This is a genomic window from Amycolatopsis sp. NPDC059027 (genome assembly GCF_042739735.1).
In the GTDB taxonomy this organism is placed as follows: domain Bacteria; phylum Actinomycetota; class Actinomycetes; order Mycobacteriales; family Pseudonocardiaceae; genus Amycolatopsis.
On record NZ_JBHYIK010000004.1, the window covers coordinates 73,470 to 126,307 of the forward strand.

Genomic DNA, 52,838 nt, shown 5'->3' on the forward strand with positions numbered 1-52,838 from the left:
CCGCGGGCTTGGGGGTGAGACGTGGCCATCCACGGCACTCAGACCTCAATAATTTCCAGTGCCGCCCGGCTCCCGGTGGGGGCCAAGACAGGGGGGCGACGGGGGCGACGGCGGCAAAGCGGAAGACGCCAGTTCAAGGAGGTGGCGGACTCCGCAAAAGGTGGAAAGATGACAAGGGAAACATCTATGAGTGGGACTATCGACACGGCGAGTGGGAGATGTACAACAAGCTACAACAAGCTACAACAAGCGTGGTAAGCATCAAGGCGTTCTTGATCCCAACACCGGACAGCCGATCCCAGGGAAAGGCCCCGACCCCACCCGGAGCGTCGAACCATGAGTGATCAAGCGGTCGGTTGGGAGATCGAGGCATACCGCGAGTCGGACGAGCTCTTGGAATGGTCCGTAAAACTTCCTCCGGGGGTCAGCCATCACACGGCGGAGCAGGTTCGTGCCGTTCTGGCCCACTTCGATGTGCCAGCAGAAACCGTTGGCCCGCTCGACGACGCCAGATTCACATACTTCGTTGGCGGTTTCGCCGACGCGCGTACTACGAAGCCAGCTCCAGGCCCGTCGAGCGGCGGGCAGTCACCACCATAGGAGCAGAGCGAGTGGTCTGGCCGGTTTGAGCATGACCGTCGCCCGCTCCTGAGCGTTTAGAGCGTGTCCTGTAAGTGATTGAGCTGGGTTTCTGGTTGTTGTGTGCGGTGGTTGGTCGTGGTGAGTTGACGGATCGGGCGTGGGCGGTGATCAAGCCGTTGCTGCCGCCGCAGCAGGGTGGCGGCAGGCGGTGGTGTGAGCATCGGCAGGTGATCAACGCGATCGTGTGGAAGCTGCGGACCGGCGCCCGGTGGCGTGATCTGCCTGAACGCCATGGGCCGTGGAAGACCGCGCATGAACGGCTGCGGTTGTGGACCAAGGACGGTACCTGGGGCAAGATCCTTGACCACGTCATCGTCAAAGACGACGCCGTCGGTGACGTCGAATGGGTCACGAGTATCGACTCCAGCGTGGTCCGGGCGCATCAGCATTCCGCCGGGGCCCGGAAAAGGGGGATGCAGCAGCGACATCGAAGCCCTCGCCGTCGACGGGGAAGAACTCGGGCGGTCCCGTGGCGGACTGAGCACCAAGATCCACCTCGTGGTCGACGGGCGAGGGCTGCCGATGCGGTTTCTGCTCACTCCCGGGCAAGCCGGAGACAATCCGCTGCTGGTTCCGTTGCGGCCTGGCCGCGGTTGCGACGATGCCGGACCTGGTCAGAGTGCTGGGGAATCGTGCAGGCGATCCCGCGCCGCCGCAGGTAGGCCCGGTTGGCGCGAGAACTGCAGGCCTTGTCCGCCAGGACACGACCCGGACCCTGGCCAGTACCGTCTCGAACTGCGGCGAGTCCCCACGTTGATTGGCGGTCACCAGCAACGACAATGGTTTCTGGCCTTGCTCGGTGGCCAGATGCAGCTTGGTCGTCCAGCCTCCCCACGACCGGCCCAGCACGGCTGGGACACGCTCAGGGACGCCGAATACTCGGAAACGGGGCGATCGTCGTGACCGCTTCCTTTCCGTGGCGGGCTCCCTTGGTGGGCCGGTCAGAATGGGAAGAGCCGATTCGGGTGCTGCTGGCCACGGCGGCCGACAACTATCTGGTGTCTCCTGGCGCAGCTCACCGGGAGTGAGACCGTGGTCGAGACCGCGTTGCTATGCGCCGTACCCGCCCCGGACATTCCCACGCGGGAGGCACGCCGCGCGAGTGCGCAGTGGTGGTCGGCAGTCACCGAACCATGGGGCGGACAGTAATCCCCGTGGGCGTTGGGCCCCGGCCGACGGCGCAAGCCATTGCTGCTGACGGAATAGAAATCCGCGGAACTTGCCTTCCCGGCCGGGGCACTGGCAGGGAATCGTGGTGTATGCGGGTAGCCCTGCGCTGATCACACCTGCGATGGCGGGCACATCTCACTTTTCATGGGCCAACGCGGCGAATGGACATGGGACTCGGCAACTCCGCGTTGTCTACAGCGACAACCAGCGTCCGGTCGAAGCCGGGGCGGCTCGCGCGGAGCTGGTCTACGAGGTTGTCCGAGTCCGAGGACCTGATCGAGCGGTCGCCGCAGCCCTGGTAAAGGGCCGGGACAGGAGAGCCTGGGCTGCGCGCAAGGTTTCTTCAAGGTTCCGCCGGAAGGTTCAGCGCGGGCGTCAGGCTTTCGTAAGGAGATGTCCGGAGCGCCCTCGAGGCTGTCGTCGTCCCAACGCGGACACGAATTCCCGGGTGGAGGGACAGGTTCATGACCGAGCACTGGCGCCGGTACGCCGGAAGCGTCGAGGCCGGGCGAATGGTGGTGGCCAGTGTGGCCGTGGTGGCGCTCGCGGTTCCGCAACGGTGGACGTGGCCGTCGATCACGGCGTTGGCGCTGGCCGGAGCCGGGATGCTGGCGATGGTGGTAGCGCTGCTGCGGCTTCTGCCGAACCGGGTGGCGAGTGTGGTCGCCGCCGTGGCGTGGGGGCTCGCCGCCGTCGCGCAGGGCATCGTCCTGTGGGTTCCGGACGAGGTCCGCGCGTCGGGCTCACAGCTGGTGCAGGTGCGGTCGTTCGGCACTGGGCTGGCGTACGCGGGGTTCGGCGCGCTCGTGCTGGCGGCCGCACTGGTCGTGGCGTCGTCGCGCGCGCAAACGGGGCTGCGGGATACGGTCGTCGCGATGCTGGCGCTGGTGTCCCCGGCGCTGCTGCTCCCGCTCGGTGCGGTGCTCGCCGACGACGGGATCGGCTACCACATCGACAAGGCGGAAAGCACGGTCGCGAACGGTCCGCCACCACGGGCGAGCACCCCGGGTGCGGACGCGCCGCTGGGTGTGCTGAAGCCGTCCGCCGAGCTGTCGGTGCCCGTTACGTCCTCGGCCGTGTTGGTTCCCGGCACGGATCTGATGGTGCTGATCGGGCGTCCGGACCGCTATGACGCGGTGCTCGCCTACTCGACCGGGCCCGGTGGGACGGCGCAGCCGCGGTGGCGGTATTCGCTCGGGCAGGAGCAGTCCGGCGGGGCACGGGCCGTCGTCGACCGGGCGGCAGGGCGGGTGACCGTGGTCCTGCGGGACGCGGTCGTGGTACTGGACCTGGCCTCCGGGCGGGAACTGAACGTGGTTCCGATGCCACGGCAGGCGGAGAGCTGGTCCGTGGTGGGCCCGGGGCAGGCCCGTTCGGGATGGTCGCCGGCCTCGGACGTCGTTCTCCGCCAGGGCCCGGTGTTGTTGCTGGGCGCGCTGGGCGAGGAACGGGAACCGGAAGCGTACGTGACCGAATTCGACCCGGGCACAGCGACGTTCACCGAATTCGACCGCGGCCGGCGCGGGCCGTGTGCCTATCAGGCGATCGACGACGTCGTACTGGCGTCCGGGCCGACCGGCTGCGGTACGCCCCGGCTGACGGTCCGGACGGGCGGCGGGTGGCGGATGGTCGCTCTGCCCACCGCCCTCACCGAGCCGGTGCTCCTCGGCACCGCGAAGGGCGTCATCCTGCTGCGCGGTGCCGGTGAGCTGGTCGCGATCGACGCGAAAGGGCGCCAGGTGTGGCACCGGAGTGTCGGCGACGCCGCGGCTCGGGCCGTGCTCACCGTTCCGGAGCCGTTCGTAGTCGTCCAGCTGCCCGGCCGTGTAGTCGACGTGATCCAGTTGCGCAACGGCGCGGTGAACCGTGAAGGGGCCGCCCTGCCCGGTGATCCCCTCGGCACGAAGGATTCCGGCCCGCTCGGCGAGCCGAACGGGCCAGTGGTCGACGGCGCGGTGTGGTACCGGATCGCCACCATCGGCGGGCCGCCGGAGAAACCGGACCGCAGAGTCGTCGCCGTCGATCTCCGCACGTTCACCGAGCGCCCGTTGGACGCGGGTGCCGCCTGCTGTGGCTGGGGGCCGGCCGGACCGTGGCTCGCCGTACTCGCCGCCGCCGACGGTCAGCTGGTCACGAAGGACGTCGCCGGCACGCACGTGCACCGCAAGGCGGACCAGCCATGAGCGCGCGGCACAGGGGAATCCTGCTCGCGGCCATCGTCGTGTCGATCGCCGTGGCGGCTGTGGTGCTGATCGTGGTCCGCTCGGGTGGCGGCCCCGCCCCGCCCCGGCCACCGTTCCAGCGGCCGACGCGACCGTCGCGAGCACCTCGCCACCCGCGCAGCGGTCGCTCGCACTGGACGGCACCGTCGTGTGGCAGTCGGCCCCGCGGGCCGACCGTGGCGCACTTGGCACCGCGGGTGGTCTGCTCGTGGCGGACGAGCAAGGTGTCCGCATGCTCGACCCGGCCACCGGTGCCGAACGCTGGCACTACCGCCGCGGCGAGCCGCGTTCTCCGCAGCCGCCCGACGGTGGCGGTGCGCCCGGGGACGTGGACCTCGGCGTCGTGTCGGAGGGCGGCCGGACGGTGGCGGTCAACGTCGGTCCGCGGACCAACGTCAACGAGCCCGCCCGGCAGGGCGCCGCGACCTGGGTGTTCGACGCGGTGTCCGGGCGGCTGCTCGCAGACCTCCCCGGCAGATCGGCTTACGCGATCGTCGGCGACCTGGTGGTGACGGTGACACATCGGCCGGGCCGGATCACGGCGTTCAGCGTCACGGGTGAGTCTCGCTGGGAGCGTGCCTTCGACGGCTGCCAGGAGCAGGCCGTCCCGCGTGTGCTCGCCGGCCCGCGAGGGACGGTGCTGGTGGAGGAGAACTGCGTCGGCCCGGTCAACCACGACGAGATCGCCGGACGTTCGTGGCTGTGGGCTCTCGACCGGGGCACGGGAGCCACGAGGTGGCTCTGGCGGGCTCCGGTGTCCGGCCTGAGCCGGACGTGGCCGGTGGGCGACACACGTCCGGACCGGGTTCTCGTCGACGTGCGACCGCAGGGGGTGCTGGGTGCGGCGCACACGGTCGTGGCGATCGACCTCCAGACCGGAAGTCCACTGTGGACCCGGGAGAACCTCGTGCTCGACCCGGCACCGCCGGTCGCCGGTTCGCCGAACCGGCCGCGCTACCAGTGGGATGTCGGCTGGGCGCGGGGCACCCCGGTGCTCGTGGAGAACACCGACACGGCGCGTTTCCAGGACAAGGTGACGGTACTCGCCGGCCTGAACCCGGACACCGGTGCCACGTCCTGGACTCACGTCCAACGGGACACCTGGCGCGCGAACGCGGACGTCGTCGGCGGTGTCGTGCGGCCGGTGCTGCTCAGCCTGCGGGAAGGCCGTCTCGCGCTCGCCGCCGTGCCACTCGCCGCGGACCGGAGCGGGATCCCGCTCTACAGCCAGCTAGTGCTCGTGCCGGTCGAGGGCGACGGGCGGATCGCCCCGGTGCGGCCGGTGGTGCGCGCGGCGACCGGGCAATGGCTGACCACGCAGCTGGCCGCCACTCCCGCCGGGCTCGTCGTCACCGGTCGGCACGCTGCGACGCGGGAGCAGGTCGCCGTCACCCTCGCCTGAGGAGGTGACCCGCATGGCCGATCGGGCAGTGCGGCCGGGATTTCGGCGTCGGCTCAGCCGGAAAGGTGGTGCTCGGCGGGTGTGGTGGCGAGGCGCAGCAGGCGGGTCCCCTCCGGCGTACAGCGGGCGAGGTGGCCGGGCGGCAGCCGGTCGGCCACCTCGGCGCCGGGGAACCGGCCGAGCAGGCCCAGCGCCTTCCCGTGTCCCGGCGCCCCGACGAGGACGGCGGTGGCCGCGCTCCAGAACGGTGAACGGACCGGAATGCGGGCAACGTCGTGGAGCACGCACGTCCACGCGGCACCGGTGTAGGCGTCGGGGCTCTGGTCGGTTTCGGCCAGAAGTGCTTGCGGCGCCAGCGGAGTGGGCGGCACGGACGGCCACGGCTGCTGACCGCCGACGATGCTCAGCCGTCCGGCCGAGCGCGCGAGCACCGGCTTCCAGCGAGCCGGGGCCGGTGTGCGGACCGATACCGAACAGCCGGCGCCGAGCAGGCGAAAAGCCAGCACCCGCACCAGATCCGGTGCGTCGACAACGCCGATTATCGACGGCTGCGGGCCGGCACAGGTCAGTCTTTCCACGCTCCCACCGGGACCCTGGCCGAGGACGATCCCGGCCGGAGCCAGTGTGAGGGCGAGGTCGACACCGCCGGCACCGCGCCACAACGTTTCCCGCATCGACTCGGCTTCTCTCATCGGCTCACTCCCAACGCGTCGATGAGCTCACGCCGTCCACCACCGAGGGGGAGTGTCGCGCGGAGCCCGTCTGCCTGGTGGCCCGGCAAGGTCGTCACGAGACCGGTGGCGACCAGCGCGCCGCGTGCCGCGGCGGCGCGGCGGTGGTCGGCCGACACGACCCGGACGGCCGCGCGGGTGGTGGCCATCCGCCCGGACAGCTCCACGGCCACGGAGACCACCGACCGGTCGGCGGGAGTGGCCGCCGCCGCGGCGACAAGGCGCGCGAGGTCCGAAGTGGACCGCAGCTCGGCGAACAGCGAGCAGTGGGCGGCGTTCTCGGTGATCCAGGCGTGGTCCCTCGCGCTCCCACTGCGTCCCGAGTCGGCAAGCTGGGCGAGCACGGAGTACAGCGCGCGGGGCGCCAACATCGTGGCGTGGACACCGGTCCGGTCGAGATGCCGCCGCAGGCGTGCCGTCGCCGCCGCGACGGCCTTCCCCGCGCCGGACGCTCCGCCGCCGCGGGCGGTCACCGCGGCCGGTGCCCAGAGCGGCTCGTGCCGGACGGCGAGCAGCACCCGCCGTGCGAGCGGATCGTCCGGAGTGGACAGTCCGAGGTAGGAGCCTGCCGGCTCGAAGCGCTCGCCCGGGGACGGTGCGCGGAACTGCTCGACGATCAGTTGCACACCGCTGGGCTCGGCGGGATCGGCGGCGAGCTGCGCGGCGATGAGACCGAGATCGAGATGGATCGCGCCGCCGGTGTTGATTTCCAGTACCGCGCAGAATCCCTGACCGTCTTCGAGCAGGCCAACTGTCTGTCCACTGTGGATCTCAGCTTCCGCGATCCGCAGCTCCGGAAGTGAGTGGGAGAGCGCGACGAGGCCGGGGAGTCCGGAAGTGGACGAGCGAGTGGGCGCCGGGGGTGTTCGCCGGAGAACGTAGTCCGCGAGCGGTCTTCCCTGTAATCGCGTGAAGGCGGCGGCGATGACGAGAACGGCGATGAGGCCGAGAAGAACCGCGGCCGGATAAGCCTTGGCGAAGGCCGACGCCGTGCTCGCCACGAGCAGGGCTGCTCCGGTTTCCAGGGCGATCACTTTTCCGCGGTGCAACCAGAGTGCGGGACGCGATCGGGTACGGAACGACGCTGTCATCGCGTATTCCTTTCAGTGCGGGAAAATATTCGGTTCGGCCGCCGATTTCGCTGATTCCCGGCGGGAAAAAGGTTAGGCTCGTCGGCATTAACCCCTTTCCGACGAAGGTGAGCGATGGCGAGCACCAAGGATCACGTCGAGGCCTACGCCTACGAGGGACGCAGGCAGGCGACGAGCCTGCTCACCGGAAGCGATCGCGCGGGCGCCGATCCTCGTCGCCGTCTCAACCGGACGACCGCGGGCAGCCTCGTGGTGGCCGTGCTCGCCGCCACCGGCTTCGGCGTGGCCGGATTGCTCGGCGCGGGCAGCGGCCCCGCCGTACCGGATTCCGGAGCCGTGCTGGTGAAAGGGGACGGTGGACGTTACGTCGCGGTCAACGGCGTGCTCCACCCCGCGCTCAACCTCACCTCGGCGCTGCTGGTCGGCGGCGGCCAGGTCACCGAGGTACGGCCGGACGCGCTCGGCAGCAGACCGCGCGGGCTGCCGGTCGGTATCCCGAACGCCCCAGATGCCTTGCCACAGCAGGGAAAGCTCAGTGCCGAGCCGTGGACGGCCTGCACCACTTCCTCGGCCGCGCCCGGCTCGCGTACCGATCTGGTGATCGGCCCCGCGCCCGCCGAGGGACGGCTTGGGCCGGACGACGCGCTCGTGGTGCGTTACCCGGACGGGAGACAGTGGCTGCTCATGCAGGGCCGCCGGTTCGCGCTCGACACGACCACCCAGGCCAGGCTGGGACTTCAGCTCGCGAGCCCGGTGTCGTTGCCGCCCGAGGTGCTCGCGACGGTGCCGGAGGGCCCGAGGATCGACATGCCGCAGGTGGCCGCCAAAGGCACGTCGCCGAGCAGGCCGATTCCCGGTGTCCCCGGCGTGGTCGGGGACCTCGTGCACAGCTCGTCCGCCGGGCTCGGTGACCAGTACTACGTCGTCGAACCGGACGGGCTGCGCGCCATCACGCCGTTCGTCTTCCTGCTGCTCGCGAGTTCCGGGGCGCGCTCGGTGGACGTCGGCCCGGCCGTTACCAGCGCGGCACCGGTGGCGAACGTCACGGCGCCCGGCGCTTCCGGCTGGCCCGAGCGAAAGCCGAAGCCGGTCGAGGTGACGCCCGGAAGACCGGTCTGCTTCAGCACGGGCCCGGGCGCCGCGCCGGGAAAGGCTCCGTGGCAGCTCGACGTTTCCGTCCCGGCCGCGGTCCCCGGCGTCGACGTCGCACCGGTCGCGGTGACCGGCGGAGACACACCGGGAGTTCTCCGCTCGGTCCGGATCCCGCCGGGCCGCGGGGCGCTGGTGAAGGCCGCGTCCAGTGCCGGGCAGGATGGCGCCTACACGCTGGTCACCGACGCCGGGCAACGGTACGCACTGCCCGGCGCGGACGCCGTCCACCGGCTCCGGTACGACCCGGCGGCGGTGAAGAACGTGCCCGCGCCGTTCGTGAACCTGCTGCCCTCCGGGCCGGTCCTCGACCCGGAAGCCGCGCAGCGGGAATTCCCCGGTTCCTGACATGTCACACCAGCTCGGTGTCCGGCGGCCCGGGGGTACCCCGCTCCTCGCGTGCGGTCCGGGGGAGCGGTCCGGCTGCCCAGCCGCGCTTCGCCGCGCGCCGGACGGCGAGGGCGCCGATCGCGGCGAGCATCGCCAGTGAGGCCAGGATTCCGGACCACGCGAGGGCGATCCGCGTCGCGCGGCTGTCGTCCGTGCCCGCCGGCATCGGGGCCATCCTGACAAGCCCGCCGGGGCGGAGTGACGATGACGGGAGCGCCGCGTCCGGCACGGTCAGCGCGGCGTAGGGGTCGAGGACCCCGGCGCCGCTGCGCTCGTCGGGACGGCCGGACACCCGCACCGCCGCGGACTTCAGCCGGTCGATCACCTGCGGGGCGGGCAGCTCCGGGTACCGCTGGCGAATCAGCGCCGCGGCCCCGGTGACCAGCGGCGTCGCGAAGCTGGTGCCGGTGACGGCCAGATAACCGCCACCCGGTGCGGTGGTCGTCAGATTCTCGCCGGGCGCGGCGATCCCGACCCACGGCCCGGAGTTGGACTGCGCGAGCGGAAGACCTTGCGCGTTCACCGCCGCGACCGCCAGCACCCCGGGATAGGCCGCCGGATACCAGGTCTGGCCGGGCTGGCTCTGCGCCTCGTTGCCCGCGGCGGCGACCACCACGACGTCCCGCGCCTGTGCGTAGGCGATCGCGTCACGGACGGCCGGATCGTCGACGGCCAGCGCGAACGACAGGTTCAGCACCCGGACCCGGTGATCGGCCGCGTCACGGATCCCGGCGGCGAGCTGCCCGCGCGGCAGATTCTCGATCGGCGTGGCGAACCGCACCGGATAGATCGACGCGCCGGGCGCGATCCCCGCCACCCGCGGATCGTCACCGGGCCGAGCGGCGAGCAGCCCGGCCACCGCGGTGCCGTGGCCGGCGCAGTCGAGCGCACGACCCGGCCCCGGCGGGCCCTGATCGCCGATTTGCGTGCCCGGCGCGGGCACGGCGCCGCCGAGCTTCGGATGACTCCAGTCCACTCCGGAATCGACCACCCCGGCCAGCACCCCGGCACCGGTCGCGAGTTCGTGGGCACGGTCGAAGCCGAGCCGCGCGATCACCGGGGCCGGACCGGCCGCGGTGGGCAGCGGCTGGCCCCTCGGCGCGGGCGGACGGCACTCCCCGCCCTGCTGGGCCATCGCGGGAGAAACCGGCGTCAGTGCCAGCACCAGCGCGACGACACCGGCCCGCGTGATCATCCGATGTCCATGAGGGCCGCGTAGATGTCCCACACGGCGAGGACGAGCGGGACGACAGCGAGCAGCAGGACCGATTCGGCGATGTCGAGCCAGCGCGCACCCCGCGGGCCGGTCACGGACCGCCCCTGCACGATCGCGGCCAGCCCGACGAAGACCCCCAGTAGCACCACCGTCGGCAGCACGATGCCGAGCATCACGTCCTGATCGCCGGCGAACCGGGCGATCACTGCCGCGAGGAGCGCGACCAGCGCGGCGGCGGTCGCGGCCATCGATGCCAGCCGCTGCGCGCGCTCGGCGAACAGCCGCGCTCGCAACGCGACAAGCGCGAGCAGCACCCCGGCGAGCACCATCGGCCAGGTCCCGCCCAGCGCCAGCAGCACGATGCCCGCCGCGACCACCGCGTTGATCCCGGCGACGAGGCCGGTGAGCAGCCGGCGGGCCTGGTCGATCCGCCTGCTGGTCTCGTCCCAAGAGGACTGTCCGGTCACCTGCGCGACGTCCTGGGCGTTCCTGGGCAGGCTCGGCCGGGGGAGCCGTGCCAGCCGCAGCGCCAGCGTCGGCATCGCCGTGGTGAGGGCGAGCGCCAGGGGAGCCACGACCGCGGCGGCGCGTTCCGGCGTACCGCTGGCGGGCAGCGCGACGAGCGCACCGAGCAGGCCCGAAAGGCCGACGACGGCGAGCGCCGCGAACGTCCCGTCTCCGCCACCGACGACCACCGCACCCAGCGCCGCCACCACCAGGACGACGGCGCTCGCGAGCAGCACGTGCGCGCCCGTGTGCGAGGCGGTGAGCAGCACGCTGGAACCGGCGGCCCCCACCAGCGCGGCGAGCGCGGCGGTCACGGTCCCGGCGGCGAGGTCGCCCGCGGCCCGTGCCAGCGCGCCTCCGCCGAGGAGCAGCAGCGCGGCCAGCGTCACTCCGAGGAACCCGGCGGTCCTCCCACCGGTCGCGAGGAGCAGGGCCGCCGCTCCCAGCCCGGTGAGGACGCCGATGACCCCGCAGGCCACCCTGGCAGCGCGAGTGTCCCATGTGGACGTCACCGCTCCGGCGCCGATCACCTCGACGACGTCGTCATACAGCGGCGCGGCGCCTCGTTCGTCGGCTGGGCGCAGGAAGAGCAGTTCGCCTTCGCGGACACCGTTGGCGGCCAGCCCGCGCGCGGGGTCCAGCCGGGTTCCGTCACCGCGCGCCAGCACCCACCCGCCGTGTGCCGCGCCGCCGTCCGGCGGGCGGTCGGGCAGCACATGCTGGAGCAGCATCGGCAGCAGCTGTGCGAGCGGGACGGTGGCGGGCACGGAAATGTCGGCGCGGGTGGCCGGACCGGCCACCGTCAGCCGGCAGAAGCCGTCGCTCGTCCCGCCGGGCCGGACAGCGCCCTGCTGGCCGTGGGGCATCTTTCCCTTCCTCCCCGCATCTGGTAAACCAGGTCACACACAACGTTTTTCCCGGGCGCGGGTCGCCGCCGACCTTGACGGCGCGACCTTGAAGAAACCTTGAAGCCGACGGAACACCCTCCGCTGGAGCGCCCGTGACCACCGAAACCCTGTTCCATCGACCGCCGCGGCAGGCCGCGCCCGCCGTCCCGGACGGGGAACTCGCCCTGCAACCACCGCCGGAGCTGCCGAAGGCCGAGAGCGGCGGGATCTGGCTGACCGCGCTGCCCGCGTTGTCCGGGCTCGGTTCGGTGGCGTACCTGTTCGCGGGCCCGCCGAACCCTGTGACGTACGTGGCCGGTTCGCTGTTCCTGTTCTCCTCGCTCGCGGTCGTCGTGGGGTCCCTGCTGCGCAGCCGGACCACCCAGAAGGGCGACGCCGCGACGCGGCGCCGTGACTACCTCCGGTACCTGGCGACGATCAGGACGCAGGTGCGCAAGACGGCCGAGGCGCAGCGGGCGGGCATCGGCTGGGGCGCGCCCGATCCCACGGTGCTCTGGTCCCTTGTGGACAGTCCGCGGCTGTGGGAACGCCGCGCGGGCGACGCCGATTTCGGCGTTCTGCGGATCGGCCTCGGCCCCCGCTACCTGGCCACGCCCTTGGTACCCGCCGAGACCGGGCCGGTGGAGGAACTCGACCCCCTTGCCGCGCTGGCGCTGAAGCGGTTCGTCGCGACCCACACCGTGCTCCCCGATCTGCCGGTGCAGCTGTCGCTGCGGCGATTCGCCGGGATCGCGCTCACCGGCGACACCGCGGCCGCCCGTGCCACGGCCCGCGCGCTCGTGGCGCAGGTCGCCACCTTCCACGCCCCGACCGACCTGCGTGTGGTGATCTGCACCGACGATCCGGACGCGGGGCCGTGGAGCTGGGCGAAATGGCTGCCGCACGCGCGTCACCCCGAGTTGTCCGACCACGCCGGGCCGGTGCGCCAGATCCACCGGTCGCTCCGGGCGCTGGAGGACCTGCTGGGTGCCGACCTCGCGCGCCGCTCGCGGTTCAGCAGGCAGTCGGAGCCGGATCCCGACGTCGCCCACCTGCTGGTGATCCTGGACGGCGGTGTGGTCACCGGCGAGGAACTCGTGCTGGCGCCCGACGGTTTGCAGGCCGTGACCGTGCTCGACCTGACGGGCGCCGCGGAACGCCTGGTGCGGGCGAACGGTGTCGAGTTCTCGGTCGCCGCCGACGCCGCGCTCGCCGTGCGGTCCGGTGCCGGTGCCGAGTCGCTCGGGCGCGCCGACGCGCTCGCCGTCGAGGTCGCCGACGCGCTGGCCCGGCAGCTGGCGCCGTACCGGCTCGACGCGGCCGACGTGGCCGCCGACGACCTGGCCTCGGCGAGCCGGACCCTGCCCGAGCTGCTGGGCCTGCCCGACGCGGGCATGGTGGATCTGGACGCCTGCTGGCGGCCCAAAGCCCTGCGCGACCGGCTGCGCGTCCCGATCGGGATCTCCGCGGACGGCACCGTGCTGGACCTCGACATCAAGGAGTCCGCGCAGGACGGTACGGGCCCGCACGGGCTGCTGGTCGGGGCCACCGGCTCCGGCAAGTCCGAACTGCTGCGGACGCTGGTGCTCGCGATGGCCGCCACCCATCCGCCGGACCAGCTGAACCTGGTCCTCGTCGACTTCAAGGGCGGCGCGACCTTCGCGAGGCTGGGCCACCTGCCGCATGTCGCGGCCACCATCACCAACCTCGAGAACGATCTGTCCCTTGTGGACAGAATGCGGGAGGCGCTGTCCGGGGAGATGAACCGGCGGCAGGAGATCCTGCGCGATTCCGGGAACCTGGTGTCCATTCGGGACTACGAGCGGCTGCGTCTTCGCGGGACACCGTTGCCGTCGTTGCCGAGCCTGTTCATCGTGGTCGACGAGTTCTCCGAGCTGCTGAGCCAGAAACCCGACTTCGCCGAGCTGTTCGTCCAAATAGGACGGCTGGGACGATCGCTCGGGCTGCACCTGCTGCTGGCGTCGCAACGGCTCGACGAGGGCAGGTTACGTGGCCTGGAGGCGCATCTGTCCTATCGCATCGGCCTGCGGACCTTCTCCGCGCAGGAAAGCCGCACCGCGATCGGCGTCCCCGACGCCGTCGAGCTGCCGAGCGCGCCGGGCCACGGCTACCTGGCCACCGAGGCCAGCACGCTCACCCGGTTCCGTGCGAGCTACGTGTCCGGTGCCTACAACGGCGGCGCTGTCGCGGAAGGAACCGCGTTGCCCGGAGCCACCGAGGTGCGGCCGTTCCCGGCAGCGGAACTGCCGGTGCCGCCGCGGCTGGCGGCGGTGTTGCGGGACGCCGAACGGGACGCGGGCGCCGAGGACGAGGTCACGCAGGTCACCGTGCTGTCCGTTCTGGTCGACCAGATGGTCGGCAAAGGCGTTCCGGCACACCAGGTCTGGCTGCCCCCGCTCGGCACCTCGGACACCCTCGCCGAGCTGATGCCCGCGATGGATGTCCGGGCAGGGCGGGGGTTCGGGGCGTCGCCGGACAGCCCCGCGCTCGTCGTCCCCATCGGTGTCGTGGACCGGCCGTATCATCAGCGCCGCGATCCGTACACGCTCGATCTGTCCGGCGCGGGCGGGCACGTCGCCATCGTCGGCGGGCCGCAGTCCGGCAAGTCGACCATACTGCGCACACTGCTGGCCGGGCTCGCGTTGCGGCATACTCCCGCCGAGGTACAGCTCTACGCGCTCGACTTCTCCGGCACGCTGTTCGCCTTGTCCGGGCTGCCGCATGTCGGCGGGGTGGCCGGGCGTCAGGACGGCGAGATCGTGCACCGCATCGTCGCCGAGGTCGCCGCGGTCGTCGAAGAACGCGAAGCCCGGTTCCGTGAACTCGGCGTCGACGGGATGGCGAGCTACCGGCGGCTGCGCGCGTCCGGAGGAGCGCCGGACGACCGGTTCGGCGACGTGTTCCTCGTCGTCGACGGCTGGGCCGTGCTGCGCCAGGACTTCGAGGCCATGGAGGAGCAGATCCTCGGCCTGCTGGGGCAGGCGCTGACCTACGGCGTGCACCTGGTCGTCACCGGGAACCGCTGGCTCGACCTCCGGCTCGGGCTGCGGGACCTGATCGGTACCAAGGTCGAACTCAAGCTGGGCGACGCCTTGGATTCCGAAATGGACCGCAGGGTCCAGGAGACCGTGCCCAGGGACCGGCCGGGCCGCGGCGTCACCCGCGACCGGCTGCACTTCCTCGGCGCCGTTCCCCGTGTGGACGGCGTCCGCGGCGCCGACGACCTCGCGACCGGCGTCGCGGATCTCGTCGCGAAGGTGTCCGGACACTGGACCGGCGACCCCGCCCCTCCCGTGCGCTTGCTGCCACCGATGCTCGAGTACGTGTCACTGTCCCGTGTGGACGGACTGGCGATCGGGATCGAGGGACGCCGGCTCGAGCCCGTGATCCTGGATCGCCGGGCAGACCCTGGCCTGCTGCTGATCGGCGACTCCGAGTCGGGTAAGACATCCACCCTGCGCGCGATCGCCCGCCAGGTCATCGACCGCGCCGAACCCCGCCAGGACAAGGTGGTCCTGCTGGACTACCGGTTGACGCTGCTGGGCGAGTTCGAGGGCGAGACCGTCCTGGCGTATGCCGGCAACCACCAGCAGGCCACCGATGTCGTGGCTGGTCTCGTGGAAGGCTTCAAGAAACGCCTGCCAGGCCCGGAAGTGACGCCCGAGCAGCTCCGGGCGCGTACCTGGTGGACGGGCCCGGACGTGCACGTCGTCGTCGACGACTACGACCTCGTGGCCACCTCGGTGGGTAACCCGTTGCTGCCGCTCCTGGAGTTCCTGCCTCAGGCCCGCAGTGTCGGCCTGCACCTGTACGTCGCCCGCGCGGCCGGCGGCGCCGGCCGGGCCGTGCTCGACCCTCTGCTCGGCAGGTTGCGGGAACTCGGCTTCCCCACGATCCTGCTGAGCGCCCCGGCGGACGAAGGGATCCTGTTCGGTATCCGGCCCCGCCCGCAGCGCGCGGGCCGAGGCACCCTCGTCCACCGGCGCCTCGGCACCGTACCCGTCCAACTCGCCCGCCTGGACTCGGTCCACGATCAGCCCAAGGTCTGACGGCCTCACGAACTCGGTACGAACGTACCCGGATCCGTGGAAGGCGGGGTCTCGAACTCGTTCGGGTCGCGCTCCGGCACGGCTATTCCCTTACCGGTCGCGATGGAGCCGATGTTCTTGACGGACGCCGAATCGGGATCCCAGTAGGAACCGTGCGCGTCCTCGCCGTACTTGGCCGTGTTCGCCTCGAACACCTTCGCGCCGAAGGCATGGGTGGTCGGGTTGCCGCCGTGCGTCCCCACGCCCGCACCACCCAGGTACCGGACGCTGTCATCGGCCTCCGCACCCGCGTAGACGTGGCCGTGGAACTTCGGCGGGTAGTCGTTGACGGAGTTGATGCCCTTCCCGGCGCCGATGCTGCCGAGCAACACGATGTCGTCGGCCTGGAGGTTGTGGTCGTGAGCCGCGCGACTGACCACAACACTGCCGTAGCTGTGCCCGACCGCGGTGATGTGCGGCTGTTGCCCGGTGAGCGCCACATGCGTGGCCCGGAGGCCGGCTATGTCGTTGGCGAGGTTGGCCGCCCCCGTGCGGGCCTTGTCCTCGCTGTACAGGTCGTCGAGTCCGGTAGCGAGGTCGCGTTGTTTGTTCGGCGGGTCGTACCCGAACCAGGCGAGGGAAGCGGTCGGATGGTTCGGATCCGCGCTGTTCGCAGCGTCGTAGGTTTGACCAGCCTTCCAGGTCAGAGCACCGGCGGAGGCCGTGTCGGTGTCGATGCCCGGCACGGTGACGGCGATATTGCCCGCCTTGTCCACGTCGCCGATGGCGATGGCGTACTTGGCGTTGGACTTGCCGCCGTCGTGCGGGAAGGCATTGGGTTCGTAAGCGTACAACTGCACGGGCACCTTGCCGTGGTACCGGTCGGCCCCGGCTTGCAAGGCGGTCAGGATGTCCGCGGCGTTCTGCCGGGTCCGCGCGTCCGTGCTGTGCAGGTCCAGATTCAGTGCCACTCGGTTGGCCGCGTCCCGGTCAGCCGCCGGGACGCCGTTGAGGTTGCCGAGTTCCCGGTAGTTGTAGTTGATCGCGTACTGGCGTTGCTCCGGGGTCAGGCCCTTCCACCAAGCCGCCACCGTCTTGGGGTCACTGCCCTTGGGGGGCAGCGCCACCGGTGCCCTACCGCCCTCGTCCAGGCCGGCGGGCGCGACGAATCCCAGTTCGGACAACGCCTTGGTGTGGCCGGCGAGCAGGGTGTTGTAGCCCTGGAACACCTTGTCCACGGCTTGACCGCTCGCCTTGACCAGCGCGACGGCCTGGGCTTCCAGGCTCTTCGCGGCGGTGTCCGGGTCCGAGGTGCCGGGGTTCTTGTACGCGTTGGCCGCGATCGCGTCGATCTGCTGCTGGATCGGCCGGAGTTTGCCATCCAGGTCGCTGACAGTGGTCTTGGCGAAGTTCGTCGCGTTGGTGAGATCGTCGGCTATTCCGTCGAGCATGGTCGCGATCTTCGTCATCTTGGCCGCGCCCAGTTTCGCCTTCGTGTCGGCCACGTATCCGGCTTCGTCGTGCACGGGCGTACCGTCCACTTTGTAGCCACTGGCGGTGAGCCGGGATGCCTGACTGCTCAGTTCGCCTGCCAGCTTGGCGTCCCCGCCCGCCTTGGCGAAGTCGGCGGCGAGCGTGCTGATCTCGACGGGATTGCCGGCGGCGAGCTGGTCCCGCAGCTTCCACGGGTCCACGCCGGCTCGGGCCGCTAAGTCCTCATTGGACAGTGGCATGGTCGCCTCTCAAGGAGATTCGTCGTGTGCGCAGGGGGACACCTGCGGGTGCTTCATCGTCGGGGCACGGCGTCCCGGTGCGGGCCGGGCAGGCCGGGGGATTCCTGGGCGGGATCGTCGGCGTCCCGGCCGGTCCGGTCGTGGTAATGCGACGGCCGGCCGGGCGGACGCAACGTCTCGGGGTCCACGTTCCCGGTGTCCGTCGGAGGTCTGCCGGGAACCGGAGGATCGGGCAGGCTGTGCGGTGCCGACTGGACATCCTGATAATCGCCGGCCACGATCGCGGACACGTTGTACAAGGCCTCGCGGTTCTGATCCGTGAAGTAGTGACCGTGCGCGTCCCATGGCAGCGGTTCCGTCGTCTCCGCGCGGAATCGGTGTGCGCCGAATGACAAATCCGTCGGGTTCGCCCCGTGGGTATTGGCGCCGGTCGCCCGAAGCCCGCCGATCTGTGCGATCTTGTCGTGGGAGGCCGTACCCACGTATACGCGGTCCGGCGCGTCCGGGTGTATCTGCGCGGCGTTCGTTGTTCCCGCGCCGGCGCCGATGCTGCCGACCAGGACCACGTCGTCCTTCGCCGTGTAGGCGTGGTGATCCGAGCCCGCGTGTCCGACCACGGTGCTGCCGTAGCTGTGCCCGACCACGGTCAGGTGTGGTTGGTTGCCGCCTCGGATGGCTCGCAGCCCGGCGAGGTCGTTCGCCAGATAGCCGCCGCCTTCGGTCGCCGGTCCTTCACTGACCACCGTGGGGTCGGGTGCCGCCGGCGGGATGTCGTAGCCGAACCATGCCAGCACGGCGGCGGACTTGCCGGGTGTCGCGTTCCTGGCCTCGCGATAGATGTTTCCGGCGTTGGTGACTCCGCCGGGTTCGCCGTTGGTGCTCGGAAGGGTGGTGGCGTTGTTGCTGATCCCGGGAACGTACACGGACGTGTTCGCGGCGGTGTCCAGGTCGCCGACGGAGATGGCGATCCGGCCCTTGCCGCCGAACTTCGACGGTTCGTACAGGTACAGCTGCGTCACGACGGGCTGGCCGGTGACCGGATCCCGATGGCCCGCCCCCTCGCGCAAGGCCGCGACGACCGCCTGGGCGTTGCGCCGGACGTCGGGGTTGTCGCTGTGCTGGTCCACCGAGAGCGCGACCCGGTTGGCCTTGTCACGGTCGGTCGCGGGAACGCCGTTGAGATTACCGATCTCGCGGTAGTTGTAGCTGATCGCGTACTGCCGTTGTTCCGGGGTCAGGCCTTTCCACCACGCCGCGACCGTCTTCGGGTCGGCGCCCTTGGGAGGCAGTGTCACCGGTGCGCCGCTGCCCTCGTCGAGTCCGCCTGGTGCGACGAATCCCAGGGCGGACAACGCTTTGTTGTGCGCGGCGAGCTGTTTGTCATAGGCCTGGTGGACCTTGTCGATGGCCTGTCCGCTCGTTTTGACGAGCGCGACGGCCTGCGCCAGCAGCGCTTTCGCCTGCGCGTCGGGGTTTGTCGTCCCGGGGTTCTTGTACGCAGTCGACGCGACCGCATCGTATTGCTGCTGGATCTTCTGCAGATTACCTTCCAGCGTGGTGACATTCGCCTTCGCGTAGTTCGTCGCGCTGGTCAGGTCGTCGGCGATCCCGTCCAGCATCGTGGCGATCTTCGTCAGGTTGCCCGCGCCCAGTTTGGTCTTCGTGCTCGCGACGAACCCTGCCTCGTCATGCACCGGCGTACTGTCCACTTTGTACCCGGAGGCGGTGAGCCGGGAAGCCTGCTGACCGAGTTCACCAGCCAGCTTGGCATTACCGCCCGCCTTCGCGAAATGGGCGGCCAGGTTGGTGATCTCGATCGGATCGCCGACGGCGAGCTGGTCGCGCAGCTTCCACGGGTCGATGCCCGCGCGCGCGGCAAGGTCCTCATTGGACAACGGCATGCTGTATCTCCTCTGGTGCTCCGACGCCGGGAAGTGATCGGCTCACATGCCGTCGGTGACCTGGCGGACGGTCGACTCGTTGCTGACGCTGGTCGTGTCCGCGGTGAGCTGCTCGCCCTGCTGCGCGGTCGAGTGGGCGCGGGACGCGAGGTGCGTGCGGTCCTCGGCGGCGGTCCGCGCGCCGTGGACGCCGGACGTCTGGGCGTGGGTCAGCGCACCGGCGATCGACCCGGCCGAGCCGACGTCGCCGAAGATGCTCCCGGAGATCTGCCCGGAACTCAGGGTCCGCGCGACGCCGTCGGCGGCCTCGCTCGCCGCGGTGTTCTGCCTCCCGCCGGTGTGCAGCTCGTCGCTGTCGTACTGGAATCCGCCGTTGGCCATCGTGGTCTCCCTTCGCTCCCTGCCCCGAGTCGGGCTGTCGGCGGGTTCGACGCCGGGTAGCGGCTCGCCGGTTCGGCGCGAGTGCTTACGGAGGTCTTACCTGCCGGTGCCGGGGATGCGGGCAGGGGTCACCGCATCCGGGGCGGAGCCAGCCTGCGCGGGCGGACTGGGCGCGATCCTTGAAGAAATCTTGAACGCGCCGGGCAGCAGGCGGGCAGCCAGGCCGGCTCAGAGTTCGGCGAGGAACGCCGCTGCCCGCGTCAGCCCCGGCCGGTACCCGCACCGCTCACACTGGGCGGCGGACAGCTCGGCGAACCGGCGGGCCGAGCCGGCGTCACCCAGCGCCAGCCCCGCGACGGCCGCGGCCAGCAGCGCCCGTGCTTCGAACACACCCAGCCGGTGCGTCCTGGCCAGGGAAAGGGCCCGCTCGGCATCCGCTGTGTCGTGGGTGTGCTCGGCGTACCGGACCAGCGTCAGCACCCGGCTCCGGGGATCCCTGGCCGAGTCGGCCGCGTCGTGAGCCTGGCGGAACAGCGCGGCCGCCCGTGGGGCATCACCGTCGTGCGCGGCGACTACAGCCAGTGCGCTGTATGCCTCGGCTTCGACGTCGCGGAAGCTCAGCAGCTCCGCGAGGGCCCGTGCCTGTTCGGCGGCACGCGCGGCTTCGGGAAGACGTCCCGCGGCCAGCAGTGTGCTGGTCAGGTTGGCCAGGACGTTCGCCTTCAGCGACCGGTTTCCCAGTTCGATCGTCAGCCCGATGGCCTGCTCGTGGTGGCCGACGGCTTCTTCGACATCGCCGAGCTGGGTCAGCGCGCTGCCGATATCGGTCAGCGCGTTCGCCTCGCGGTACTTCGCCGGTTCGGTGCGGATCTGCCGGAGTTCGGCCCGCAGATGAGGAAGCGCGGCGTTGAGCAGGCCCTGCCGTTCGTAGAGCGCGCCGAGGTTTCCGTGCGCGTTGCCCTCGATCGCCGGTTCCCCGATGGACGCCGCCAGCTCGATCGCCTCGTGCAGCGCGGCGACGGCCTCATCGGCCCGGTTCACCTTGGGCAGGACCCAGCCGAGCTGGGTGAGGACCAGGGCCTTCGCGGCCGCCCATCCCGTCCGGTCGGCGTGTTCCGCGGCGCGGGTGAACGTCCGGACGGCCTCCTCGTCCCGCAGCCGGACCCGGTACAGATAGCCCTGGGAGATCAGTGCCGACGTCGCCGCGCGGTCGTCGCCGGCGGCGTCGGCGGTATGGAAGGCGTGCTCGGTCAACCGTTGCCATTCCGCGTCGTTCCGCCGTGTCTGCAGATAGCCGCGCAGAAGGTCGCACAGCAGCCAGGTCAGCTCGTCACGGCCGAGCTTCGGTGCGGCCTCGGCCAGCCCCAGCAGGGCGACGCGCTCGGTGTCCAGCCAGGCGATGGCGGCGGCGTCGTCGGCGAAGTCCAGCGGCGTCACTGCCGCGCGAGGCGGTGGCAACGGCAGGCGGGCGAGCACCGGCGCGCCGATCGTGACCGCCCGCGCGGTGGTGCGCAGGAAGAACTCGGCGACCCGGTCGGCAGCGGCGGCGCGCTCGTCGGCGGAATCCTCGGCCAGCGCGCGTTCCTGCCCGAACTGGCGCATCAGGTCGTGGAAGGTGACCCGGCCGTGCGCGCCCGGCTGGAGCATGTGGGCGCTCACCAGCCGGTCGAGCGGGCGGCGCGCGGCCGCCGAGGTGAGGCCCGCCGCGGCCGCCGCGATCTCCAGGGTGGCGTCCGGCCCCGGGTGCAGGGACAACAGCCGGAACAACCGGCGCTGCTCCGGGTCGAGGCGCTGGTAGGACAACTCGAACGCGCTCCGCACGGTGGCTTCGGCGTCTCCGGTTTCCAGCGCGGCCAACGGCGTCTCGGTACGGAGTTCGCCGACGAAGTCCCCGATGTCGCACGCGGGATCGTCCAAGAGGTTCGCCACCGCGATCCGCAGCGCGAGCGGGAGGCCACCGCAGAGCCGGACCAACTCGCCGGCCGCGGCGGAATCCGCGCTCCGGCCGGGGCCGATCCCGCGAGCGAGTACCGCGAGCGCTTCGTCACGCGGCAGGCTGTCCAGCCGCAGCCGTCGCGCACCCTCGTCGACGAGCAGCCCGGAAAGCCGGTCGCGGCTGGTGACGATCACCGCGCTTCCCGGCCGTCCCGGCAGCAGCGGGCGGACCTGCTCGGCGCTGCCCGCGTTGTCCAGCAGTACCAGCACACGCCGCTCGGCGAGCAGCGAGCGGTAGAGCGCCGCGGCGTCGTGCTCGTCGACCGGGATCTGCTCGGGTAGCACGCCCAGCGCCCGCAGGAACGCCCACAACACGTCGATCGACCGCAGCGGCGGGGTCTTCGCATACCCCCGCAGGTTGACATACAGCTGTCCGTCCGGGAACCGCGTGGCGACCCGGTGGCTCCACGTGAGCGCCAGCGCGGTCTTGCCGACCCCCGGCGTGCCGGTGACCAGGAGGATGCCGGGCGCCTGCTCCCCGGCGTCCGGGAGCAACGCGTCGAGCCGGGCCAGTTCCGGTGCCCGGCCGACGAACCCGGCGGGCGCCGCGGGAAGCTGCGCCGGTACCGGCATGGTCGGTCGTGGCGCCGCGGTCGGTTCCAGCGCCTTCCGGTACGCCTCCAGCAGCGCGGGCCCGGGCCCGGTGCCGAGTTCGTCGGCGAGCCGGCGCACGACGGCCTGGTAGCACTCGGCCGCTTCGGTGCTCTGGCCGGTTTCGGTGAGCGCCAGCACGAGTTGCGCGGTCAGTGCCTCGGCGAGCGGGTATGCCGGGATCAGCGGGCGGAGCCGCGCGATGACCTCCTCCGCGCCGTCCTCGGCCCGCCGCAGCGTCGCCCATTCGGTGAGCAGGCTGAGCCGCTGGCGACGCAGATGGTTCCGCGTCCGCTCGACCCAGTCCCCGGCGAGACCGTCGAGTGGCTCGCCCCGCCACAGATCGAGTGCCTGCCGCAGGGCCTCGGTTCGGCGCGGCGCGGGCAGTCGCTCCGCCTTGCCGAGCAGCGCGGCCGCCCGCCGGACGTCGACCTCGGCCTCCCCGAGGTCGATCTGGTAGCCGCCCGCGTGCCGCCGGATCTTGACACCGCTGCGCTGCAGTGCCTTCCGCAGCCGTGCCAGGTAGCTGTACAGGGTGTTGCGAGCCTCGTCGGGTGGCATGTCACCCCAGACGCGGTCGATGAGTGTGCTCGCGGAGATCTGCGGCTCGGCCGAGATGAGCAGGACCGCGAGCACACAACGCTGTTTCGCCGGGCCGAGGTCGAGCTGGACCTCACCGACCTTGGCCGTCACCGGGCCGAGCAGGCGGAATTCGACGTCAGTGGGCAAGGATCCGGCCACCCTCGCGCGCCAGTTCGGTCCGCAGTGCCGGGGCGGGGGAGCGGGCCATCACGTAACCGGTTTCCCGGAGCAACTGTTCGGCCTTGCCGAAGCACTGGTCCGCCGCAGGGACATCACCCGCGGTGATGGCCGCGCCGGTCATGGCGAGCAGCGTGCGCGCCTCCAGGCCGCGGAATCCGTTGGCGCGGTTGATTTTGAGCGCCTGGGCGAGATCGTCCGCTTCGCGGGTGTGCTCGGCGAGGCGGGTCGCGGCTTCGGCGAGCGTGCGGGGATCGCCCGCGGTGCGCCCGGCCGCCACGGCGCGGGCGTGCAGCCTCGCGGCCCGGTCCCGCTGTCCCGCCCATCCGGCGATCGTCGCGAGGACGCTCGTCGCCGCCGCGATCATGCGGTGGGTCTTGGTTTCGACGGCGATCGCGAGCGCCCGTCCGGCCTCTTCGGTGGCGTCCGCGGCACGCCCGGCCGCGAGGTGGGCCGACGCCAGGTTGATCCGGCAACCCGCCTCGTGCACGGGATTCCCGATCCGGCGAGCGAGGGCGAGGCCGTGCGACGCGTGTTCGACGGCCTTGTCCGCGTGGCCGAGTTCGAGGACCACCAGCGCGAGCGTGGTGAGCACCTGGGACTCCTGGAATGCGTCGCCGAGCTCGCGGCACAACGCGAGACAAGGGGTGAGATGGCGTTCGGCGTCGCCCAGCGCGCCGAGCTCCCGGCAGACGTCACCGAGCTGGTTGCGCGCCTCGCATTCGATGGCGGCGTCGTGGGACCGCCGCGCGAGCTTTACCGCGTGCTCGAGGCAGTCGACGCTGTCCTGGGGCTGACGGAGCTTGTGATACACGGCGCCGAGCTGGACCAGGATCGCGGCCTCGGCGATCGGCCACGTGGCCTGTTTCGCGGCCGTCAGCGCGTTGGTCAGGCTGAGCAGGGCCTCGGGAGTGTTGCCGCCGACGCGCAGCAGTGCTCCCTGCGACAGGTACGCGACCGCCTGCGCCCGATGGCCCCCGTGCCGCCGCGCGGCGGACACCCCGGCCCGGGTGACCGTCCGCCATGCCAGGTAGTGGGCTCGGCGATGGAGAAAGCCGCGTAGCAGGTCGGACAGTAGCCACGTCGTGGCGGGTCGCCCTTCCCAGTCGGCGGTCTCGGCGAAGGCCACGAGCGTGACGAGTTCGGTGTCCAGCCAGCGTTCCGCGTCCGCGGGGCCGGTGAACGTCCGGGGCGCCGGTCCGGCCGGCAGCGGGAGCCGCGGCGAGACGGGCGCGGCGAGCCGTACGGCGGCGTCGGCGGTCCGGACGTAGTGATCGGCGAGGCGGGCCGCCGCCATCCTTCTGTCTACATAGGACTCCTCGGCGCGGAGGCACTCCTCGGCGTAATACCGGAGCAGGTCGTGGAAGGCGTACCGTGTCGCCGTGCGCTGCTCGACGAGGCTCGCGGACGCGAGCGCGCGCATCGCGCGTTTCGCCTCGCCGGGGGAGAGATCCGCGAGCGCGCAGGCCGCCTCCACGGTGAAGTCCGGACCGGGATGCAGGCCCAGCAAGCGGAAAACCCGCTTCGCCGCCGGGGGAAGACGTCGGTAGGAGGAGGCGAACGTGGCCCGGATCGTGGTGTCCGGATCCTCGCGTTCCAGTACCGCCAACGGATTTCCCGCCCGCAGCTCCTCCGCGTACGGTGTGAGCCCGAGGCCGGGATGCTCCAGCAGATGCGCCGCGACGATCCGGAGTGCCAGCGGGAAGTTGCCGCATCGCTTGGCGAGCGTCGCCGCGGCGGCGGGCTCGGCTGCGACCCTGGCGTCGCCGAGCACGCGGGCGAGCAGGGCGACCGCGTCGTCATCGGTCAGCGGTCCCACGACGATTCGGTGCGCGCCGATCTCGGCGACGAGATCGCCGAGCCGATGGCGGCTGGTGACCACCGCGAGATTGCCGGGGCCACTGGGCAGCAGGGAGCGCAGCTGGTCGGTGTCGGCGGCGTTGTCGAGCACGACGAGCGTCCTGCGGGTGGCGAGCAACGAACGGTAGAGCGCGGACGCGCTGTCCTCGTCCAGCGGGACGTCGTCCGGGACGACGCCGAGCGCGTGCAGGAACGTGGTCAGCACGGTGATCGCCGGCAGCGGCTCGCCGTACGCGTGGCCGCGGAGATTCACGTACAGCTGCCCGTCCGGGAACCGCGCGGCGATCCGGTGTGCCCATGCCACGGCGAGCGCCGTCTTTCCCGCCCCGCCGGTGCCTGACAGCAACAGTGCGGTCCCTCCTTCTTCGGCGAGCGCGTCGAGACGGGCGAACTCGGCGTCCCGTCCGGCGAAGCCGCTCGGCGCGGCGGGCAATGGGGAGGGCGACGGCGGCTTCTTGGTCCGGGCGACGGGCGACGGCCGCTCCGCGCCGCGCAGCAGCTCACGATGGACCGCGCTCAGCGGGGCACCCGGCGAGACGTCCAGCTCTGCGCGGAGCCGGAGGCGTTTGGCCTCGAAGTACTCGAGTGCCTCCGCGGTCCGGCCCTCGGCGTGCAGTGCTCGCATGAGCAGGGCGATCAGGGACTCCGCGTGCGGGTAGTCCTCGAGTGCGGCGCCGAGCCGGTCGACGACCACACCGGAGCGGCCGAGGCCGAGGTTCGCGGACGCCCAGTCGCCCAGCACCGCGACATGGCGGCTGTGCAGCTCGGCGCGGACCGACTCGGCCCAGTCTCCCGGCAGGCCGTGCAACGGCTCACCGCGCCATTCTGCGACGGCGGTCTCCAGTTCTCGCGCGGCCTCAGGCGGTGGAAGATCCCGTGCGCGGCCGACGGCCGCCGCAAACCGATGCAGGTCCACACGATCGGGTGGAACGTGCAGAGTGTAGCCGCAGCGCGTCCTGCTCAGCTCGACCGCGCAGTCCCGCAGGAGCCCGCGGAGCCGGGTGACATAGCTGTACAGCGCGTTCCGCACTTCGCCGGGCGGATCGGTGCCCCAGACCCGCCCGACCAGCACATCGGTCGCCACCTCCCGGCCCGCTCGCATCAGCAGCACGGCCAGCACACAGCGTTGCTTCGCCGGCCCGAGATCGAGCCGCACATCACCGTCGCGTAGTTCGACGGGCCCCAACAACCGGAAATCCACGGTTTCCTCCCCCGACCCCTCGGCCCCCATGCCGTGTCCAGAACGCTGGTTAGGCCATTCAGCTTCCATCATGCGCCCGGCAGGCTCAAGGTTCCTTCAAGGTTCCCGACAAGTCGAACACCGCACCCTCGGCACATCGACGGCGGAAGCCTGCCCACGCCGAGTGTGGGTGAACGTTCCCGGCGTTCCGTCGGGTCCGGACCGCCGGTAAGCGCTCCGTAAGGAGTTGCGCAGAACCGCCCGGAACGGACCGGCGTCGAACCTCTCGACCGCCCCGGAGCGGGGCGGCGAACCGGAAGGGAGAACCGACCATGACCGGTCCCATGATCGATATGGCCCAGGTGCAGGCGGCCGAGCGCGTGGTCGCCGACGCGGTGAGCCAGATGGAGGGCGTGACCAAGAGGATCCTCGCGCAGGCGGGCCTCAGCGAAGCCGCGATGAAGGCGCCCGCCGGCCAGATCACCTCGACCACGTTCCACGACCTCGGCGGCGGCGGGCGGGCGCTGGCCGAAACGCTCAACCAGTTGCACGTCGACCTCGGCAAGCTGCGCCAGGTGGCCGCTCGCGGTTCGGACGACGCCTCGGCCGCCGCGTCGCAGGGCACCGTCGGCGGCACCGGTTCGGACGTCGCCGCGGGCATGGCCTGACCACCACATCTTCAGCGAAAGGGAACTGACATGACCGACCACGGCAGCAGGATCGAGTTCCGCGTCGAGGACATCCACCAGATCGCCACCAGTACCCGGGCACACCAGGCCGAGTGGGACAACATCTGGAACACCGTCAAGACCCGCCTCTCCGGCGTGGTCTCCCAGGCGCTCGACGCGGCGACCGGCTCGTCGCTCGAGGAACGCAGCGCCGAGTACCACCGCAAGACCCAGGTCTACAACCAGCAGTTGCAGGCCCAGCAGCACGCTGTCGGCCGCGTCGGGGACATCGCCGAGGAGACCAATGTCAGCATGCAGAACACGATCCGTAAGCACTAGCCATGGCTGCCGACGACGTCGTCCTCGACCCGGCGGACTGGGACTCCTACGCCGGTCGGCTGCGCGCGAACAACAACGCCGCGCAACTGGTCGAGCAACTGCAGGCCGCGCTCGTCCCGGAATCGGTGTTCGGCACTGTCGCCGGGGGCGCCGCGGCAGCCGCACGGCTGCGGGGCGCGATCGCCGAAACCGTGCGTGAGCTCCAGGCGATCGGGGTGAACATCGAGGAACTGGCCAGCAACGCCATCGCCGCAGGGAAGATCGCCCAGCGCGGCGCGTTGTCCACCGAACAGCAGGCGCGTGCCGCGAAGGCGCACCGGCTGGACGTGGAGAGCGGACCGGGGAGGTAGAAAAGCTATGTCTGGCAACGACTTCGACGCGCTATACGCCCAGATCACCAGCGCGGCGCCGGGGGAGCTGATGGCGGCGGCCGCGGCGTGGCGCGGGTTCGCCGTGGCCTGCCACGCCCAGGCCGCCAAGGCGGGCCACACCGCGAGCGAGATCGGCCGGACCCCGACAGCGCCGTACCAGGCCGCGGTCGACCGGCTCACCCCGATCGGCCGCCGGGTCGACGCCCTCGCCGCCCGCGCGCAGAGCGTGTCGTCCCAGCTGGCCGCCGCGGGGGAGGTCGGCGCGCAGGCACTGATGGAAGCGCAGGTGCAGAAGGCCAAGGTCGACGCTGCGCGGACCGCGCAGGCGAACGCGTCACGGGAGGCGGGCGGAGGCGACACCGGGGTACACCCGAACGGCGCCGCCGGACTGGGAACCAACGCCCCGCTGCGGGCACAGGCCATGGCCGAGCAGGAAGGAGCCGCGGCACTGCAGATCCAGGTGGACCGCGTCGCCAAGGCCTACAACGCGTTCCAACCGGCGACGACGCCTGCTCCGGACACCGGGGGCGGAGGAGATGCGGGCGGAGCCACCGACGGCGGAGGAGCGGGCGGCGGTTCCTCCCGAACCAGCACGTCGACGTCCGCCTCCGCACCTCCGCCGGCATCGCCCCCGGCACACGGCTCGCCGCCGGGGGACTTCGACGGCTGGGTCCGGGATCCGCGCACCGGCTACTTGATCGACCCGGTGAGCGGCCAGGAGTACAGCCCCCAGGACGCCCGCTATGTCGACCCGGTGACCGGTAAGCCGTTCGGGGACGTCGACCGGTACGCCTCCCGGCTGGAAGGACTCTCCGGCGGGGCACCGCTCACGGGCGGAGTTCCGTTGGCGGGCGGGGCCTCCCGGGCGCCACTGTTCGGTGGCGGCGTCCCGCCGAGCCTCGACCCGGCGAACCCCGCCGCGGCACAGCTGCAGCAGGCCGCGGCGCAGGCCATGGCCGCCAAGGCCGCCGCGGCTCGGGGTTTCGCGGCCGCGATGGGAGGCCAGCAGCAACACCCGCCTTTCGTCCCGCACGGTGGCGGGGCCGCGCGCGGCGCCCGGCGCGCGCCGCGAAGCGGCACGCCGGCGAAGGAACCACGGTCCGTGTGGGGCGGTCATCCGGTCGCGAACCGCCGTGCGGACAAGGAGAAAAGGGGCGACCCCGACGACGAGCGTCATCGGGCCGGTGCCGACGACGACGTCTGGGCCGACAACACCCGGCTCCCGACCGGCCTGCTCGACAACGAGCGATAACCGCAGTCCACAAAGGATATATTCGCGCCACGCCGCTCCGTGAATGCCATATTAGGCCTCTCCATTCTGCAGTTGTTGGCCAGGTGAGATCGACTGGGCCGGTGGTGGTCGTGGTGTAGCGGTATTGCCGAGCGGGCATCGGCTGGGCCGGAAACGCGGTGGAGCCCCCGGATGTTGATCAATCCGTGGCTCAAGAAGCGTCCAAGGGCTCCGCTTTCACTGTCACGCGCGACATTGACCCATCGTCGCGGCCTTGCCCGCCATGATCGGGGGAACACCTTAACCGCCGCCCCGGACGTCGCAGAGCTCCGCCACGACACCGGCCCGGTTACCCGGGTGGGGCGTCAGGGCAGGGTCGCGGTGTCCACCGCCTGGATCTGGCGGGACCCGAAGTCGGTGACCAGGAGGGTGCTCCCGTCCGGGCTGAGGGCGAACTCGCGGGGGAACGCGCCGGTGGGGACGCGCCCGAGGGCGGGTTTGCCGCCGAGCGCGGCGCGGGTGTCCACGACGGTCAGCCCGGTGCTCGCGCCGGGCGCGGCGAAGCGGTTGGAGTCGGCGGTGACGATCCGGCCGCCGTCCCGGGCGAAGGCGAGCCCAACCGGGGCGGTGCCGACCTGGACCGAGGTCAGCAGCGCCTGGCCGGGGGCGGTGACCAGCGCCGCGGCGTCGAAGGCGAGCAGGGCGTTGCTCTGCCGCGCGGTGACCCACACCGTCTTCCCGTCGGGCGCGGCGGCGACACGCACCGGGTTGCAGCCCGCGGGCACGTTCCGCAGCACGGAATTGCCGGGATTCGTTTCCAGGGTGGCGAGATCGAGCACGCTGAGCTGTCCCTGCCCGCCGTCGGGCGCGACCTGGCTGGTCGCGTACAGCCGACGCCCGTCGGAGGAAAGCGCGGTGCCGACCACGGCCTTGCCCAGTGCGACCGCGCCGACGACCGCGCCGGGGCCGAACCCGGTGTCGAGCGCCTTGCGCAGATCGAAGACCTCGATGGCGCCTCGACCGCCGGTTTGGGTGTTCCCGTACTCCTGGCTGACGAAGGCGTACCGGTCGTCGGGGGAGACGGTCACCTCGATCGCGCTGGTCCCGGCCGTGCCGGTGAGCGTGCCCAGCGCCGCGTCCGGCTGACCGGCCGCGGCCTTGGCCGCGTCCAGCACGATCGCGCCGCTGCCCGTGGCGACGAGCAGGGTGCGGCCGTCGTGCGTCAGCGTGAGCCCGGTGGCGCCTTCCTTGCCGAGACCGGCGGACGGGAGTGGGGTCGTCCGCGTCAGCCGGGGCGGGAAGGCGCCCGTGTCGAGCACGCCGAGCTGGGTGCCGAGGGCGACGAACGCCGTGTGGCCGGACGGCGCGTAGGCCAGCCCGAACGGGTTGGCGGGGACGGTCAGGCTCGCCGCGCGGACGCCGTCGAGCGTTCGCTGCGGTGGTGCGGTGGTCTGGCACCCCGGCGCGGTCGCGGAAATTCCCGTGACCGCGGTGGTCGTGCTGCCGGACGCGGCGGCGCATCCGCCGGTCAGCGTGGCCGCCGCGACGATCGCCGCGGCCCCGAAAGACCACAGCCGACGATGATTAATGCCGTTCACGGGAATTCTCCGATCACACGTTTCGATGCGGGGTGAAAGCCGCGGATGCGGCGCCGAGATTACCGGATCCGGCGGGAAACGTGCTGGAAAAAGGGCGTAATGGGAAATCGTCCGCGTTATTCGGCTTTTGTGCGGTTCGGTTTCGCCGTCGAGGTGTGGTGAATTAGGCAGGCGTCTAGGTAGTTCTACCGATGCTCGTGAACGTTCCGCCCGGTTCTGGCGTCGGGAACGCTTACGAGTCCTTGGCCTCGGGCGCGGTGATGACGTCGAGGACTTCGTCCGCGATGCGGGCCGCGCTCGCGCGGTAGCGTTCGTTCAGCCGGTGGAAGAGCCGTTCGGCGCGGATGGCGGGCCAGTCGGCGGCCAGGTGTTCCGCGGGCAGGTGCGGGTCCTGGCGCACCAGGTCGAGCCAGCCGGTGTGCAGGAGCAGTTGCCGCGCCAGGTCGTCGGTGGCCGAGGGGAACGGCCGCCGGATGTCCCATTGGTCCAGGAATGCACGGTAGCGCGCGGCGATGGCTTCGGTGTCGAACGCCTTCGCGACCAGTTCGGCGGACTCGGTCGGCTTGGCGTGCTGGGCGGTGAACACGGTGACGTTGCCCGCGAGTCCGAGGTCGTCGACGATCGCGGCGACGTCCTTGATCCCCGGCGCGATCCACAATCCGTTCTGCAGCATGCCGAAGCCGGCCCAGAGCAGCTGGGAACGCAGATCGTGCCGCTCGTTTCGCCGGGTGTCGGGCAGCGAGAAGCCGACCAGGGTCCAGTTGCCGTCCCAGTGCCGGTTGACCGCGCCGGTGTCGTGGATCCGCCGTTCCCCGTCGAGGAGCACTTCGGTGGCGCGGGCGGTCAGCCCGAAGTAGGCACGACGGCCTTCGCGGTGCCGGGTCAGCAGTCCGCGGGTGGTCATCCGGGTGAGTGTCGAGCGGACGGCGTCTTCGGACACGCCGACGCGGCCGAGCACATCGATGACGCTGCCGGAGTAGACGGCCGTGCCCCGCCCGAGCACGTAGAGCCCGAGGAAGTTGAGCATCACGGACTGGGGGCGGGCCAGGTGGCCCGGTGTGGAGTCGTCGACGTGGCTGGCTGTCACGGCCTCAGCCTAATCGGCCATCGAACGTTGGGCATCATCTTGACGGCCGTCACTATTTCGCCCTACTTTGAGCTGGCGAGGCAAGCGGAGAAAGGACATCGCATGGATCTGGCGGGGAAAGTCGCCATCGTCACCGGCGCGGGCCGTGGGCTCGGCCGGGCCTACGCCGAGGCACTCGCGGCCGCGGGTGCGGCCGTGGTGGTCAACGACGTGGACGCCGACGCGGCCGGGCGGGTGGCCGACGCGATCACCGCCGCCGGTGGTGAGGCGGTGCCGGTGGCCGCGCCGGTCGGCCGCGCCGAGGTCGCCGATCGGCTGGTGTCGGCCGCGGTCGAGCGGTTCGGGCGGCTCGACGTGCTGGTGACCAACGCGGGCATCCTGCGGGACAGGGTGCTGTGGAAGATGAGCGACGAGGAGTTCGACGCCGTCGTCGACGTCCACCTGCGCGGCACGTTCACCTGCGCCCGCGCGGCCGCGGTGCGCATGCGCGAACAGGGCACGGGCGGCCGCCTGATCCTGATCTCCTCACCCGCCGGACAGCGCGGGAACTTCGGCCAGACCAACTACGCCGCCGCGAAGGCGGGGATCGTGGCGATGGCCCGCACCTGGGCGCTGGAACTGGCCAAGGCCGGGATCGCGGTGAACGCCGTCGTGCCGGTGGCCGCCACCGAGATGACCAAGACCATCCCCGCGTTCGCGCCGGTCATCGCCGATTCCGAGCGGACGGGGCAGCCCTTCCCGGACTGGCTGCGCAAGGGCGAAGGCCTGGGCACGGTCGAGGACGTCGCGTCCTTGATCGTCTTCCTCGCCTCGGATGCGTCCGCCGGGGTGACCGGGCAGGCCATCGGGATCGGCGGGGACAAACTGGCGTTGTGGGCGCATCCCCAGGAGAAGGCCACGGCCTACGCCGACGGTGGCTGGAGCGCGGACGCGATCGCCGAGTCCTGGCAGACCGGGGTCGGCGCCGAGCCGGAAACCTACGGCATCCCGGCGCCTACGGCGGCGGGGGCCTGAGATGACGATCGACGTCGGGGACCTGGTCGCGATCGACGTGCACACCCACGCCGAGATCTCCGAGGACGGCCACGGATCGCTGAGCCCCGAGCTGATCGAGGCGTCGGCGAAGTACTTTACTAATCCGGCCAAAAGTAGGCCGACCCCCACGCAGCACGTAACCGTTGCTACGAAGTCATTCGGCCGTGACTGTGGTCGGATTAGTAATGATCGGCACAGCAGGGCAGGGGAGCACCGGCAGCCGACGATCCCGGAAATGGCCGCCTACTACCGCGAACGCCGGATGGCCGCCGTCGTGTTCACTGTGGACGCCGAACACGCCACCGGACATCCGCGCATCGCCAACGAGGAGGTCGCGCGCAGCTGTGCCGAACACCCCGACGTACTCATCCCGTTCGCCAGCGTCGATCCGTGGAAGGGCAAGGCCGGTGCGCGCGAAGCACGTCGGCTGGTGACCGAACACGGTGTGCGCGGCTTCAAGTTCCACCCGAGCATCCAGGGATTCGCGCCCAACGACCCGGTGGCCTATCCGCTGTACGAGGTGATCGAGGAGCTGGGTGTTCCCGCGCTGTTCCACAGTGGACAGACCGGGATCGGCGCCGGGGTACCGGGTGGCGGCGGGATCCGGCTGAAGTACTCGAATCCGATGCTCGTCGACGACGTCGCCGTCGACTTCCCCGAACTGCGGATCATCCTGGCGCACCCGTCCTTCCCCTGGCAGGACGAGGCATTGGCGGTCGCCACCCACAAGCCGTACGTCCACATCGACCTGTCCGGATGGTCGCCGAAGTACTTCCCGCCGCAGCTGGTGCGTTACGCCAATTCGCTGCTACAGGACAAGGTGCTGTTCGGTTCGGACTATCCGGTGCTCACTCCGGACCGGTGGCTCGCAGACTTCGCCGAACTGGACATCAAGCCCGAAGTCCGTCCCAAGATCCTCAAGACGAACGCGGCCCGGCTTCTCGGCCTGACGAAAGAGGGAGAACGCCCATGACCATCACCGTCCAAGGCATCGAGGAACTTTCCGCACTTCCCGGGCGCGATCTCGGGCACACGGACTGGATGGCGATCACCCAGGACCGTGTCGACACCTTCGCCGACGCCACCGACGACCACCAGTGGATCCACGTCGATCCCGTGCGGGCCAAGGCCGGGCCGTTCGGCGGCACCATTGCGCACGGGTACCTGACCCTGTCGCTGCTGATCCCGCTGTTCGGCGAACTGCTCGACATCGCCGGTGTGCGCATGAGCGTCAACTACGGCCTGGAGAAGGTGCGGTTCCCGAACCCGGTGCGCGTCGGCGACAAGATCCGGCTGGCGGGCAAGGTCGCCTCGGTCGAGCCGGTCCCCGGTGACGGCGTGCAGATGTCGCTCGACTTCACCGTCGAGATCGACGGCGCCGCGAAACCCGCCTGTGTCGCCCGCGCGGTCTACCGCCACTACGCCTGAACCGGACGAGGAGAACGCAGATGACTTCCCGTATCCTCCTCACCTGCGCCGCGGCGGCGACGCTCGTGCTGTCCGCCGCCGCACCGGCGACGGCCGCGGATCACGGCCACTATGAGGGAAAGCTCGCCGACGGCGCGGCCTGGATGATGGACGTGCCGCGGAACTGGAACGGCACCGTGCTGCTCTACAGCCACGGCTACCGCCCGGCGGGGGCGCCCAACGTCGCCGAGGACGCCCCGAGCACCGCGGTCGCCGGCGTGGCGCTCGAACAGGGTTACGCGCTCATCGGCTCGTCCTACGCGAGCACCGGATGGGCCGTCGAACAGGCCGTGCCCGACCAGCTGTCCACTTTGGACGTGTTCACCGCGCGCTTCGGTGCGGCCCGGCGGACGATCGCCTGGGGCACATCCTACGGCGGCCTGGTCACCACGGCCATCGCCGAACGTCATCCGGAGCGGATCGACGGTTCGCTCGCGATGTGCGGGCTGGTGCACGGCGGCGTCGCCAACTGGAACAGCACCCTCGACGCCGCGTACGCGGTGAAAACCCTGCTGGCGCCTGACACTTCGGTGCCGTTGACCGGACTCGGCGACCAGGCGACCGCCACCAAGGCCGCCGCCACGATGACCGGTGTGGTGAACACCGCCCAGAACACCTCGCAGGGCAGGGCACGGCTCGCGCTGGCCGCCGCGCTGCACAACATCCCCGGCTACAACGACCCCGGCCAGCCCCGGCCTGCCGAGCACGACTGGCCTGCGCAGCAACAAAACCAATACCAAGCTTTCACCCGGTTCTTCACGGCGGCGATGAACTGGCGCCAGGAGGCCGAAACCCGGGCCGGGGGAAACATGTCCTGGAACACCGGCGTCGACTACAGCCGGATGCTGTCCCGTTCGCCCTACTCGACCGAGGTCGAGGCCCTCTACAAGGCTGCGGGTCTTTCGCTGCGCGGCGATCTCGACACACTGGCGAACAGCCCGCGGATCAGCGCCGACCCACACGCTGTCGCCTATATGAAGCGCAACGTGGCCTTCACCGGAAAGCTGGTCAAGCCGCAGCTGGACATCCACACCACCGGTGACGGCCTGGTGCCGGTGCAGGCGGAGAGTGCCTACCACGACGCCGTCGCCGAGGCTGGGTCGTCCCGGCTGCTGCGTCAGTCCTATGTGGACCGCGCGGGGCACTGCACGTTCACCGCCGGGGAGCAGCTGGCCGCGCTGCACACGGTGGAGGACCGGGTCGGTACCGGAAAATGGGGTGACACCGGTCCCGCCGCGATGAATGCCAGGGCCACGGCGGCTCAGCCCGGCGCCGCACACGCCTACGTCCGCTACCGGCCCGCTCCCTACCCGCGTCCCTTCGACCTCGCCAATGCCCAGCGTTAGTCCACTTTGGTCCCACCCGCGACGAAGAGGGTTCCGGCCATGTCCGATCGCAGATCCACGCAACTTCGCCGCGCTGTCGCGTCGAGCTTCCTCGGCAGCGTGATCGAGTACTACGATTTCCTGCTCTACGCAACGGCTTCCGCCCTGGTGTTCGGCAAGGTCTTCTTCACCGGCCTCGACTCGTGGGTGGCGACCATCGCCAGCCTCGGAACGTTCACCACCGGTTACCTGGCCCGGCCGCTCGGCGGCCTGATCTTCGGGCACTTCGGTGACCGGGTGGGGCGTAAGCGCATGCTGGTGCTGACGATGGTGCTGATGGGGGCTGCCAGTTTCCTGATCGGGCTGCTGCCGACGTACCGGCAGGTCGGCGCGTGGGCACCGGTCGGTCTGGTGCTGCTCCGGGTGCTGCAGGGGGTGGCCGTCGGCGGCGAGTGGGGCGGCGCCGTGCTGATGTCCGCGGAGCACGCCACCTCCCGGCGGGGCCTGTGGGCCGGCTTCACCAACGCCGGCGCGCCCTGCGGCATGCTGCTGTCCACGGCGGCGCTGACCGGAACCGCCGCCGCGGTCGGCGAGTCGGCCTTCCTTGCCTGGGGCTGGCGCGTTCCGTTCCTGCTCAGCATCGCACTGCTGGTCACCGGACTGTTCGTCCGGCTGAAGGTCGAGGAACCTCCGGTGTTCCGGGCGGCGAAACACGACCTGCGCGGCCCACCCCTGCTCGAGGTGCTGCGCAGACATCCGCGTCCGCTCCTGCTCGGCATCGGCACCGGGCTCGCGGCCTTCGTCGCCCAGGCCACGCTGACCACCTACGTGCTCGCCTACGGCGTTCAGGTCGGCTTCACCCGGCAGACCGTGCTCAACAGCATCACGATCTCCTCGGCGTTCGCCGTCGTCGGCATCATCGCGTGGTCGGCGCTGTCCGACCGGATCGGCAGACGGCCGGTCGTGCTGGCCGGGGCGTGCGCGATGGCGGTCTTCAGTTTCGTGCTGTTCCCGTTGGTGGACAGCGGTAGCAGCGCGTTGCTCGTCCTCGCGCTGGTGCTCGGGCAGGGCGTGGTGCACCCGATGATGTTCGGCCCGCTGGCCGCCCTGTACACCGAGCTGTTCAGCACCCGGTCCCGGTACACCGGCGTCTCGCTCGGCTATCAGCTCGCCAGCCTCGGCGGGGGACTGGCGCCGCTGTTGTTCGCGCAGCTACGGAACACCGGCGCGATATCCGCCACGATCACCGCGTTCTGCGTCCTGGCCGCGGGGTGCGTGCTGTCGTTGCGGGAAACCAGCCGTCAGGATCTGAGTGCCGTGGAAACCACGCCGGAGAAAGAGGGAACGCACTGATGCGCAACGAAGGCCTGGGCGGCTGGCCCGTCCGGCGGGCACTCATGACCCCCGGCCGCACCGCGTTCGTGTTCGGCGGCGGCGCGTTCACCTACGCGGAGTTCGCCGGCCGCACCGCCCGGCTCGCCTCCCGGTTGCGGGCGGCAGGTGTCGAGCCGGGGACCAGGGTCGCGTATCTGGGCCCGAACCACCTCGCGCTCGTCGAGACGATGTTCGCCACCCACCGGCTCGGCGGCGTCTTCGTCCCGCTGAACTTCCGGCTCACCGCGCCGGAAATCGCCTACCAGCTCGACGACTCCGGTCCGGCCGTGCTGGTCTACGGGCCGGAATGTGCTGCCACGGTGCGAGGAATCGACGAGCACCCGGCCCAGGTCGTCGCGCTCGCCGGACCCGCAGTCGGCGAGGCCGAGTACGAATCCTGGCTCGCGGGCGGCGAGGACACCCCGATCGACGTGCCCGTGCGGCTCGACGACGTCGCGCTCATCCTCTACACCTCGGGCACCACCGGGCGGCCGAAAGGCGCCCTGCTGACGCACGGGAACATCGTCTGGAACACCTGCAACGTGCTCGTCGGCGTCGACCTGACCGCCGACGACCGCGCCCTGATCAGCGCGCCGCTGTTCCACGTCGCCGCGCTGAACCAGACGCTGCTCCCGACGTTCATCAAGGGCGGCTGTTCGGTGATCGCGCCGGGATGGGACGTCGACACGTGCTACGACCTGATCGAGAAGCACCGCGTCACCTGGATGTTCGGGGTCACGACCATGTTCGCCGACCTTGCCGGATCACCGCGGTGGCCCGGCACCGACCTGTCCTCGGTACGCATGGTGATGTCCGGCGGTGCCGCGGTTCCCGAGGCGCTCATCCGCACCTACCAGGAACGCGGGCTGGTGTTCTGCCAGGGCTACGGGATGACCGAGACCGCGCCCGGCGCGACTTTCCTGGAAGCGGCCGAAAGCCTCCGGAAGACGGGTTCCGCCGGTGTCCCGGCGTTTTTCACCAGCGTGCGCGTCGTGCGTCCAGACCTCACCGACGTCGCGCCCGGCGAACCGGGCGAGGTTCTCGTCCGCGGCCCGAACGTCAGCCCCGGCTACTGGCGGAACCCGGAAGCCACGGCCGCGTCTCGCACCGACGACGAGTGGTTCCGCTCCGGCGACATGGGCGTGATCGACGACGAAGGCCACCTCTACGTCGTCGACCGGGTCAAGGACATGTTCATCTCCGGTGGCGAGAACGTCTACCCCGCCGAGGTCGAGAACGCGATCTTCGAGCACCCCGCGGTCGCCGAGGTGGCCGTGGTCGGTGTCCCCGACGAGAAATGGGGCGAGGCTGGCAAGGCGTACGTGGTGTGCCGGCCGGGCACCCGGCTGACCCGGGACGAACTCCGCGAGTTCCTGCGTTCCCGGCTGGCCAAGTACAAGATCCCGGTACATCTGGAAGTCCGCGACGCCCTGCCGCGGACCGGTTCGGGCAAGGTCCGGAAGGACCGGCTGCGGGCGACCACACAACGGTCGAACTCGTCGCCGCACGGGTGATCCCGCGGCTAGGGCGTGTCTGACAAACATCCCGGTTGACTATTGGGATGCTGCTGGTCGTGTCGCGGTTTCAGTGGCTCTCAGATGATCAGTGGGCCTTGATCGAGGACCTGCTGCCGGGGTTCCGTCCCGTCGGACGCCTCTCCGTCCAACGCCCCGTGATTCCGCGTACCGGGATCGCCGGTGTGCCGCAAACCCGGTCGGCGACATCCGGCGTTTGACCGGCCCGGCGCCGCACTGTCCATTGAGGACATGGCCGGGGTGTTCGGCCGCTGTGGCCGGGTCACCTCGCGAACAGGGTGCGGACGAAGGTGGTGGTGTCCGGCAGCGCGGCGACCGGTGTGCCGCCGTGGTCGGCCGGGTAGGTCCGGTAGGTGCCGGGCTGCCCGTTGGCGGCCACCAGTACGGCCCGCCGGAAGGATCTGGTCATCGCTTTCCTTTTCACGTCCGCGACGCTCCGGATGCGGTGGGGCGCGGGGAGCACCCCACCGCGCCGGAACACCGGTCGCTCAGCCGACCTGGGTGGTGCCGAGCAGGGTGTCCTGGTCCGGCGGGTCGAGCTGGAGGTTGACGTCGAACTCGGCCAGCGACGGATCCTGCACGTCGGTCTTGATGTGGGTGCCGGCCTTCGGGTCCACGGTGGTCTTCGCCTCACCCGTGGGGGTTTCCTGCGGAATGGTGAACTTCACGGTGCCGTCCGCCTTGAAAGTGAGCGGACCCTGCGCCGGCACCGGAGTTTCCGGGATCGGTACCTCGACGCTGAGCGGGACGGTCTGGCCGCCGTTCGCGGTCAGCGTCACCGAGGACGTGATGGTGCCGGACAGTTTCGTGGCACCGATCAGCCGCAGGCCGTCACCCGCCGAGGCACCGGCGTCCACGTCCAGGCTGAACGGCACGTCGACCGTGTCGCCGGGCTGGACACTCGCGGGGATGTCCGCGTGCACGACGGTCTTCACCGACTGCGTGCCGATGATCGGGAACTCGCCGGTGAACGTCAGTTCCTTGTCCGCGGCGCTCGCCGTACCGGCGCCGAGCAGCCCCACGGTGACCGCCGTGACGGTGGCGAGGACGCCCGCTCTGGCCGCGGGACGCTTGGCGGCTTTCAACATGGATGACATTTCCGGACCTTTCTTCGGTGCGGGGAAGGAAAGAGAAACGTGGGCTGCAATCCGGGTTTCCGGTTGCCCGCCGAGGGGGACGTTAATGTGTAGACGATTCGAGGACAAGTGCCGTGAATCAATGTCCACAGGACAGGAAAACAAACCATAACCCGCATACGAATTGCCGAAGCGAAACTGTATCGCGGGTGATCGCCCACGCACTGAAACAACGTTCCGGACGACGGAACGAGCACGACATCACGGCCGGACCAGTGCCTCGGTGACGATCCTGGCGGTTTTCGCCGGGGTGGGGAAGGCGGCGGTCAGGTTGGCGGGGCCGAGGCGGACGACGACGGTGTCCGAGCCGGGGTCGATCTGGAGGATCTGGCCGCCGAGGCCGAGTGCCCAGTACATGTCCTGCGGGGCCGACGGGACGAGTTGGGTACGTGGGGCTTTCGTGCTCTCGTCGCGAGTCATGGGTTTCTGCACGGTGGCGACGGGGCCGAGCCGGTTGAGCCACCAGAGGTATCCGTAGGCGGCGCTGATGTCCTGCGAGGGCTTTCCGGTGGCGTCGGCGACCCACTGCGCGGGCACGGGCTGGGTGTCGTTCCACTGTCCCTTGCGCAGGAAGAGATAGCCGAAGCGGGCCATGTCCTGGCAGGTCGACTGCAGGCCCATGAACGTATTGGTGTTGCCCGCCTGGTCCTGGGTCATGTTCGAGTGCCTCATGCCCAGCGGGTCGAGGAGTTTCTTCCTGGCGTAGTCGACGGGCTTGTCGCCGGTGGCGGTGTGGAGCACGGCGTCGAGTGTCTGGATGGCGGTGTTGTTGTAGGCCCAGAACTGGCCGGGCGGGACGTCCTGGCGCTGGGAGACGGCGAACGCGGTCCGGTCCCGCGCGGCGAAGACCTTGACGGCGTCGTCGGCGAAGCTGCTCCAGTGCCGTCCGGAGTCGTTGCTCAGCAGGTCCTTGACCGTGACGTCGGCGGACGGGGTGCCCGCCCAGGAGGGAATGTAGCGCGACGCCTTGTCCTCGACGGCGAGCCTGTGTTCGGCCTGCGCGATGCCGACCAGCGTGCTCGACACCGACTTGGTCGCCGACCAGACCTCCTGCGCGGACTCGGGACCGGTGCCGTTCCAGTACCAGTCGGCGACCAGCCGCCCGTGCCGGACGACCGCGAGGCAGTTCGTCTTGTCCGCCTTCAGTTCCTCGGCGATCCGCGTCAGTTTGACCGGGTCGAATCCGGCCGCGGCCGGATCGCCGCGTTCCCATTCCGCGCCCGGATACGGGTTGCCGCCCACCTGACCGGCGACAGCCGGGCCGTTCGGCGCGACGGCCGCGCCGACGGTCATCACCGCGGCGGCCACGGCGGAAACAACCCTGCGGCGAGCAAAAGAAGGCATTGCCGTCCCTCCCACTCGGAAAACCCTGGACGCGGAAGAAAGCGTGGAGGGGCGGGGAAGCCGTGTCAACACTGCCCAGGCCGATATCCCCCATCCCCGGAATCATTTGTCATCTTTGTGAGCGCCGGGCCGTGCGGATTTCGAAGACAAGCGAGAGCGGTGAACATCCCGAACGATGCGACAAGGGCGTCCCTCGGCTTCGGGGGCGGTGTGATCCGATGGCCTGACAGCATCGAGTGGTCGCTCACCGGCGCGTCCTGTCGACCGCGCCGCCTCCCACCCGAGATCCGGCTTGACGACGCGGTGGAGGACGCTCGACGACCCAGGCGGCGATCTGGGTGCGGTTGGTGAAGCCGAGTTTGGTCATGATGTGGGCGACGTGGGTTTCCGCGGTGCGCAGGGAAATGACGAGGTGCTCGGCGATCTGGCGGTTGGTCAGGCCTCGCCGGACGAGTTCGGCGATCTCGCGTTGCCGCCCGGTGAGCGGGTCGGTGCCGGCCCGCGGGGAGGGGGTGTCGCCGGCGTAGCGCAGCGCGTCGCGTTCGGACATCGCCGCGCCATTCGTGAAGTGTTTCTCGAATTCGCGGTCGCCGAGGGCTTCCCGGCTGCTCTGGACGTGCCGGGCGTTCGGGATCTCGAACGCCGCCAATGTGTGCATGGCGATGCCCTGGGTACGGCAGGCGGTTTCGGTGATCCCGTACAGCGTGGCGGCGCGGGCGTGGTCGCCCAGGCGCCCGGCCACCCAGCCCGCGCTGGCGAGCCATTCGACGTCCCACCGATCCAGTCCGGTTTCCTCGATGGCCGCCTTCAGCGCCCGGAGGTCGCGCGCGGCGGTGGTCGCGGCACCGAACTCGGCTTCGAGCATGACCAGCGAGGCCAGTGCGTAGACGCGGGCGTACCGGTCGCCGTACTCGGTACCGCGTACCAGGCCCTCCCGCACCAGGGCCCTGCCACGGTCCGGGTCGCCGGAGAAACCGGTGCTCCAGCCCTGGTGGTTGAGCGCGATGAGCTCGCCCCGCCGGTTGCCCGCCGCGCGGAATCCGGCCACCGCGGCCGAGAAGATCCCGGCGGCGTGGCCGGGATCGCCCTGGCACTCGGCGAGAAACCCGGCGGTGAACCGGGCTCGCGCGACCAGTGCCTCGTCGCCCGTACGGGCCGCGAGGTCGGTCGCTTCGGCCACCAGTTCGGCGCACCGTTCCAAGGCGCCTTCGTGCAGGCGATAGTCGGCGCTGTACAGCAGGGCCAGGCATTTCCGCGGACCGTCGGGCGAGGCGTTCGGCAGCAGCCGGTCCAGCCAGGTCCGGGCCTCGGCGTTCAGGCGCCCCATCTGCCAGTACAGGTGCAGGTCGGTCGTCATCGCGACACCGGCGTCGGCCTCGCCAGGGGTACGGAGGCAGAACTCGAGGGCGACCCGCAGGTTCGGATGGTCCGGCCGCAGCCGGTGGCACAGCGGCAGCGTGTCCGGCGATCCCTCCGCCTCACGCACCCGGCGTGCCCGGGCGGCGTAGCAGTCCCGATGCCGGCGGCCCACCCGCCGCAGCTCCTCGGCGGGCAGCTGCTCCCGGCCGTACTCCCGCAGCGTCTCCAGCATGCGATACCGGTTTTCCCCGGCGTGCTCCCGCACTGCCAGCACCGACTTGCCGACCAGGCCGTCGATCAGGTCCACCACGGCGTCCGGCTCGACCCCGGCACCACCGCACACCCGCTCGGCCGCGTCCAGGTCGAACGATCCGGCGAACACCGAGGCCCGCGCCCACACCAGCCGCTCTTGCGGTGTGCACAGCCGATAGCTCCAGTCGACGGTGCCACGCAACGTGCGCTGCCGTTGCGGCGCCGCACGCGTGACGCCGGTCAGCAGCGACAACCGGGTGCCCAGCCGGTCGGACAGCTGCCGCACCGACAGCGACCGGACACGGACCGCGGCCAGCTCGATCGCCAGCGGCAACCCCTCCAAACCGCGGCACAGCCGGGCGACATCCGGATAGTTGTCCTCGGTGATCTCGAAGGACGGCAGGACCGCCCGGACCCGGTCGGCGAACAACGACACCGCGCTGTAACGCGTGAGCTCGGCGGCCGACCGGACCTCGTCCGGATCCGGAACCGCCAGCGGTGACAACACGAACAGCCGCTCACCGGCCACACCGAGGGGCTGCCTGCTGGTCGCCAGCACGACCAGCCTCGGGCAGGCCCGCAGCATCGCCGCGACCAGCTCGGCACAGGCGTCGATCAGATGCTCGCAGTTGTCCAGCACCAGCAGCGTCCGCCGCTCCCGCGACGCGGCCACCAGCGCCGGCGTCCCGGCACCAGGCAACCCGAGCGCCACCGCGACCGTGTTCGCCACCAGCCCGGCGTCGGCGAGTTCGGCCAGCTCGACGAACGCCACCCCGTCCGGGAATCCTCCCGCAGCCGGGGAGGTCACCTGCGCGGCCAGGCGGGTCTTGCCCACGCCGGGCGGGCCCACCACGGTCACCAACCGCTCGCCGCGCAGCAGATTCCGCAGCTCGGCGACCTCCTGACGCCGTCCCACCCAGCTGGTCAAGCGCACCGGCAGACCACGCGCCCCAGATTCGGCAGCCGTCGCCATACGCCGCTCCACGTCGCTCACACATCTTACTTCTCGTCCCCGCGTTCAGCCGCCGACAACGGACTGACGTCCTCTTGGGACACGCTGGCCTTGTCCACCGCAGCCGCCGCGGTACTGGCGGCCTCGAAGGCGTCACACCCGACGACGACCACCATCACGACGGCTGCGATCACAGACTTCACCGGACTGGCCTCAGCCCGTCCGATCGTGACGACGTCGAGGTTCGCGTCGTTCGGCATCGTGATCGTGGCGAGGTGTTCGCCCCGCGGGTGCCTCGCACGGTGTGCTCGCGTAGACCGATGTCCCGGTGCCTCGTGGGTTGCGGTGGTCGGTGCGCGCGAGGCGGGTGTTTTCGAACACACGGGTCGTGGCGCCACCGGGGAACACCCAGTCGCCGAAGGACAGGTCGGCCTGCCCGACGGTGCCGTCGGTGAAGGTGACCGTGGCCGTGACGCGGTGATCACCGTTGGCCGCCGCGCCGGCGAGCAGCCGCGTCGCGGCGCTGCCACGCAGGTCGAGCACCTGCCCGGCGGGCACGACGTTATCCGGCTGCGCGGCCGGCGCGGCGGGCCAGATCATTCCGAGCAGCTTTCCCAGTTCGCCGGGTTCGCCGACGTCTTGACGTTGCGGAACTGGTAGCGGGGACTGGTGTCCTCGAACTTCCACTTGTTCCCGGTCATGGTCGTCCACTTGCCGTCGGTGCCCTTGACCGACTGCTTGACCATCTTGGTCGGCTTGTCGCACGGGATCTTCGGCTCGACGCGGTTGCCGTCGGCGAAGGTCTCGATGTCGTGGGCGTACATCTCGACGGTGCTGCGCTTGTCCGAGGCCAGGAACCGGCGGCCCTTGCCGTCCTGGAGATCGACGTAGAGGCAGATCTGACTGTCGGACTTGCAGTACTCGTAGGTGAACGTCAGCTGTTTGCCGACCGCCAGGTGCGAGAGGCCCCGGCAGATGCTGCCGGTCGACCAGGTCGGTGTGCAGTCGGGGTTGTTCTCCAAGCCGTTGTCATCGCCGAAGAAGTACACGGCCCAGCCGACGTCGTTGTTGTAGTAGATCCCGGATTCGAGGTTGTAGTACCACTCGCCGACCGCGCCCCAGGCGTCCTTGCCGTTGCTGACCGCGGGCACCTTCCAGGTGACCTGCCAGCCTCGGGTGGCGCCGATGTCACCGTTGTACCTGCTGTTGAGCAGATACAGGCCTTCGACGCCATAGGGTTTGGCGGGATTCGGGGACGGGGCCGCCGTCGCGGGCACCGCCACCGCGAGCAGCGTCGCGGCGACGAGGGCGAACAGCAGACGGATACGCGACATAAATCATCTCCCCATCAGAGGTGACACACGCGAATGGTGCGAATCTCACCGTAGCCACCCGAAGACGCGCGCAGAAGAGTCCGACGCCACAGGACTTATCAGTGGCAGGAATGGCAGATTCCCGGTCATCGGGACGAAGCCGGCGCACCGAGCCAGCACCGCAGGGATTCCGCGAGCGTCTCCCGTCCGCCGCTCACCCAGGCGATGTAGCCATCCGGGCGGACGAACGCGGGCGGCGTGCCGGGGAACTGCGTGGGCGCCGCGGTGACGACGGTGACCCGGTCGCCCCACGCTTCGGCGACTTCGCCCGTTTCACCGCGAGGATCGAGCACGAGTCCCGCACCTGTCGCGGCGTGTTGGGCGAAGGTTGTCCCGTCGGCCAAGACGAAGTCGGGCGCCCGGCGGCCGATCAGGGGATGGTCGCCGGGGAGGTCGTACCGCTGCCAGCCGCCGCCGATCTTCTTGACCACGTACGTCGCGCCGTGCGGGGTGTCGAGAAGATCGGCCAGCACGTCGCGCAACGCGGCGACGCGGGGATCGCCGGGCACGCCGGCCGCGGTCTGCGCCATGCTCCACCGCTGGACCCAGGCGCCGATCGGCCACTGTTCGGCGGTGTAAGTGTCCACAAGGGACATCGGGGCGAAACCCCGCGCGACGGCGGCGAGCTTCCAGCCGAGGTTCATCGCGTCGCCGAGGCCGAGATTGAGCCCCTGACCGCCCGCGGGCGAATGCACGTGGGCGGCGTCGCCCGCAAGCAGGACGCGGCCACGGCGGTAGGTTTCCGCCTGACGGGTGGTGTCGGCGTAGCGGGTCGCGGCGTGGACGGCGGTGACCGTGACGCCGGTTCCGCTCACCCGGCGCAGGCTCTCCTGGATTTCGGCGGCGGTGACCTCGGAATCCCGATCGGCCGGTGGCGGGGTGAATTCGACGGTGTGCACGCGTGACTTGCCGTCCTCGGCCCAGCCACCGACCACATAGGACCCGTTCACACCCGGCCGCCAGTCCGGCGCCGTCAGCTCTTCACCACCTTCCATGTCCACAATGGCCTGACGTCCGGTGAAAATCGGGTCCACGCCGGGGAAATCAAACCCCGCGAGCTTGCGGACCGTACTGCGACCGCCGTCGCAGCCGACCAGCCAGCCCGCCTCGATCTCGTCATCCCCCGCCCGCACCCGGACCCTGTCCTCGCCGGCGACGAAGCCGCTCACAGCCACACCCCTGCGGATTTCGGCACCGAGTTCCCGCGCGTGCCTGCCGAGGACGGTTTCGAGGTCCTGCTGGGCGACGACCCCGGCACTGAGCGGTTCGCCGGTGAACTCGGGATCGGCGAAGTCCAGCCGATCCGCGCGGATGCCGATCCCGGCGAAGTGCCCGGCGAACACCTCCCCGGCTTCCACGCCCTCGGGCCCGGGTTCCGGCGTTTCCGCCGGGTCGTACCAGAAGAAAGCGTTTTCGCGAATCGCGGGCACAAGACCACGGAGATGCAACGCGGCGACCGTTGGCCCGTTGAGGGCGCGCGCCCCCATCGAACCCGCCTTCCGCGGCTGCGCCGGGTCGCTTTCGCGTTCGAGCACCAGCACCCGCGCGCCACCGAGCCGCAGTTCGGCCGCGAGCAGCAGGCCGACCGGCCCCGCGCCCGCGACGACGACGTCGTAGTCCATGTCTCCCCCAAAAACTAGAAACGATGTTCGCAGTTACCCCAGACTAGCAAACCCCAAACATCGTTCGCAATAATCATGGTCGTGGACGAGGTGATCTGGATGCGGCCCGAGCACGGGACCCGGGGCCCCAAACCGGCGTTCAGCCGCGACGACGTCGCGAAGGCCGCCGTGCGGATCGCCGACGCCGAGGGCCTCGACGCGTTGTCGATGCGCCGGATCGCCACCGAACTCGGCGCGGGCGCCGCGTCGCTCTACCGGTATGTCCGCAGGAAGGACGAGATCTTCGAGCTGATGATCGACGCCGTGCTGGGTGAGCGGACCGGCTTCTCGCCCAGCGGCGACTGGCGTGCCGATCTGACCGCGCTGGCCCATCTGCAGCGGGAGACGGCGCTGCGGCACCGCTGGTTCGCCGGGCTGTCCGCGGGCAGGCCGACGCACGGTCCGCACAGTCTCGCCGGGCTGGAACAGGCCTTGTCGGTGTTCGACGGGCTCGCCCTGTCCGCCGACGAGATGTTGCTCTGTCTCGACACGGTTTCCGCGTTCGTCCGCGGCCATGTCCTCGCCGAACTGGCCGAGGAGGAGGCCGTCCGCCGCACCGGTCTGAGCCACGACGAGTGGATGGAACAGCAGGGCGAGTACGGCCCGGCGATCATCGGCAGCGGCCGCTATCCCCGCTTCACCCGTGTCATCGTCGAAGCCGAGAGCCCACATGCGGCGGACCGGCTGGAGCGTGGTTTCGCGCTCGGCCTCGACCGTGTCCTCACCGGCCTCGCGGCGAGCATGGAAGGACACCGATCTCGCGCCGTCCGTCCATAGTCGGCCCTTCAAGCGGATCCTTCACGTTCTTTACAGCTAATATCCTTGGTTAAGGCCTGTAACCACGAGGGACGGAGGTGGCCATGGCGAACGCCGCGACGTCGCCACGCGAGCGGTACCGGGCGCAGATGCGCACGGAGATCAAGGAACAGGCGTGGGAGCAGATCGCCACGTCGGGGGCGTCCGCGCTGTCGCTCAACGCGATCGCCAAGCAACTGGGGATGAGCGGGCCCGCGCTCTACCGCTACTACGCCAGCCGCCACGACCTGATCACCGAACTCATCAGGGACGCCTACCGCAGCTTGGCCGACGCCCTGGCCGAGGTGGCCGCGGCCGGCGACGCCGACCTCCCCCGCCTCGGCCGCACCGTTCGTGCCTGGGCGCTCGAGGATCCCCAGCGGTACTTCCTCATCTACGGCACGCCCGTGCCCGGCTACCACGCCCCGGCCGACACCACCACGATCGCCGACGAGATCATGGCGGTGCTGCTCGCCGCCTCGCCGGACGCCGAGACGGCCCCGGAGATGGCGACGCGACGCGCGATGGCCTTCTGGACCCGTGTGCACGGCGTGCTGTCCCTGGAGCTCGCCGGCCAGTTCGCCGGGTTGGACCTCGACCCTGCCGCCCTTTTCGAGTCCGAATTGGACAGTCTGCGGGAGCTCTGACCGCGGCAGGGTCAGCCTGCGGCCCACGTGACCGGGAGTTCGTGGACCCCGTAGATCAGCATGGTGGTCCCCAGCGGCACGTCCCCGGCCGGGACGGCCAGCCGCAGTTCGGGGAACCGAGCGAACAACGCGGGTAGCGCGACCCGCATCTCGACCCGCGCCAGCTGCTGGCCGAGGCACTGGTGGATGCCGTGCCCGAACGCGACGTGCCCGGCTGTGGCCGGTGCGGGTCGAGCACCTCCGGATCGGGGAACCGTGCCGGATCGTGATTGGCCGCCGGCACCGACACCGTGACGGCCTCGCCCGCCTTGACGAGCTGTCCGGCCAGTTCGACGTCCTCCAGCGCGACCCGGACCGTGCACGGGACGATACTGAGGTAGCGCAACAGTTCCTCGACCATCGCGTCGGCGTTTCCGGCCAGTTCCGGGATCAGCGCGGGGTTTTCGAGCAGGGCGAAGGCACCGAGCGTGATCATGTTGGCGGTGGTGTCGAAGCCCGCGCCCAGCAGGGTGAAGGCGATGTTGGTGAGTTCCTCGTCGGTGAGGTCGCTCCCGGCGAGACCGCCGAGCAGGTCGTCGGTCGGCTCGGCGCGTTTGGCGAGCACCAGTTCCCGCAGGTAGTCCTGCATCGCGGTGTAGACGGCGAAGCGTTCCTCCGGGGAGGAGTCGGCCTGCATGAGCACCTGGGCCTCGTCCTGGAACCGCTCCCGGCCGGACTCCGGCACGCCGAGCAGCTCGCAGATCACCTGGCCGGGGATCGGCAGCGCGAACGCCCGCCGGAGATCGGCGGTGTCGCCGGCGCGTTCCATCTCGTCCAGGCAGGCGGCGGTGATCTCCTCGACGCGTTCGGTCAGCAGGCGCATGCGGCGCACGGTGAACTGGCCGGTGAGCAGGCGGCGGTAGCGGGTGTGCTCGGGCGGGTCGGTCTGGGTGAAGATGCCGGGCGGGGCGGGCCGTCCCGCGCTGTCGCCGGTGCCGGGGAGCGGCGGGTGCGCAAGGTCGGCCCTGGCACTGAACCGGGAATCGGCCAGTACCGCGCGGACCAGCTCGTGGCTGGTCGCCAGCCAGCCGACATGTCCGTCGGGGTAGGCCATCCGGCTCAGCGGCTGGTTCTGGCGCAGCTTCGCCAGTTCCGCGGGCGGGTCGAACGGACGGCCGGGCACGCGGGTCATGGGCAGTGGTTCGGCGGCGGGCTGGGTCATGGTGGTTTCCTCGGTGCTCATCAGGATTCGGTACTTCCCACGCTAGGTTGTGTTTCCTGCAGCGTCACTTTGGCAACTACGGTTTTTGGGAGTACTTATGGATTTTCGCGCGAATCATTGCAATGATCCTGACAGCGAATGCAACGAGTAGCGGCGGAATTGCAATGACTGCCGGTGAACGCACCAGGAGGCGAGAATGCCGGGAGGCCGCCTGAGTCCCGAGGACCGGCAGAGGATCGCGGCGGGGCTCGCCGATGGGCTGGGGTACGCCGAAATCGCCCGGCGGCTCGGCAGGCCGACGTCGACCGTCAGCCGCGAGGTGTCCCGCAACGGCGGCGCGCGCGGTTACCGGGCGGACTACGCCCAGCTGGCGACGGGACGGCGTGCCCGTCGCGGTGGGCTGTCCGCCTCGGCCGCAGCGTCCACCGAAGCCGTCGAGGGCCGGGACGTCGCGTCGATCGACGAGTTCGAGCGGGAGTTCGCGGCGATGATGACGCAGTCGGGCTTCCCGCGGATGATGTCGCGGGTGTTCGTGTCGCTGTACCTGAGCGACACCGGCAGCCGGACCGCCGCCGAACTCGCGCACCGGCTCGGCGTCAGCCCCGCGTCGGTCTCGAAAGCCGTGGCGTACCTGGAAAAGATGGAACTGCTGACGCGGGTGCGGGATTCCCGGCGGCGCGAGCGGTACGTGGTCGACGGGGATGCCTGGTACCGCGCGTGGGCGGCGAGCTTCCGCTCGGTCGAGCAGTGGGGGCACGCCGCCCGGCGCGGCGCCGGACTGCTCGGCACCACCACCCCCACCGGTGCCCGGCTCGACGAGATGGGCGAGATCTTCGAGCACCTCGGGCATGAGATGACCGAGGCGGCCGAGCACTGGCGGCGGGTGGTCACGGCGCGGCGGGTCAGTCCACCAGCGCCCCGCAGCTGATGTTGGCGGTGGCCGCGGTCATGCTGCGTGCCTTGTCGGAGGCGACGAACGCCGCGACGTTCCCGACGTCCTCCAGCGTCGCCGCGCGGCCGAGCATCGTCGCCTTCTCCAAGCTCTCGACGATTTCCTTTCCGCCCGGCATGTCCGGTGGGACGACCTCCGCGATGCCGCCGGTCCGCAGGGTCACCGCGCGCACCCCGTACGGCCCGAGCTCGGCGGAGATCTGCCGCCGCATCGCTTCGAGCGCGGCGAACCCGGCCTGCAGGCCGCCGACGTGGAACTCGCGCACCGGGTCGCCGTCCCCGCCGAACACCAGGATCACCCCGGACCGCTGCCGTTTCATGTGCCGTGCGGCCGCCCGCGCGGTGAGAAACGTCGTGCGCACACCGGTTTCGACCGGCTGGAGATAGTCGGCGGCCGACATCTCGGCCATCGGCGTGCCCTGGACGTCGCCGTGGGTGATGAGGTTGAAGGAGATGTCGAGGCTTCCCGCCTTCGCCGCGACGGCGTCGGCGTGCGCGTCGACGGCCTGCTCGTCCAGCGCGTCGACCACGGCGGTCTCGGCCTCACCGCCCGCGGCACAGATGTCCTCGGCGACTTTGTCGAGCTTCGCCGCCGTCCGGCCGGTGAGGAACACCGTCGCCCCTTCGCGCGCGAACGCTCGGGCCACCGCGCCCCCGATCGCCCCGCCCGCGCCGTAGACCACCGCGTTCTTGCCCGCGAGCATCATGCGTTACCTCCCGTCCGCGGCCCGCCCTTCGCGGGCCTTTCACCAGACGCGTCGAACGGGCGGTCCGGCGATCGACATCGGCCGCTCAGGTTTTTCTGGCGGCCTCGGTGAGCAGCACTATCCGGCGGCCGTGCAGCTCCCCGCGTTCCAGCCGGCGATGTGCCCCGGCCAGTTCGCCGAGCGAGCCGAGCTCGACGATCCGCGGCCGCAGCCCGCCGCGCGCGAAATGCCGGTTGAGCGCGACGGCGGCTTCGGCCAGCTCCGCGGAGGTGGCGTTGGAAATGGCGAAGCCGATGACCGAACGATCGTGGGTGTACAGCTCACCCGCGGGCAGCACCGGCCTGCTCTGCGCCCCGGCGAGCAGCACGATCCGGCCGCGGAAGGCCAGCATCTCGACAGCGGCGTCGAAATCGTTGGTGCCGGAGGTGTCGATATGGAGATCCGCGACCCCGCGCAGGCATCCGGGCAGCCGGGGATCGTGGTAGTCGTAGGCCGCCGACGCGCCGAGGCCGAGGCAGTACTCGAGATCCGCGCCCGACGCCGTCGCGATCACCTTCGCGCCCGCTTCGACGGCGAGTTCGACCAGCGCGCTGCCGACGTTGCCCGCCGCGCCCGCGATCACCACGGTCTCGCCCGCCCGCACCCGGCCGTGGGTGACCAGCGCCAGATACGCGGTGGCGGCCGGATGGACGACGGCGACGGCGTCGACCGGATCGGTGTCCGGGGGCAGCGGATACAGCCGGTCGGCGGGGACGACCACCCGCTCGGCCGCGGCACCCTGGCGGCCGCCGTGGCCAAGGCTGTTGCACCACACCAGATCGCCGTCCGCGAAGCCCGGCGCGCCGGGGCCCGCCTCGAGCACCCGGCCGACGAGATCGCGGCCCAGCACGAACGGGAACGTGACGGGAACGGGAACAAGCCCGGACCGGACGAACGTGTCGACGTGGTTGACCGTGGTCGCCAGCACCTCGACGAGGACGTCCGACGGACCCGGCCGCGGTTCGGGGAGTTCGCCGAACCGGATCTCGTCCGGCCCGCCAAGGTGCTCGACAAATCCGGCCAGCATGATCACGACCATACCGGCCGCCACGGCCTGTGGCAGGGCCGTGACCGGCCTGCTCGGTGTGCACTGTGGACCGGGCGAAGAAACGTGTTTGCCCGGCAACGGGCAAACCCTTTACCGGCAAATCGCACCCGTACGGAGCAAACACCCCGGCGCCGACGGTGGTAGACGGGTCTGGTGACCGACCACCACGAGCCGCTCACCATCGGCGGCAAGGTGCTCCATCAGTGGCTCCACGCCGAACGCCGAAGACTGGCGCACCGGCTGGCCGACCGGATCGGCGACGAAACCGGCTCTCCGGCAGGCTTTCCGGTGCGAGAACGGGAGACCATCGCCGAATCCGTCGAAGAAAACCTCCGCCTGATCGCCGAATCACTCCGTGATCGCACCACCCCCGGCCCGGCGGCGCTGGCCGGACCACTCGCCTCCTCCGCCGCCCGCCGGGCGAACGAAGGAATTCCGCTGGACACCGTGCTGTCCACCTGTCACACCAGCACCATGGTGGCTTGGCGCGAGCTGGTCGCCGAGGCGACCGCCGAGGATCTGGCCGACGTCGTGGCCTGCACCGAACTCCTGCTCGGCTGCCTCGCCTGCGCGAGCACCGCCGTCACGGCCACGTACCTCGAAGAACGGCACCAGCGGGATATCGATGGACAGCGCCGCCGGCACGCACTGCTTTCGGCGCTGCTGCGCGGTGATCCCCCGGACGGTGCGGCGCGCCGGGCCGAAATCCCGCTCCCGAGCCGATTCCTGGTACTCCACCTGCGTTTCGGCCGCCATCCGGCCGAGGACCGGCCCGGTACCGACGGGGCGATGGCCACCCAGCACAAGATCCACCGGGCCACCACGGAACTCGCCCGCACCGCGGGGGATCCGGTGCTGTCGCTGCTCGACGCGTCCGGCGGAACCGTGCTGATCCCGGACAACACCGCCGAGCACAACTGGTCCGCCGACGAAATGCTGGTCACCCGGCTCGGCCAGGCGGCCGAGGTCGACGTCACGGCGGGTGGGGTACTCGCCGGGCCCACCGAGGTGCCCGGCGCGGCGGACCAGGCGCGCGACCTCGTCGAGCTGGCCGAGGCGTTCGGCCGCGGTCGCGGCTTCTACCGGCTGGCCGATCTCATGCTGGAGTACCAGCTGACCCGCCCGAGCCCGGCACGGGCCGAACTCGGCGGGCTGCTCGAACCGCTGGAAACGCATCAGGATCTGCTGGCGACGCTGGAAACCTACGTCCGGCTCGGGCTCAACCGGCGGCGGACCGCGGCCCAGCTGCACGTCCACCCGAACACCGTCGACTACCGCGTCCGCCGCGCGGTCACGCTGACCGGTCTCGACCCTGCCGATCCCGCCCAGCTGCAGCACATCGGCGCGGCGCTGATCATCCGGCGCCTGCCCGGCTAGGTCCAAACAGGACACACACGCGCCTCCCGGAGATGCCGTTAAGGCCACCTTACGGGCGTCAGACGCCCCGACGGTTGACGGAACGGCACCCGGGCGCAGGACCAGGGCCG

At 70.7% G+C, this 52,838-nt stretch carries 42 protein-coding genes and 2 pseudogenes; 22 read left to right on the forward strand and 22 right to left on the reverse strand.

Features of this window, described 5'->3' with window-relative positions:
* Positions 1–14 precede the first annotated feature (14 nt).
* The 5 genes and pseudogenes from ACFWY9_RS04025 to ACFWY9_RS04045 all read left to right on the forward strand — a co-directional run.
* Positions 15–206, forward strand: a pseudogene (locus ACFWY9_RS04025) (colicin E3/pyocin S6 family cytotoxin); the annotation flags it as partial.
* A 5-nt stretch (positions 207–211) separates the two neighbouring features.
* A complete protein-coding gene (locus ACFWY9_RS04030; protein ID WP_378338166.1) occupies positions 212–340 on the forward strand; it encodes a colicin E3/pyocin S6 family cytotoxin in 129 nt (42 codons plus the stop codon).
* A gap of 406 nt (positions 341–746) precedes the next feature.
* The gene (locus ACFWY9_RS04035) at positions 747–1,304 is read left to right on the forward strand and encodes an IS5 family transposase (RefSeq protein ID WP_378338167.1); all 558 of its coding nucleotides are present in this window, start codon (positions 747–749) and stop codon (positions 1,302–1,304) included.
* Positions 1,305–2,276: 972 nt separating this feature from the next.
* The gene (locus ACFWY9_RS04040) at positions 2,277–3,995 is read left to right on the forward strand and encodes a hypothetical protein (protein WP_378338099.1); all 1,719 of its coding nucleotides are present in this window, start codon (positions 2,277–2,279) and stop codon (positions 3,993–3,995) included.
* Between the two features lie 247 nt (positions 3,996–4,242).
* Positions 4,243–5,436 carry a PQQ-binding-like beta-propeller repeat protein gene (locus tag ACFWY9_RS04045; RefSeq protein ID WP_378338100.1) on the forward strand — a complete coding sequence of 398 codons (1,194 nt, stop codon included), beginning with the start codon at positions 4,243–4,245 and terminating at the stop codon, positions 5,434–5,436.
* A 53-nt stretch (positions 5,437–5,489) separates the two neighbouring features.
* On the opposite strand, the gene ACFWY9_RS04050 is transcribed toward ACFWY9_RS04045, so the two are convergent.
* The gene (locus ACFWY9_RS04050) at positions 5,490–6,128 is read right to left on the reverse strand and encodes a hypothetical protein (protein ID WP_378324642.1); all 639 of its coding nucleotides are present in this window, start codon (positions 6,126–6,128) and stop codon (positions 5,490–5,492) included.
* Complete coding sequence (locus ACFWY9_RS04055) at positions 6,125–7,258, reverse strand: type VII secretion protein EccE (protein WP_378338101.1); 1,134 nt, start codon at positions 7,256–7,258, stop codon at positions 6,125–6,127. Before ACFWY9_RS04055 ends, ACFWY9_RS04050 begins: the two co-directional genes overlap by 4 nt.
* Positions 7,259–7,372: 114 nt before the next feature.
* Between ACFWY9_RS04055 and eccB the strand changes: the two genes are divergently transcribed.
* Positions 7,373–8,755 carry a type VII secretion protein EccB gene (gene eccB / locus ACFWY9_RS04060; RefSeq protein ID WP_378338102.1) on the forward strand — a complete coding sequence of 461 codons (1,383 nt, stop codon included), beginning with the start codon at positions 7,373–7,375 and terminating at the stop codon, positions 8,753–8,755.
* 4 nt (positions 8,756–8,759) lie between these two features.
* On the opposite strand, the gene ACFWY9_RS04065 is transcribed toward eccB, so the two are convergent.
* Positions 8,760–9,992, reverse strand: coding sequence for a S8 family serine peptidase (locus tag ACFWY9_RS04065; RefSeq protein WP_378338103.1), 1,233 nt, complete (start codon positions 9,990–9,992; stop codon positions 8,760–8,762).
* Positions 9,989–11,386 carry a type VII secretion integral membrane protein EccD gene (gene eccD, locus ACFWY9_RS04070; protein WP_378338104.1) on the reverse strand — a complete coding sequence of 466 codons (1,398 nt, stop codon included), beginning with the start codon at positions 11,384–11,386 and terminating at the stop codon, positions 9,989–9,991. The genes ACFWY9_RS04065 and eccD overlap by 4 nt, the downstream gene beginning before the upstream one ends.
* 134 nt (positions 11,387–11,520) lie before the next feature.
* Here eccD and eccCa point away from each other — a divergent pair, with 134 nt between their 5' ends.
* Positions 11,521–15,477: a type VII secretion protein EccCa gene (gene eccCa, locus ACFWY9_RS04075; protein ID WP_378338105.1), complete on the forward strand. Its 3,957-nt coding sequence runs from the start codon at positions 11,521–11,523 to the stop codon at positions 15,475–15,477.
* Positions 15,478–15,482: 5 nt separating this feature from the next.
* On the opposite strand, the gene ACFWY9_RS04080 is transcribed toward eccCa, so the two are convergent.
* From ACFWY9_RS04080 to ACFWY9_RS04100, 5 genes are all read right to left on the reverse strand, one after another.
* A complete protein-coding gene (locus tag ACFWY9_RS04080) occupies positions 15,483–17,189 on the reverse strand; it encodes an alpha/beta hydrolase (protein ID WP_378324634.1) in 1,707 nt (568 codons plus the stop codon).
* Between the two features lie 53 nt (positions 17,190–17,242).
* The gene (locus ACFWY9_RS04085) at positions 17,243–19,090 is read right to left on the reverse strand and encodes an alpha/beta hydrolase (RefSeq protein ID WP_378324632.1); all 1,848 of its coding nucleotides are present in this window, start codon (positions 19,088–19,090) and stop codon (positions 17,243–17,245) included.
* A 42-nt stretch (positions 19,091–19,132) separates the two neighbouring features.
* Positions 19,133–19,471, reverse strand: a complete 339-nt coding sequence (locus ACFWY9_RS04090; RefSeq protein WP_378324631.1) for a DUF2563 family protein — start codon at positions 19,469–19,471, stop codon at positions 19,133–19,135.
* A 228-nt stretch (positions 19,472–19,699) separates the two neighbouring features.
* On the reverse strand, positions 19,700–22,786 hold the full coding sequence (locus ACFWY9_RS04095; RefSeq protein ID WP_378324629.1) for a BTAD domain-containing putative transcriptional regulator: 3,087 nt from the start codon (positions 22,784–22,786) through the stop codon (positions 19,700–19,702).
* Positions 22,776–25,877 carry a BTAD domain-containing putative transcriptional regulator gene (locus ACFWY9_RS04100; RefSeq protein ID WP_378324627.1) on the reverse strand — a complete coding sequence of 1,034 codons (3,102 nt, stop codon included), beginning with the start codon at positions 25,875–25,877 and terminating at the stop codon, positions 22,776–22,778. The genes ACFWY9_RS04095 and ACFWY9_RS04100 overlap by 11 nt, the downstream gene beginning before the upstream one ends.
* A 311-nt stretch (positions 25,878–26,188) precedes the next feature.
* On the opposite strand from ACFWY9_RS04100, the gene ACFWY9_RS04105 reads away from it, so the two are divergent.
* From ACFWY9_RS04105 to ACFWY9_RS04120, 4 genes are read left to right on the forward strand one after another with little or no spacing between them, the layout of a single operon-like run.
* Positions 26,189–26,524, forward strand: coding sequence for a hypothetical protein (locus tag ACFWY9_RS04105; RefSeq protein WP_378324626.1), 336 nt, complete (start codon positions 26,189–26,191; stop codon positions 26,522–26,524).
* 30 nt (positions 26,525–26,554) lie between these two features.
* Positions 26,555–26,863, forward strand: coding sequence for a hypothetical protein (locus ACFWY9_RS04110; protein ID WP_378324625.1), 309 nt, complete (start codon positions 26,555–26,557; stop codon positions 26,861–26,863).
* A gap of 2 nt (positions 26,864–26,865) precedes the next feature.
* On the forward strand, positions 26,866–27,213 hold the full coding sequence (locus ACFWY9_RS04115) for a hypothetical protein (RefSeq protein WP_378324624.1): 348 nt from the start codon (positions 26,866–26,868) through the stop codon (positions 27,211–27,213).
* A gap of 7 nt (positions 27,214–27,220) precedes the next feature.
* Complete coding sequence (locus ACFWY9_RS04120) at positions 27,221–28,486, forward strand: hypothetical protein (protein ID WP_378324623.1); 1,266 nt, start codon at positions 27,221–27,223, stop codon at positions 28,484–28,486.
* 344 nt (positions 28,487–28,830) lie between these two features.
* On the opposite strand, the gene ACFWY9_RS04125 is transcribed toward ACFWY9_RS04120, so the two are convergent.
* Both ACFWY9_RS04125 and ACFWY9_RS04130 read right to left on the reverse strand, forming a co-directional pair.
* Positions 28,831–30,063, reverse strand: coding sequence for a hypothetical protein (locus tag ACFWY9_RS04125; protein ID WP_378324622.1), 1,233 nt, complete (start codon positions 30,061–30,063; stop codon positions 28,831–28,833).
* A 232-nt stretch (positions 30,064–30,295) separates the two neighbouring features.
* Complete coding sequence (locus tag ACFWY9_RS04130; RefSeq protein ID WP_378324621.1) at positions 30,296–31,150, reverse strand: PaaX family transcriptional regulator C-terminal domain-containing protein; 855 nt, start codon at positions 31,148–31,150, stop codon at positions 30,296–30,298.
* A gap of 102 nt (positions 31,151–31,252) precedes the next feature.
* Here ACFWY9_RS04130 and ACFWY9_RS04135 point away from each other — a divergent pair, with 102 nt between their 5' ends.
* Genes ACFWY9_RS04135 through ACFWY9_RS04165 form a run of 7 tightly spaced genes read left to right on the forward strand, consistent with a single transcriptional unit; the run spans position 31,253 to position 38,086 of the window.
* A complete protein-coding gene (locus tag ACFWY9_RS04135; RefSeq protein WP_378324620.1) occupies positions 31,253–32,164 on the forward strand; it encodes an SDR family oxidoreductase in 912 nt (303 codons plus the stop codon).
* A 1-nt stretch (position 32,165) separates the two neighbouring features.
* On the forward strand, positions 32,166–33,158 hold the full coding sequence (locus ACFWY9_RS04140) for an amidohydrolase family protein (protein WP_378324619.1): 993 nt from the start codon (positions 32,166–32,168) through the stop codon (positions 33,156–33,158).
* Positions 33,155–33,613, forward strand: a complete 459-nt coding sequence (locus ACFWY9_RS04145) for a MaoC family dehydratase (protein WP_378324617.1) — start codon at positions 33,155–33,157, stop codon at positions 33,611–33,613. The genes ACFWY9_RS04140 and ACFWY9_RS04145 overlap by 4 nt, the downstream gene beginning before the upstream one ends.
* A gap of 20 nt (positions 33,614–33,633) precedes the next feature.
* Positions 33,634–34,998, forward strand: coding sequence for an alpha/beta hydrolase family protein (locus ACFWY9_RS04150; RefSeq protein WP_378324615.1), 1,365 nt, complete (start codon positions 33,634–33,636; stop codon positions 34,996–34,998).
* A 39-nt stretch (positions 34,999–35,037) separates the two neighbouring features.
* The gene (locus tag ACFWY9_RS04155) at positions 35,038–36,330 is read left to right on the forward strand and encodes an MFS transporter (RefSeq protein WP_378324614.1); all 1,293 of its coding nucleotides are present in this window, start codon (positions 35,038–35,040) and stop codon (positions 36,328–36,330) included.
* A complete protein-coding gene (locus ACFWY9_RS04160) occupies positions 36,330–37,865 on the forward strand; it encodes a long-chain fatty acid--CoA ligase (RefSeq protein ID WP_378324612.1) in 1,536 nt (511 codons plus the stop codon). The genes ACFWY9_RS04155 and ACFWY9_RS04160 overlap by 1 nt, the downstream gene beginning before the upstream one ends.
* A gap of 47 nt (positions 37,866–37,912) precedes the next feature.
* Positions 37,913–38,086 carry a hypothetical protein gene (locus ACFWY9_RS04165; RefSeq protein ID WP_378324611.1) on the forward strand — a complete coding sequence of 58 codons (174 nt, stop codon included), beginning with the start codon at positions 37,913–37,915 and terminating at the stop codon, positions 38,084–38,086.
* Positions 38,087–38,148: 62 nt separating this feature from the next.
* On the opposite strand, the gene ACFWY9_RS04170 is transcribed toward ACFWY9_RS04165, so the two are convergent.
* The 8 genes from ACFWY9_RS04170 to ACFWY9_RS04205 all read right to left on the reverse strand — a co-directional run bounded on the left by ACFWY9_RS04170 (position 38,149) and on the right by ACFWY9_RS04205 (position 45,924).
* Positions 38,149–38,295: a hypothetical protein gene (locus ACFWY9_RS04170; protein WP_378324610.1), complete on the reverse strand. Its 147-nt coding sequence runs from the start codon at positions 38,293–38,295 to the stop codon at positions 38,149–38,151.
* A gap of 79 nt (positions 38,296–38,374) precedes the next feature.
* Positions 38,375–38,983 (reverse strand): DUF6801 domain-containing protein, encoded by a 609-nt coding sequence (locus tag ACFWY9_RS04175; protein WP_378324609.1) that lies wholly within the window; start codon positions 38,981–38,983, stop codon positions 38,375–38,377.
* Between the two features lie 240 nt (positions 38,984–39,223).
* Entirely contained in the window at positions 39,224–40,366 is a 1,143-nt protein-coding gene (locus ACFWY9_RS04180) for a serine hydrolase domain-containing protein (protein ID WP_378324608.1), read from the reverse strand.
* A gap of 244 nt (positions 40,367–40,610) precedes the next feature.
* The gene (locus ACFWY9_RS04185) at positions 40,611–42,950 is read right to left on the reverse strand and encodes an ATP-binding protein (protein ID WP_378338106.1); all 2,340 of its coding nucleotides are present in this window, start codon (positions 42,948–42,950) and stop codon (positions 40,611–40,613) included.
* 26 nt (positions 42,951–42,976) lie between these two features.
* On the reverse strand, positions 42,977–43,132 hold the full coding sequence (locus ACFWY9_RS04190) for a hypothetical protein (RefSeq protein ID WP_378338107.1): 156 nt from the start codon (positions 43,130–43,132) through the stop codon (positions 42,977–42,979).
* Between the two features lie 10 nt (positions 43,133–43,142).
* A complete protein-coding gene (locus tag ACFWY9_RS04195; RefSeq protein WP_378338108.1) occupies positions 43,143–43,529 on the reverse strand; it encodes a hypothetical protein in 387 nt (128 codons plus the stop codon).
* Positions 43,526–44,263 (reverse strand): hypothetical protein, encoded by a 738-nt coding sequence (locus tag ACFWY9_RS04200; protein WP_378338109.1) that lies wholly within the window; start codon positions 44,261–44,263, stop codon positions 43,526–43,528. The genes ACFWY9_RS04195 and ACFWY9_RS04200 overlap by 4 nt, the downstream gene beginning before the upstream one ends.
* Before the next feature lie 125 nt (positions 44,264–44,388).
* Positions 44,389–45,924 carry an FAD-dependent monooxygenase gene (locus ACFWY9_RS04205; RefSeq protein WP_378338110.1) on the reverse strand — a complete coding sequence of 512 codons (1,536 nt, stop codon included), beginning with the start codon at positions 45,922–45,924 and terminating at the stop codon, positions 44,389–44,391.
* An 81-nt stretch (positions 45,925–46,005) separates the two neighbouring features.
* On the opposite strand from ACFWY9_RS04205, the gene ACFWY9_RS04210 reads away from it, so the two are divergent.
* Together ACFWY9_RS04210 and ACFWY9_RS04215 are read left to right on the forward strand one after the other, a co-directional pair.
* Positions 46,006–46,740, forward strand: coding sequence for a TetR/AcrR family transcriptional regulator (locus ACFWY9_RS04210; RefSeq protein WP_378338111.1), 735 nt, complete (start codon positions 46,006–46,008; stop codon positions 46,738–46,740).
* An 83-nt stretch (positions 46,741–46,823) separates the two neighbouring features.
* The gene (locus ACFWY9_RS04215; protein WP_378338112.1) at positions 46,824–47,405 is read left to right on the forward strand and encodes a TetR/AcrR family transcriptional regulator; all 582 of its coding nucleotides are present in this window, start codon (positions 46,824–46,826) and stop codon (positions 47,403–47,405) included.
* A gap of 11 nt (positions 47,406–47,416) precedes the next feature.
* Here ACFWY9_RS04215 and ACFWY9_RS04220 read toward each other — a convergent pair.
* A pseudogene (locus ACFWY9_RS04220) lies at positions 47,417–48,606 on the reverse strand (cytochrome P450).
* 196 nt (positions 48,607–48,802) lie between these two features.
* On the opposite strand from ACFWY9_RS04220, the gene ACFWY9_RS04225 reads away from it, so the two are divergent.
* A complete protein-coding gene (locus ACFWY9_RS04225) occupies positions 48,803–49,534 on the forward strand; it encodes a helix-turn-helix domain-containing protein (RefSeq protein WP_378331707.1) in 732 nt (243 codons plus the stop codon).
* Here the strand turns inward: ACFWY9_RS04225 and ACFWY9_RS04230 are convergent.
* Entirely contained in the window at positions 49,509–50,264 is a 756-nt protein-coding gene (locus ACFWY9_RS04230) for an SDR family NAD(P)-dependent oxidoreductase (RefSeq protein ID WP_378338113.1), read from the reverse strand. The genes ACFWY9_RS04225 and ACFWY9_RS04230 overlap by 26 nt on opposite strands.
* Before the next feature lie 85 nt (positions 50,265–50,349).
* Positions 50,350–51,330, reverse strand: a complete 981-nt coding sequence (locus ACFWY9_RS04235; protein ID WP_378338114.1) for an NADPH:quinone reductase — start codon at positions 51,328–51,330, stop codon at positions 50,350–50,352.
* A gap of 174 nt (positions 51,331–51,504) precedes the next feature.
* On the opposite strand from ACFWY9_RS04235, the gene ACFWY9_RS04240 reads away from it, so the two are divergent.
* Positions 51,505–52,728, forward strand: a complete 1,224-nt coding sequence (locus ACFWY9_RS04240) for a PucR family transcriptional regulator (protein ID WP_378331710.1) — start codon at positions 51,505–51,507, stop codon at positions 52,726–52,728.
* Positions 52,729–52,838 lie beyond the last annotated feature (110 nt).

What these genes read in the sequence shown, in the direction of transcription:
- ACFWY9_RS04040 (WP_378338099.1), top strand. Translation starts at nt 2,277, where the DNA reads ATGACCGAGCACTGGCGCCGGTACGCCGGAAGCGTCGAGGCCGGGCGA.
- ACFWY9_RS04050 (WP_378324642.1), bottom strand. Translation starts at nt 6,128, where the DNA reads ATGAGAGAAGCCGAGTCGATGCGGGAAACGTTGTGGCGCGGTGCCGGC.
- ACFWY9_RS04055 (WP_378338101.1), bottom strand. Translation starts at nt 7,258, where the DNA reads ATGACAGCGTCGTTCCGTACCCGATCGCGTCCCGCACTCTGGTTGCAC.
- eccB (WP_378338102.1), top strand. Translation starts at nt 7,373, where the DNA reads ATGGCGAGCACCAAGGATCACGTCGAGGCCTACGCCTACGAGGGACGC.
- ACFWY9_RS04065 (WP_378338103.1), bottom strand. Translation starts at nt 9,992, where the DNA reads ATGATCACGCGGGCCGGTGTCGTCGCGCTGGTGCTGGCACTGACGCCG.
- eccD (WP_378338104.1), bottom strand. Translation starts at nt 11,386, where the DNA reads ATGCCCCACGGCCAGCAGGGCGCTGTCCGGCCCGGCGGGACGAGCGAC.
- ACFWY9_RS04080 (WP_378324634.1), bottom strand. Translation starts at nt 17,189, where the DNA reads ATGCCACTGTCCAATGAGGACTTAGCGGCCCGAGCCGGCGTGGACCCG.
- ACFWY9_RS04085 (WP_378324632.1), bottom strand. Translation starts at nt 19,090, where the DNA reads ATGCCGTTGTCCAATGAGGACCTTGCCGCGCGCGCGGGCATCGACCCG.
- ACFWY9_RS04090 (WP_378324631.1), bottom strand. Translation starts at nt 19,471, where the DNA reads ATGGCCAACGGCGGATTCCAGTACGACAGCGACGAGCTGCACACCGGC.
- ACFWY9_RS04105 (WP_378324626.1), top strand. Translation starts at nt 26,189, where the DNA reads ATGACCGGTCCCATGATCGATATGGCCCAGGTGCAGGCGGCCGAGCGC.
- ACFWY9_RS04110 (WP_378324625.1), top strand. Translation starts at nt 26,555, where the DNA reads ATGACCGACCACGGCAGCAGGATCGAGTTCCGCGTCGAGGACATCCAC.
- ACFWY9_RS04115 (WP_378324624.1), top strand. Translation starts at nt 26,866, where the DNA reads ATGGCTGCCGACGACGTCGTCCTCGACCCGGCGGACTGGGACTCCTAC.
- ACFWY9_RS04120 (WP_378324623.1), top strand. Translation starts at nt 27,221, where the DNA reads ATGTCTGGCAACGACTTCGACGCGCTATACGCCCAGATCACCAGCGCG.
- ACFWY9_RS04135 (WP_378324620.1), top strand. Translation starts at nt 31,253, where the DNA reads ATGGATCTGGCGGGGAAAGTCGCCATCGTCACCGGCGCGGGCCGTGGG.
- ACFWY9_RS04140 (WP_378324619.1), top strand. Translation starts at nt 32,166, where the DNA reads ATGACGATCGACGTCGGGGACCTGGTCGCGATCGACGTGCACACCCAC.
- ACFWY9_RS04145 (WP_378324617.1), top strand. Translation starts at nt 33,155, where the DNA reads ATGACCATCACCGTCCAAGGCATCGAGGAACTTTCCGCACTTCCCGGG.
- ACFWY9_RS04150 (WP_378324615.1), top strand. Translation starts at nt 33,634, where the DNA reads ATGACTTCCCGTATCCTCCTCACCTGCGCCGCGGCGGCGACGCTCGTG.
- ACFWY9_RS04155 (WP_378324614.1), top strand. Translation starts at nt 35,038, where the DNA reads ATGTCCGATCGCAGATCCACGCAACTTCGCCGCGCTGTCGCGTCGAGC.
- ACFWY9_RS04160 (WP_378324612.1), top strand. Translation starts at nt 36,330, where the DNA reads ATGCGCAACGAAGGCCTGGGCGGCTGGCCCGTCCGGCGGGCACTCATG.
- ACFWY9_RS04165 (WP_378324611.1), top strand. Translation starts at nt 37,913, where the DNA reads ATGCTGCTGGTCGTGTCGCGGTTTCAGTGGCTCTCAGATGATCAGTGG.
- ACFWY9_RS04170 (WP_378324610.1), bottom strand. Translation starts at nt 38,295, where the DNA reads ATGACCAGATCCTTCCGGCGGGCCGTACTGGTGGCCGCCAACGGGCAG.
- ACFWY9_RS04175 (WP_378324609.1), bottom strand. Translation starts at nt 38,983, where the DNA reads ATGTCATCCATGTTGAAAGCCGCCAAGCGTCCCGCGGCCAGAGCGGGC.
- ACFWY9_RS04180 (WP_378324608.1), bottom strand. Translation starts at nt 40,366, where the DNA reads ATGCCTTCTTTTGCTCGCCGCAGGGTTGTTTCCGCCGTGGCCGCCGCG.
- ACFWY9_RS04185 (WP_378338106.1), bottom strand. Translation starts at nt 42,950, where the DNA reads ATGGCGACGGCTGCCGAATCTGGGGCGCGTGGTCTGCCGGTGCGCTTG.
- ACFWY9_RS04195 (WP_378338108.1), bottom strand. Translation starts at nt 43,529, where the DNA reads ATGATCTGGCCCGCCGCGCCGGCCGCGCAGCCGGATAACGTCGTGCCC.
- ACFWY9_RS04200 (WP_378338109.1), bottom strand. Translation starts at nt 44,263, where the DNA reads ATGTCGCGTATCCGTCTGCTGTTCGCCCTCGTCGCCGCGACGCTGCTC.
- ACFWY9_RS04205 (WP_378338110.1), bottom strand. Translation starts at nt 45,924, where the DNA reads ATGGACTACGACGTCGTCGTCGCGGGCGCGGGGCCGGTCGGCCTGCTG.
- ACFWY9_RS04215 (WP_378338112.1), top strand. Translation starts at nt 46,824, where the DNA reads ATGGCGAACGCCGCGACGTCGCCACGCGAGCGGTACCGGGCGCAGATG.
- ACFWY9_RS04225 (WP_378331707.1), top strand. Translation starts at nt 48,803, where the DNA reads ATGCCGGGAGGCCGCCTGAGTCCCGAGGACCGGCAGAGGATCGCGGCG.
- ACFWY9_RS04230 (WP_378338113.1), bottom strand. Translation starts at nt 50,264, where the DNA reads ATGATGCTCGCGGGCAAGAACGCGGTGGTCTACGGCGCGGGCGGGGCG.
- ACFWY9_RS04235 (WP_378338114.1), bottom strand. Translation starts at nt 51,330, where the DNA reads ATGCTGGCCGGATTTGTCGAGCACCTTGGCGGGCCGGACGAGATCCGG.